This is a genomic window from Ochrobactrum sp. AP1BH01-1, from assembly GCF_018066705.1.
Classification (GTDB): Bacteria; Pseudomonadota; Alphaproteobacteria; order Rhizobiales; family Rhizobiaceae; genus Brucella.
The window spans coordinates 343842-401057 of record NZ_JAGPOU010000001.1 but is presented as its reverse complement, the minus strand read 5'-3'; the positions used below and the strand labels follow the sequence as shown (position 1 = coordinate 401057).

The following is a 57216-nucleotide window of genomic DNA, read 5'->3' as shown; positions in this document are numbered from 1 at the left end:
CAAATATCCCAACATGATCGACGAGCTGAAATACGGCGTGCGCCTGAAGATGATGCAGCGCGCCAGCCAGCAGACCGTCACGATCCGCCGCAACGCCGACGAAGTTGCATTGCCCTATCGCAGCTTCGGCTCGTTTCTGCCCGGCAACGGTGTCGGCGGTGCGGGCACGCACTGGAACGGCCTGAACTGGCGTCCGCAGCCGGAAGAACTGCGCCTGCGCTCCTACGTAAAGGAACGCTGGGGCGAGCAGATCATTCCCGAAGACATGCTTCTCGGCGATTACCCGATCCACTATGACGAACTGGAGCCCTTCTTCGACCGTTTCGAGCGCGTCGCGGGCATTTCCGGCAAGGCGGGCAATCTCAAGGGAAAGGTCGTTGAAGGCGGCAATCCGTTCGAGGGTTGGCGTTCCAATGACTATCCGATGCCGCCGATGCACACGACTTGGGACGGACGGAAATTTGCCGACGCGGCCCAGGGCATGGGGTATCACCCGTTCCCATCGCCGGGCGGCATTGCCTCGACCGCCTACGTCAACGAATATGGCATGCAGATGGGGCCGTGCAATCACTGCGGCTTCTGCGAGCGTTTCGGCTGCTACCAGTATTCCAAGTCGTCGCCGCAGACGGCAATTCTTGATGCGCTGAAGCGCATGCCGAACTTCTCCTATCGCACGGAGTCGGAAGTTCTGCGCGTCGAGATGGCGCCGGACGGCAAGACCGCCACGGGCGTGACCTATTTCGACGAGGCGACGCAGGAGGAAGTCTTCCAGCCCGCCGATATCGTCATCCTTGCGTCCTTCTCGCTCAACAACGTGCATCTGGCGCTGCTTTCGGGCATTGGCCAGCCATACGATCCGGTAACGGGCGAGGGCGTCACCGGGCGCAACTATGCCTACCAGATGAATGGCGGCGTGACGCTCTTCTTCAAGGATGAAGAGTTCAATCCGTTCATCGGCACCGGCGCGAACGGCATGTGCATCGATGATTTCGGCGTCAACCAGATCGACTTCGGACGGGAAGGCTTCATCGGCGGTTCGTACTGGCGCGCGGGCCAGACCAACGGCCAGCCGATCCGCAGCATGTCGCTCCCATCCGGTACGCCGGCCTGGGGTGGCGCGTGGAAAAAGGCCATTGCCGAATGGTACGGCCATTCCATGTCGATCGGCAGCCATGGCTCGCATATGTCCTACCGGACAAACCATCTCGATCTGGACCCGACCTACAAGGACCGCCATGGCCGTCCGCTTATGCGCATGACCTTCAACTGGAATCCGAACGATATCCGGATGACCCAGTACATGAAGACCAAAATGGAAGCGCTGGCCAAGACGATGAATCCGGACCTGATGCAGTCGTCCTTCAAGAAGGAAGGCGCGCAATATGACGTGCGCCCATACCAGACGACGCACAATACGGGTGGCCATATCATGTCGGAAAATCCGCGTGAGGGCGTGGTCAACCGCTATTCGCAGGCATGGGACAAGCACAATGTGTTCCTGACCGGCGCGGGTAATTTCGTGCAGAATACGCAGTATAATCCGACGGGGCTTCTCGGCGGGCTTGCCTATTCGACCGCGCATGCGATCCGCACGCAATACCTGTCCAATCCGCGTCCGCTGATCTGAGGAGAATGGTGATGAAAACTTTTCTTCGCATAATCGGCGCTCTCGTCGTCATCGGGATTGTCGCGCTGCTGGCCTTCATCTTCGTGCCGGTACAGCTCACCAAACCGACCAAGGAACTGGCCGCGGACTGGAAACCCGCCGAAGGGCAGGGCCAGTATGTCATGTACGCATCAGACTGCATGGCTTGTCACACGGCGGAAGGCGGCAAGCCTTTTGCCGGTGGACGCCCGATTGCAAGCCCGATGGGCACGATCTGGACGACCAACATCACCCCGGACAAGGAAACCGGCATCGGAAACTGGACGCTCGACCAGTTCCGCGCCGCTCTCTATGACGGCATTCGTGCCGATGGCTCGCATCTCTATCCGGCAATGCCTTACGAGAACTATCGCAAGCTGACCGAGGAAGATGTCCGCGCTCTGTATGATTACTTCATGCATCAGGTGGAGCCGGTGAACAATGTCGTTCAGGAAACCAAGCTCGGCTTCCCGTTCAACATGCGTTTCGGCATTCGTGCATGGAACTGGCTGGCTCTCGGTCAGGAAGCGGGCTTCAAGGCCGCCGGCAAGTCGGAAGCGCAGGACCGCGGCCAGTATCTGGTCGAGGGCCCGGCTCACTGCGCCGCCTGCCACAGCCCGCGCAATCCGCTGATGGCGCAGAGCGGCACGCAGGCGGGCGACAAGGATTTCCTCACCGGCGGTGTCGTCGATGGCTGGAACGCACCGTCGCTGCGCGGCGCAAATTCCGCTCCGCAGAAGTGGTCGATCGAGGAACTGGCCACCTATCTCGCGACAGGCCGCAATTCCTACTCCACGGCCAATGGCGAAATGGGCCTCGCGGTCGAACATTCGCTGCAGCATCTCACCGATGCCGACAATTTGGCAATCGCTGCATTCCTGAAGGGAATTGACGGTGCTGCCGTTGAAGTGCCGCAGGACTTTGCCGTGAAGGCGTCCAAGGCGTTGCCAGCCGCTCCGGCTGATGCCGCCGGTGAAGCAACGACAAAGATGCTGACGGATGCTTCCCCGGATATGCCGCTTGGCGCGCGCCTCTACATCGACAACTGTGCTGCCTGCCATTTCGTGACGGGCAGGGGCGCGCCGGGAATCTTCCCCGAGCTTGCCGGTAATGATCTGGTGACAGGTTCGGAAATGAAGCCGCTGATCTCGATCATCCTGCACGGTGCCGAGGTTCCGTCCACGGCGAAGCGTCCGATGCGTCTTGTGATGCAAGGCTATGCCGACCTCCTCTCCGACGACGAGGTTGCAGAACTGGCCACCTTCGTTCGCTCCGCATGGGGCAACAGCGCAGGGGCGGTGAAGGCGGCGGATGTTGCAACGGTCCGCAACAGCCAGACCCACTGACAATAGAACGCCGATCTGATTGGATCAGATCGGCGTTCTATCTCTTTGTTTTGACGTGCATCTTTTCCGAAAACCGTTTCACATTTTTTGGGATGTTCTTTAGAGAACGGCGGAACGAAAGTTCCGCCGTTTTGCCATTCAGGCTGCTTCGATGTCGCGCATGGGCGGGTTTCCATAGAAGCGGCTGTATTCCCGGCTGAACTGCGACGGGCTCTGATACCCCACGCGATGGCCCGCCGTACCGGCATCCAGCCGCTCGACCAGCATCAGCCTGCGCGCTTCGTTCAGGCGAAGCTGCTTTTGATACTGAACCGGCGTCATCGCCGTGATCGCCTTGAAATGATGATGAAACGATGACGCGCTCATATTGACGTGCTCGGCGAGCTGTTCGATCCGCAATGGCGCGGCAAAGTTCTGGCGAAGCCAGGCGATGGCTCGCGCTATACGGTTGGCCTGGCTGTCGGCGGTGGCGATGTTGATCAGTCGCTCGCCGCCGGGGCCTGTCAGAAGGCGATAGAGGATTTCCTCCTCGATCAGGGGCGCCATCACGGGAATGTCGTCAGGATTGTCGAGAAGGCGCAGCAGGCGCAAGACCGCATCCAGCAAACCCGCGGGCGCGGCATTGACGGTGATCCCCCATTGATCGCCATCGGTCATCATCCGTCTGCGAACATCGACACGTCCGATCAGGTCGGTCAGTTTCTCGCTGTCGATGGCGAGAGCGAGACACAGATGCGGCGCTTCCGGGCTCGCCTCGACCACCCGCCATGTGACCGGCAGGTCCAGCGACGTCACCAGATATTCGCCCTTGGTGTAGTTGATCGTTTCGGAACCGAGGCGCAGCGACTTTGCGCCTTGCAGCACCATGGCGAGGCAGGGACGATAGCTGCTGTGGCACGGTATGCTCGGCGTCGTCCGCCTGCTTATCCCCAGACCTTCGATTGGCGTACGGTATTCACCGTCCTTTGCGGTAAAACGCTCCGCAAGAGCGGCCAGCTCCTCATAGGTGTCGGTCAGTGACGTCATGGATGATCCGCTTCGGATGAGATGGAATACAGTAATAATCTATCAGGGAGGCATATGTCGCAATCGTGAAGCAGGCAGTTTTGCAGGATCGTGCAAGAAGCTTGCAGGATCGGTCTACCGCTTCTATCCGCGTCTCCGGCATATTCCGACTGCTTCCCCAATCCAATAAATGGAGTCTATCATGGCCATAGCAAGAGGTTATGCTGCTACGGATGCAGATGAGCCGTTGGTTCCGTTCACGTTTGAACGGCGCGAACCCAACGCGGATGACGTGGTCATCTCGATCCAGTATTGCGGCGTTTGCCATTCCGACATCCATACTGTTCGCAATGAATGGAAGAATGCCGTTTATCCCATTGTTCCGGGACATGAAATCGCAGGCGTCGTCACTGCCGTCGGCGATGCTGTCACCAGGTTCAAGGTGGGCGACAAGGTAGGCGTCGGCTGCTTCGTGGATTCCTGTGTCGGCTGCGCCACCCGCGACGTCGACAACGAGCAGTATCTTCCCGGCCTCGTCCAGACCTACAACACCTTCGATGCGGAAGGAAAGGAACGGACGCAGGGCGGATATTCGGACCATATCGTCGTCAAGGAGGGCTATGTCCTTTCCATGCCCGACAATCTTCCCCTCGATGCGGCAGCCCCACTGCTTTGCGCGGGCATTACGCTTTATTCGCCGCTGCGCCACTGGAATGCAGGGCCGGGCAAGCGGGTCGCGATCATCGGCATGGGCGGGCTCGGGCATATGGGTGTCAAGCTTGCCAATGCGATGGGCGCTCATGTAACCGTTCTTAGCCAGTCGCTTTCCAAGAAGGAAGACGGCCTCAAGCTCGGCGCTCATGAATATTATGCCACCAGCGACCAGACCACCTTCGAGAAGCTGGCCGGAACCTTCGATCTCATCATCTGCACGGTGGGCGTCGCCATCGACTGGAATGCATATCTGGCGTTGCTCAAGGTAAACGGCACGATGGTTGTTGTCGGTGCTCCGGAACATATGGTGCCGGTGCATGCCTTCTCGCTCATTCCCGGTCGCAGGTCCCTTGCCGGATCGATGATCGGCTCGATCAAGGAAACACAGGAAATGCTGGACTTCTGCGGCCAGCACAACATCGTTTCCGAAATCGAGAAGATCAATATCCAGGACATCAACGAAGCCTATGAACGCGTTCTGAAGAGCGACGTGCGCTACCGCTTCGTCATCGACATGGCTTCGCTGGCAGCGTAGTCCCGAAAGCCTGCGCGGCGCTTCATAACGGCATCGCGCAGGCTCTATTCTGCTTTGGTTACGTCATTATCCGCGCCGGAAATCGAGATCGTGGGTTCGGTGGAGCCGCCGGCAAGGGACCACGTCACCTGATGGTTCGCGCCGCTGACGTCGAACTGCGAAGGTCCGTCCACCTTCACATTAACGATATTCTCCGCGCCTGAAACGGCAAGCGACGAAGGTTCCGCATCGTCCTTCAAGGTGGCGGTAACTTCATTATTGGACACTTCAACGACCAGATTTTGCGTTGCTCCGCCGGAAACCGTATTGTTCGTGCCGGAAATCGAAAGCTGCCGCGCCTTTTCAAAGGTCACGGTATGAGAAACGCCATGTATGGTGACGTGGCCGCAATCTCCCACGAGCTTGATGGTGTTTTCGGCGCCATAAATGCCGACATCGCCAGACGTGCAGGTGATTTCCCTGCCGAGCCCCACGCCTTCGATCGTCTGTTCGCCGGCGAAGGACGATGCAGCCGCAAGTGTCGTCAGGCTGCCCGCAATCAATGCAATTTTCAACCCTGCGTCCTCCTCTTACCTATGGCCCGATGCGGCGAATATTAACTATAGCGCGTCTCTTCTGTATAGATGTGACGTCAATCGCGCCTATGCCAGCTCAATATGAGCATATTGCTTATCGCTTATTATCGACAGCTGATTTACACTTGGTCGCGCAGCGGACGTGCGGCGGGGGAACGCTACTTGGGACTCGACCAGAACACCTTGTTTTTTGCAGCAGGTATCTGCTCTCTGGCGGTCGCCCTTACGATCCTGAGCGTCTGGTACCAGAACTCGCACGACAGGTTCCTGTTGTGGGGTTGCCTCGGCATGATCCTGCTGGGGGCAGGGGCCGTGCTCTATTATGCAGGGCCTTGGCCGCTGGCTACCGCATCCGTTGTTGCCTTCAGTCTGGAAAGCATCGGCTTCGTATTGCTGATCCTCGGTTCGCGGCAGATTTCCGGCCGTGCGGTTCGCAGCCGCTTTCTGCTTCTGCTGGCGATTGCTGTCGTCTGCGCCACGGTCCTTCCCATTCTGGCAGGGCAGACCGGAACCGGAACGGCGATCTTCAATCTGACCTCGGCCCTGTTGCTCCTGCTGACGGCGAAGGAATATTTCCATGTCTACCGGGAAGCACCCGTGCCCGTCACGGGCATGATTGCTCTCTATGTCCTGACGGCGCTCACATTCTTCCTTTGCGGTGCGGTGATCCTGCACGAAAGGCAATGGGTGATGACCGCGATCCCCAGCAACTGGGCTGAAGACATCAATGCCTTGATGGCCATCATCGGGATCACGGGCATCGGCGCCCTGTCGCTGAATTTCACCCAGTCACGCATTGCGCGCCGCCATGCCAACGATGCACGCACCGACAGCCTGACCGGATTGCTGAACAGGCGTGCCCTTTACGATGTGCTGACCGATAATGAATTGCAGCTCGGGGATTCCGTCGTGATCTTCGATCTCGATGCATTCAAATCCATCAACGATACGCATGGCCACATTGTCGGCGATCAGGTGCTGGGGACCTTTTCCGACGTTCTGCGCAGTCATGCCAAAGGCGAGGCCCTGATTTCCCGCGTCGGCGGCGAGGAATTCGTGCTGGTCCTGAGGCAGAAACAGAATAGCGAGGTTCTCGCTCTGGCCGAGGCGATCCGCAAAGCCTTTGCAGCGACAGTTTTTGAAGCTTTGGCCGGAGATTTTTCTACCACGACAAGCGCGGGCATTGCTTTCTGCACGCCGGGAGATGCTGATTTACAGACAGTTTTCCGCAGGGCGGACGCCGCGCTCTATCGCGCCAAGCATCTGGGCCGCAACAAGGTATGCACCGAGCTGCACAGCGTCGCTTGAGTTTTTCGCAGGAAAAAGGGCCTGACATCAGGCCCTTCTATTCGACAGTTCTTCGTTATGTGCCGAAGCGCTCTTCGCTGAGCGCCGCCGCCATCAGTGCTTTGGTATAGTCCTCGCGGGGATGATCGAAGACTTGTTCGGTATCGCCCTGTTCGACGATCTTTCCGTTCTTCATCACGATTACATAGTCCGACACTGCGCGGACGACGGCCATATCGTGGCTGATGAAAAGATAGGAAAGCCCGTGATCTTTCTGCAGATCGCGCAGCAGCGTGACGATCTGCTTCTGCACGGAGCGGTCGAGCGCGCTTGTCGGCTCATCGAGAACGATCACGCGCGGTTTGAGGATCATCGTGCGCGCAATGGCGATGCGCTGGCGCTGGCCGCCGGAAAACTCGTGCGGATAGCGGTTGCGCATGGCCGGATCGAGACCGACTTCCTTCAGCGCTTCCTGCGCACGGCGATCGCGTTCCTTCGCCGAAAGGTTAGGCTCGTGGATCAGAAGCCCTTCGGTGATGATGCGGCCGACAGTCATGCGCGGGCTGAGCGAACCGAACGGGTCCTGAAAGACCAGCTGCAATTCGCGGCGCTTCGGTCGCATGGCCTGCGCTTCCCGCGGCAGTTCCTGCCCGAGATAGGCGATGCGTCCTTCGGAATCGAGCAGGCGCAGGATGGCGCGTCCAAGCGTGGACTTGCCTGAACCGGATTCGCCGACGATGCCGATAGTCTGGCCTTGCTTCAGCGTCAGCGAAACATTGTTGACTGCCGTCAGATAGCTGGCGGCGCCAAGCCAAGGCTTGTTGATGAGAAAGTTGACCTTCACATTGTCAGCCCGGACGAGCACCGGCGCTTCTGCCGGGGGCGGGGCCTTTTCGCCCTCCGGTTCGGCGTCGAGCAGCATTTTCGTATAAGGATGCTCCGGCGCGGTGAAAAGCTTCTCCGTATCGTTGGTTTCCACGACTTCGCCGGAACGCATCACATAGACCCGGTCGGCAAAGCGCCGCACGATGCCGAGATCGTGCGTGATGAAGACTACCGCCATGCCGAGCCTCTTTTGCAGGTCGGCCAGAAGGTCGAGAATCTGCGCCTGAATGGTGACGTCGAGCGCGGTCGTCGGCTCGTCCGCGATCAGGATGTCCGGCTCGTTGGCCAGCGCCATGGCGATCATGACGCGCTGACGCTGCCCGCCCGACAGTTCATAAGGATAGCTGTCGATACGGCGCTCCGGCTCCGGAATGCCGACCAGCTTCAGCAGTTCCAGAATGCGCGGGCGCGCATCCTTCTTGCTCAGCCCGCGATGATAGCGCAGCGGTTCCGCCAGCTGGTCGCCGATCCGGTAGAGCGGGTCGAGCGACGTCATCGGCTCCTGAAAGATCATCGTGATCCTGGCGCCGCGTATCCGGTTCAGCTGCTTGTCGGACATGCCGATAAGGTCCTGCCCGCGATAGAGCGCCTGTCCCGTCGCCCTGCCGTTATGGGCCAGAAGCCCCATCATGGCCATGGTCGTCTGGCTTTTGCCGGAACCGGATTCGCCCACGATGGCGATGGTTTCGCCGGCTTTCACGTCGAGGTCGATGCCGCGCACCGCCTGAACCGGCCCGTCATGCGTGTCGAAAGTGACCTTGAGGTCGCGCACACTCAGAATGGTTTCATTCGTCATCTCAGCGATCCTTCGGGTCAAGGCTGTCGCGCAGGCCATCGCCAAGGAAGTTCAGCGCAAACAGGATGATGGTCAGGGTGGCGGCAGGCCAGATCAACAGCCAGCTTGCGCCGCGCATGTTCTGGGCGCCTTCGGAAATAAGCAGCCCCAGAGAGGTGAGGGGGTCCTGCACGCCGAGGCCGAGGAAGGAGAGAAGGCTTTCGAGAAGGATCGCCTTCGGCACCAGAAGCGTGACGAAGACGATCACCGGGCCGAGCGCATTGGGAATGATGTGGCGGGTGATAACGCCGCGTCGTGTCGCGCCAAGCGCTTCCGCTGCCTGAACGAACTCCTGCCGCTTGAGGCTCAAGGTCTGCCCGCGCACGATGCGCGCCATGTCCAGCCATTCCGTCGCGCCGATGGCGATGAAGATGATGAAGATGGATCGCCCGAAGAAGACGAGCATCAGGATCACGAAGAAGATGAAGGGCAGCGAATAGAGAATATCGACGAACCGCATCATGACATTATCGACGCGCCCGCCAAGATAACCGGAGATGGCGCCAAAGGACACGCCGAGGATCAGCGACATGGCGGAAGCCAAAAGGCCGATGGCAAGCGACATGCGCACGCCGACGAAAATGCGGGTCATCAGATCGCGGCCAAGATTATCGGTGCCAAGCAGGAAGTAGTTGCGGCTGACATTGAGCGTCAGCTTGCCCGAAAGTCCGTCCTGCGCCAGTTCGATCTTCGGATTGCTGAACAGGTCCGATCGCTCGAAATAACGCAGCACACGCTCGTCTGTCGGGCGCTGTGCCGTTACATTGACTACCAGCGCATTGCCGGTCAGTTCGGGCTCCCCGGCGGCTTTCAGCCGGGCCCGGGCCAGCACCTGCTCGAGCCCCGGCATGATCGTGTCTGCGCGCGGATAGGCTTCCAGGCTCGGCATCACGCGCACGAACTGGGGATAAATCTTGTCATAGGGATGCGGGCTTATCATCGGCCCGAAAACGCCCACGAGGGCGAGCACAATGAGAACGATGGCGCTGGCGACAGCGGCCCTGTTCTTGCGCAGGCGCAGCCAGGCATCCTGCCAGAGCGAGCGGCTTGGCGCCTCGAGCCGGGCGGTTTCCGTCGGTACACTCAGATCAGTCATAACGAACCCTCGGATCAAGCCATGCATAAAGAAGATCGACGATCAGGTTGAAGACAACCACGAAAATCGAAATGACGACGACAGTGCCCATGACGAGCGTGTAATCGCGGCTGAGCGCGCCCTGCACAAAATAGCGTCCTATGCCGGGGATGCCGAAAATTGTTTCAACCACCACCGAGCCGGTGAGGAGGCCAGCCGCAGTGGGACCCAGATAGGAAACGGCGGGGAGCATGGCCGCGCGCAGCGCGTGAACGCCGACGACCACACGTGCCGGCAGCCCGTAGGCGCGGGCCGTGCGGACATGGTTGGCGCGCAGCGCCTCGATGGTCGCGCCCCGCACGAGACGGGCGATAACGCCCACCTGCGGCAATGCGAGCGTGAGGACTGGCAATATCCAGTAAGTGATATTGGCAGAGGACCAGCCGCCAGCCGGAACCCAGCCGAGTATGACACCGAAGAGCAGGCTGAGGAGGGGGGCCACCACGAAATTGGGCGTGGTGATGCCGAAAGTGGCGAGAGCGACCACGAAATAATCAATGGGTGAATTCTGCTTCAGCGCCGCAAGCGTGCCGAGGAAGGTTCCGATGATCGCGGCAAGGGTAAGGCCGAGCGTGCCGAGGATGATCGAGACAGGCAGGCCGGAAGCGAAGAGATCGTTCACCGAGAAGTCACGCCGGGTAAAGCTCGGTCCGAGATCGCCATGCAACAGATTGCCCAGATAAATCAGATACTGCTGCCAGAGCGGCGCATCCATATTATAGGCTTTCTTGAGGTTCTCCAGGATCAAAGGATCAATCGGCCGTTCAAGATCGAAAGGTCCGCCGGGCGCAAGCCGGATCAGGAAGAATGTCAGCGTGATGATGATGAAGATCGTGGGTATGGCACTACCCAATCGTCGGAGCGTATAGCTCAACATGTCCTTTGTCCCTTCTTTGCCGGACCGCCTGCAAACGATCCGGCAAATCCCACTAAAGGTTTGTTCTAATTTCAGTTTTTAACAGATAGCCAGCGCGTGCCGTGCGAATTCATGAGGTTGTTTTCGTAACCCTGAACGCGGTCGGCAACGAGAGCGGTGGACGAGTAATACATCAGCGGCACGACGGCCCCCTCGCTGAGCAGAACCTTCTCTGCATCGGCCAGGATGTTCGCCCGGTCAGAGAGATTGGTCGTCGTTGCGGATTTCGCCATCAGCGCGTCGTAATCCTTGTTCGACCATTCGGCATAATTGAAGTAATTGCCGGTGGTAAAAAGCTCCAGGAACGAATTCGGATCGTTGTAATCGCCGATCCAGCCGTCGCGGGTGATGTCGAACATCCCCTTTTCCTGAAGGTAATTATAGAAGGTCGTCCCCTCGACCTCATCGAGGGTCGCCTTGATGCCGATATTGCCCAGCATATTGGCGATTGCCGCCATGGTGTTCTTGTGGTTTTCCGAGATGTTGTAGCGTAGCGTTACCGAGAGGCTTCCCGGCTCGACACCGGCTTCCTTCAGTAATTCCTTGGCCTTGTCCTCACGGTCCAGCACGTCCTCGTTGGCGAAATCCAGTTTCGGGGCGTCCTTGACATAATTCACGATGCCGGGCGGCACCATCGAGCTGGCTGGCAGCATCACGCCACGCCAGACTTCTTCGGCGAGGAATTCACGGTCGATAGCCATGGAAATGGCCCGGCGCACCCGCGGATCGCGCAGCTTGCTCGACGGCTCGCCCTTGATGTCGATATAATAGATGCCGAGATAGGGGGCGAGGCGGAACTGGCCGCCCAGGTTCTTCTTCACATAGTCCATCTGCTCGGCTGGAACATCGGAACAGATGTCGACTTCCTTCGCCTCGAAACGGCGCATGCAGCTTGCACGATCTTCAAACGGGATCCAGTTCACCGCATCGATCTTCACATTGGAAGCATCCCAGTAGTTGGGGTTCTTCTTCATGGAAATCTTGTCATTGGGATTAAAGCTGACAAGCGTGTAGGCGCCATTGGTCACGAGATTGCCGGGCAGGGTGAATTTGTCGCCGAACTTTTCGACCGCTTTCTGGTTGAGCGGAAAACCGGTATTATGAGTAAGCAGCTCCAGAAAGTATGGGGCAGGACTGTTCAGGGTTATCTGCAACGTCTTGTCGTCAAGCGCCTTCACCCCCAGCTGGTCAATCGGCATCTTCCCGGTTGCGACTTCCTTCGCGTTCTTGATGGCATAAAGGACGCTGGCATAACCGGCAGCGGTTTTGGGGTCCATGATGCGGCGGAAAGTAAATTCGAAATCGCCAGCGGTAACAGGATCGCCGTTCGACCATTTGGCGTTATCGCGCATGTGGAACGTATAGGTGAGGCCGTCTTCGGAAATGTTCCACGAGGAGGCCGCACCGGGAATAGCCTCACCCTTATCGTTATGCGCCACCAAACCTTCATAAAGGTCGCGCAGGACACGGTCTTCCTGAACAGTGGTCGTGTGTTGCTGGTCCAGCGTGGCGGGGTCGGTATCGTTGCCCCGGTTGAGCACTGTTTCTGCCGATGCGGCACCGCTGAGCGCCATCAGGCAAACGCCTGACATCAAAATTCCGCGAACCATGAAAAAAACTCCCATATGCATTTTACAAAATGTTTGCCCAGAAAAAGAGGGCCCTCCGGAACAGCCGGAAGAAAAAAGGACCGCGCCTGTCAGCGCAGCCCGAGCTGAAAATTTATTGTTTGAACGAAAGCCAGCGCGTCTTGTGGCTGTCCATCAGGTTGTCATTCCAACCGTCGATCTTGTCCGAAACAAGCGCGCGCGACGAATAATATAGGATCGGGATATTGCTCATTTCATCGAGCTTGATCTGCTCGGCTTCGGCCAGAACCTTTGCGCGGGCATTCAGGTCAAGAATTTTCTCGGCCTCGGCCATCTTCGCATCGTAATCGGCGTTCTTCACCTTGGAATAGTTGAAGCTCACATTGCTCTGGCTGATGAATAGGAAGTTCTGCGGATCGTTATAGTCGCCGATCCAGCCTGCACGGGCGATGTCAAACGGACCGTCGTCGCGCATGAAGTTGAAGTAGGTCGCACCTTCGGTTTCGTTCAACGATGCCTTGATGCCGATATTGCCAAGCTGATCGGCAATGGCGGCCATGGTGTTCTTGTTATTTTCCGAGGTGTTATAAAGCAGTTCGACCGAAAGCGTATTCGGTTCGACGCCGGCTTCCTTCAACAGTTCCTTGGCCTTGTCTTCGCGTTCCAGCATGTCGTCGGAATAGTTGAGCTTCGGCGCATCCTTCACATAATTGGCGATGCCCGGAGGAACCATGGAATAGCCCGGCAACATGGTGCCCTGCCAGACCTGATCGGCGATGAAGTCGCGGTCGATTGCCATGGAGATCGCCTGCCGGACGCGCGGGTCCTTCAGCTTGCTGTCCGCGGTCTTGCCCTTCACCGGCAAGTAGTAGACGCCCAGGTATGGCGCCATGCGGAATTCCTTGGAAAGGTTCTTCTTCACATAGTCCATCTGCTCGGCTGGAACATCAGAGCAGATCTGCACTTCCTTCGCCTCAAAACGGCGCATGCAGCTCGCGCGATCCTCAAACGGTATCCAGTTGACGGTGTCGATCTTCACCTGATCCGCTTCGTAATAATGCGGGTTCTTCTTCATGACGATCTTGTCGTTTGGCGTGAAGCTTTCCAGCATATAGGCGCCGTTCGTGACCATCTTGCCGGGCGTGGTGAACTTGTCGCCATTGGCCTCGACGCTCTTCTGGTGCAGCGGGAAGCCGGTCTGGTGCGTCAGAAGTTCAAGGAAGTACGGAGCAGGGGAGTTCAACGTGATCTTGAGCGTATGGTCATCGACGGCTTCGACGCCGAGCTGGTCGGTCGGCTTCTTGCCGCCGGTAATGTCTTCGGCGTTCTTGATGATGAACAGCATGCTGGCATAGCCGGCGGCTGTCTTGGGGTCCATCAGACGGCGGAAGGTGAACTGGAAATCCCCGGCTGTAACGGGATCGCCGTTCGACCATTTTGCGTCATCGCGCAGATGGAAGGTGTAGACCGTGCCATCTTCGGAAACATCCCAGGACTTCGCCACGCCGGGAACCGCTTCGCCATTTGCGTTCTGGATGGTCAGGCCGTCGTACAGGTCGCGCAGGACGTTGCCTTCAGCCACCGACGAGGTACGGTGATGGTCCAGCGTTGCCGGATCGGTGTCGTTGCCGCGATTGAGAACGACTTCAGCCGAAGCAACCCCTGCGAGCGCCAGAAGACACACACCTGTCAGTAGAAACTTACGATACATTTGAGAACCCCTCCTTTGAAATTTTTGAAATGTCCCGCATCTTATGGATAAGCTTGCCACTTGCAAGAGGACTTATCAACGCTTTGACTTAATTAACGTATTCACATTTTCTTTAGCGATTTCAGTGTCCGTTTTCGGGTACGGAAGGGTTCGTTTTCATCAAACTTACAAAGCTTGAATACAGCCGTATCTGCCCGAAAAACGCCCTAATTCCCGCGCTTTGCGACGTTTGAATGTCAGCTGAAACGACACTGAAACCGGCTTGATTCGCTAGAAGTTACATGCACGCTTTTGGCGCGCGGTTCTGTAACAATTTGCATCATGCCGTTCGTCTGTGACTTGGGGCAGCGATCATATCCGCCGTCACGGTGTCGCAGCACATCATTATGCAGATAGTTCCATAATACATATTATCTGATTGGTGCTTATGGCCGGGGTGGGTTCTAGCTTGAAGTGCGACTTGCAGCCGCAATTCCGATCCGCCCGATCAGGCTGTCGCCGTCATGCAGGCTGACACGGTTGTCTCATGCATCATGGAAACTGTCGGCATTTCCATGGCGAGCCCTTCCGTCGATCACCAGTATTCCACCAATGCCAATCCAGACCTAAGCACTCTATCTGTTTGTTTTGCTTCATTACCGAACGCAGATCTGTTCACGCTTTCTGGGGCAGACCACGCTTCAATATGTAATCGTCACCACCACAGTGTCGGTATATGTGCCGGGAGATGGCGTTCGCTGGGTTGGCACGCGCCCGTAAACAGGCAAGGTTGCGGTTGCTCCATTGCCTGTCCCCTGCACAAGGTCGCCGCCTGAACTCCCCCATGGCTGGCTGCGCGCGGCATCCTTGTAAAGCCCGTAAGTGACTGCCTGATCGCCAAGCGTCATGCGCCGTGTCGTCGGCCCCGTCCCGGTCAATCCGTTATTGAGACCGATACTGTATGAGGTACCCTGTGTGCAGGTTACGTTTAGGCCCCCGGCAGAATCCACGGCCGTATTGAGGATGCCATGGCTGCCAAAATCGATATTCCGGGCTGTGATGTTGCAGTTGGAAGGCACGTTGGCCTGTGCGGTGAAAGTCGTGCTGGTCGGGTTCGCCGTTATGGAATTACACGACGGAGCTGAAAGCAAGTAATCCGTAAAGGTGATGCGCACCTCATTGCCGGAAAATATCGACGTGTACACGCCAGACGCAGCACCTTGCTGATTGGGTAACACGCGTCCGTATATGGTTCTGGTTGTCGATACGGAGCCCAGAAGCGGAATTGTGAGATCAATCGGCGGCACTGTGCCGAGGGCTGGCTGTTCTGCCGCCCCCCAGGGCACGGAGCGTGCAGCATCCTGGTAGAGATTGAATTGAAGCGCCTGATTTGCAGGGTTGAGCATCCTGCGTATACCGGAAATGGCGCCTCCAGAGCCGGCATTGATGTTCGGGCAGATGCGAACTTTTGTAGCGACAAGCAGCCCGAGTCCCTGGCAGGTAACGCCGAGTGACGCCGTTGTGTCGACCGCAGTACCGGCATTTGGATCAATATTCCCGAAATCGACGTTCGAAATGGAAAAATCACAGCTATAAAGCAACTGGGCGCTGGCTGGTGCAGCGGCTAATTCGATGATCAGAAATGCCAGGAAACCAAGGAAATACCTCATCGGCCGCTCAATTTGCTCCCCACGTCTACTGCACAGACCGACATATCACATCCGGGATTTTGACCTGGTTGCCCGTGTCGGGGCTGAAGGCGAACTCCGCCACACAGCCCTTGCGGTTCGGCTGATCGATGGTAAGGCGGCTTTGGGGCGTGAGGCCCGTGATATATGCCTGCCCGTCATAGCCGACCACAAATTCCTGTCCTGATCCATCCACGAGACCGGTGGCTCCCGTTTCCACAAAGGCACCGTCTTCGTCGCGCAGGGTCACAAGCGCCCCTTGCGCATCGGTGCGGACATCAAACTTGACGACCGTGCCGCCGCGCTCGGCTGGAACGGTCACTGCGCGGGTGCCGGAAACCGTAGCGTCGACTGGCAGATTGGTCGGATCTATGCTGACCTGGTTCTGTTCATAGGAACGGAGATCAGGAAGAAGCAGTTTTCCGCGGCTGTTCGTGCGGCCCACCGGCCGGTTTTCATATTGAACAGCCACGTCCGGAGCACCCGCATCGACGACGGTAAATGCATCGTTGATACGGTTGGAGAGGAAAACATCCCGACCGGCGAAGACGATGGCGCCGTCAGCCTGAAGGCTGCCCCTGAACAGATCGTCATATTGTTCCACATCGGCTTGCAGCCGAGCAGCCCCTGCCCGATAACTGACACTGGCGGCACGGTTCGTTCTCGCGCCCTCCGTATCCCTGATCCGCCAGCCGACGCTGCCAATCTCGGGCCTTTCCGATTTGATGATGTCCGTTGTTACAAAGGTTCCACTGCTATCGGAGGACACGCCGGTCGCGCTATAGATATCGGGGCCGAGAGGCACGGAAATGCCCATGAAGACACCGGACGAACCTCTGTTCTTCAGATCGGCGAAAGCCGTCACATAGACCGACCCCTTGTCCACCGGACGATAAAGCGATGCACCAAGAATTTGGGATTTGTCTCCACCGATTGTCTCGAGCTGTGTCAGGCTGAGATTGAAGCGCGCGGGGTCGAATTTCAGTGGAACCGAGACTGCTATCTGGTCAATGGCACGCGGTGGCGCGGCGCTGATAAGGCCGTCGCCGGGCAACAAGGGCGACGACCAACTGGCGGTCACGCCGGCAATATCGTTATAGTCGCCGAAAGTTCTCTGAGTGCGCGCAAAAAAATGCAGGCCGTGAAGCTCCAGCTCGGCGCTCGCGGCGAACTGGAACCCGGCCTGTCCCCCATAGGTGCTGGCGGATGCAGCCAGCGAGCCAACACCGTAGGGGCCAAGGCCGAATACCGCGCCACCGCCGCCATTGATCAACCCATTACCGCCTTCCGCATGGCCTTCGAGGGTGAGCCCGTCGCTGATCCCGCGGCGCAGTGTGGCGGAGGCCATCAGCCGCTCGTCGTAGTCAAAGGAATCGACGCCGTAAAAACGCCGCGCAAAACCCACTTCCGCCGAATAATCCCAAAGCCCCGCAGCCAGAAGGTTCGATGATGCGAAGAAGGGCGTTTCCGAGATCGTTTCGCGCCCAAGGGCATCGCGCACCACAACGCGCGCCGTTCCGGCCCCGGTCACCACCGGAAGATTGGTGATCTGGAACGGTCCCGTCCGCACATCCTGCGAAAAGCGCCGTGCGTTGTTGACGTAGACATCGACCGTGGAAGGCACAGCGGCCGACCCCGACAGGTCCGGCAGGGGCATCGTCACAAGGTCTGGCCGCAGGCCAAAATTGCGCTGAATCTGCAACCCGCCGAGGCGCGTCGGACGTGACCAGCTCAAGCCGCCTGTAATCAAGTCACCCGCCCTGAATGTGGTCAGCCAGCCAGGCTGGGAATAGGACCATGTCGTGTCCAGGCGCGTCGAGCCGTATCGTCCACCGGATGAAGTATTGGCTATATACGACGATGTGAGCGTTCCGAAATGGCCAAAGACCCGTCCCTCGAACCATCCCGATGCGCCTTCAAAGCCGCCCAGATCGCTGAAACCGCTGCCGCCGGTAGATGCAAAAAGCGTATAGTTGACCAGCCCGCCGAAATCGCTGCTTGCCTCTTCCTTCGACGAACGCTCGGGAGAAGCTGTCTGCGCATCAATGGTCCGCGTGGACCGCGCACTAAAGGGAACCGAAAACCGGATCGCCTGAGCGGCATCGTCGAATTCGTAGGAGACGCCCGGTATATCGCGAACAGAAATCCAGCCGTTCTGATCTGCTTCGGCTCCCGCGGGCTCTATGCCGACGCTTCGCAGTTCGTTGGTATCAACCGACAGCGCCCCATCGGGAGACTGCCGGAAGCTGGCGATCAGTTCAGTGCTGGTGCCGTTGATGAAGACTTCAAGCTGCAAATCGCGGGGAGCATTGAAAGGAAATTCGCCTGCATCGGCACCCGATATTTCCGGAATTGCCGACGCCCATGCCTGAAATCCCTGCGGCGGGAAAAGTCCGCAGGACACCGGGATCAGTATGCTAGCCATCGCTAAGGCGCACGGACGCATCAAAATGTCCAGCTTCGCTCTCCGCCAGGATTGTCACCGAGCTACCCGAGGCTTTGCCTCGCCCGCTGGCCGGCACGAACCACCTGGCAGTCGAATTACCAAGCGCATAGCCCACAAGACCCTCGCGCCTGGCCAATATCGAACCGCCACTGCGCAAGGTGAGATTTGACACTTTGAATCGCATATCGCCGCCGTTGCGGAGCGTTACCAGAAAGCCGCCCGGCTTGCGCTGGACAGACCAGTTGGGCCCCGCTCCTTGCGTTTCGGAAGCCGAGAAGAACACAGGAATGGAGTGCCTCACCACGAGAACAACGGTACCGGACGAGCGACGGCTGGGATTTGGCAACTCGTCCACAATCAGACGATAGCTTTCCTCTTTCTGCACGGGCCGCTTGGATGTCCGCACAACCCGGACAAGGTTTTCCCCGCCGGGTTTCAGCTTGACCATGGGCGGACTGGCGACAACGTCGTTCGTCGCCTCATAGCTATCCTGACCGTTGCGCTGGACCCACCGAAAAACACGAATCTGCACATTGATGGGACGGCTTGCGTCGTTCCAGACTCGGATCGCCGACGCTGCGGCGGGTTCCCTGAGGTCGATCAGCACGGGCGCGACCCGCAGTGATGTAGCGCTGGACGTGCCACAAAATCCGACAAGAGCAATGAACCAGGCTATAGCCAGAGCAGTAGACCGCATCTTCATCCTCTGCACTCCTGGATAAATCAATAGGTAAGCGTTACCGTCACGGTGTCGGAATAGCTGCCTGCCCCAGGTGTCGGCTGGACTGGTATGCGGCCATAGACGTCGTATGTCTGTTCAGCGCCTGTGCCCGTACCCGCCCGCGTGTCCGTTCCGATTATGTCGCCCCATACAGAGGCACGCCCCGCATCGGAATAAAGTGAATAGGTCACGGTTGCGGAATTCGGCCCGGTCATCAGTCGGGCGGCGGTGGTGGCGGACGCCCCCAAACCGGCGCTTATTCCTATGTTATAGGGAGTGCCGTTGGTACACTGAACAGCAATCGTGCTGGTAGCATCGATGGCAGCGCTGATCACGCCTGTGGAACCAAAATCGAGATTGTTGGTGGAATTGATCTGGCATTCGGCATTGATCTGTATCTTGACGTCAAAAGTGGAGGTCTTCGTCGCCGACAGTGCTGGCCCCATCGATAAAACCATGCCTATAAGAGAAGAAAGAATAAATCGCATAAACCCTCTCAAATAAAACAAATCGAACAGAATGGAAGTATACACGTAACTTCAGATATTACTACGACTTGTATAATATATTACACCGTAGTAATTCAGTATTAAATATATATCTAATAATATAAAGTAGTATGTATTTAAATATATTGATTTATAAAGCGTTTTTTCATTCAATTCGCGGTTGCGCAAATTTCCATATAGCGATTTGGTGTATGGTCATCCATGGTTGAACGGCACTTTTGATTGAGGTGTCTCTGTCACAGTTTTTTATCTGTAGGTGTCTGTTCAAAAGTACGTCTGTCTGCAAATGGCAATTTTCTGCATTCCGGCATTCGTGCACGATTAGTTCATTGCGCTCCAGCAATCCAAAATCACCGTTTTTGCCACGTCTGTCACCTGTTGATTCAGACATTGAGCGACTTCATTGCAGTCATCGATCACGCCGCCTTATCCAGCCATATTGGCGCAATTGACTCCATTTTTTCCGGTAAATGGCTGCTGTTGTCCCGGCTGCGGAAACGCAACAAAGCCGTTATCATATTGAAAATGCCGTCCCGGGGCTTTATGCGAAAGCAATCTTCCATAATTTTCCATGGCAGAGACGTAATCAAATTTTGTTTGCCCGGCTTCGCAGGAAAGCTATTGCGCCAGGTCGACAACCGCATCGGAGGAGAGCCAGATGGATTTCACCCTGACACGCCGTCAGACATTGATGGGGCTTGGCGCGCTGGGGATCAGCACCGCTTTTGGCTCCCCTGCCCGCGCTGCTACACGAAATCTGGCTGTGCTCCATCTGGCAAGCCATGCGCCCAGCTACATTGCGCATGAGCGCGGCTATTTCAAAGATGCCGGGCTCGATATCGAGTTGAAGTTCTTCGAGGCCGCCCAGCCCATGGCTGTCGCCATCGCTTCCGGCGATGCCGATTTCGGCGTGACGGCGATGAGCGGCGGGCTGATCAGTCTGGCCGACAAGGGCGTGATCAAGGTCATCGGTGGCGCGCTTGCGGAAGAAAAAGGCATTACCGGCAATGTCATTCTGGCCTCCAACAAGGCTTACGAAGGCGGGCTGACGGAACCTTCCAAGCTGGCGGGACACAGTTTTGGCATCACCACGGCCGGATCGTCATTCCATTTCATGGCGCACAAGATCGCCAAGGCCAACAATATTCCGCTTACTGAAATCCAGCTCCGCCCATTGCAGAAGCTCGGTGCCGTGGTCGGCGCCCTGACCACCGGGCAGATCGATTCCTGGGCAATCCAGCCCAATATCGCAAAGAAGCTCATCCGCGAGAATGCCGCAAAACAGATCGGCCTCGTCTCCGATTACGCGCCGGACTATCAGGTCACGACGGCGTTCACATCCACCAGGAATGCGAGCGATGAGCGCGCCATGACGGAAGCCTTCGTCAAAGCCTATTCCAGGGCAATCGATGATTATAATGCGGCCTTCGTCGACAACACCGCAGACGATGCGGCGCGCGACGACATTGCAAAGATCGTGCACAAGTATGTCGAAAGCGACAGCCCGTTCGAGACGGCAAGGCAGAACCTGATCGATGGCGCGATGCGCATCAACAAGGGGTTGGCCCTCTCGCTCAATAGTTGTGTCGAGCAGCTGGACTGGTTCCGCTCCGAAGGCATGGTCAAGGAAGCGGTGACGCAGGAGAAGCTGTTCGACACATCCTACGTCAAGACGATCTGACACTGGCTAACCCTGAACATTCAGTGCCCGGCGCATAATGCCGGGCACAAAGCCTGAAGACAGCCATTCCAAATCGGGATGTCATCGTCGCGGGCAGACTTTTCGACTGGAGTTGAAATGGACCTGCAACTGAAAAACATCAGCCATTTTTATGGTCCGGTCGAAGTCCTGAACGATATCTCGCTTACCATCCCGCAAGGGCAGATTGTCTGCCTGATCGGCCCGTCGGGTTGCGGAAAATCCACGCTCCTGCGTTTTCTTGGTGGTCTCGAAAGGCCATCCTCAGGCGAAGTGCTGCAAATCGGTTCGCCGCCGAAGGATTCGCTCAACCCCCTCACCTATGTCTTCCAGCATTTTGCGCTGCTGCCATGGCGCACCGTTGAAGGCAATATCAAGCTGGTGCTGGAGGATCATGGTCTTGGCCGGGCGGAGATGGACAGGATCGTCACCAATGTTCTGGAGCGCACCCGGCTTTCAGATTTCCGGCAGGCTTTGCCGAAGCAGCTTTCGGGCGGCATGCGCCAGCGCGTGGCGATCGCACGCGCCCTCTCTGTCCGCCCTGCCGTCATGCTGATGGACGAACCCCTGTCGGCGCTGGACAGCCAGACGCGGGAACTGCTGATGGACGATCTGATCGCGCTGTGGACCCGCCAGCCATTCACATCAGTATATGTTACGCACAATCTCAACGAGGCAGTGCGGCTTGGCCATCGTGTCGTGGTGCTGTCGCGCAGGCCGGGACGGATCAGGGAAATTGTCGATATCGATATTCCCCTTTCCGAGCGCCATCTCGGCGACCCCGTTCTTGAAGAAAAGCAGAAGCAGCTCTGGGAGCTGATGCGGGCGGAAGCGCAGGCAGCGGATCAGGAGTTGATCAATGGTTGAGATCGCAGAAATGAAGCAGTCCAGCCAGGATGTTCGTCCGGTTCCCTTCCGGGGCGGCGGCTTTGCGCCCCAGCCAGTGCGCCATATGGCCCTGATCCTGTTTGCGGCGCTGCTGGCGCTCGCGGAAATCGGAACCCGCAGCGGCTTCATATCCAATCTGACATTGCCGCGCCCGTCTGCCGTGCTGGAAACCTTCGTCCAGCTCTGGCAGACCGGACTTCTGTGGCAGCATCTGCTGCCATCGCTGCGGCGGCTTGTCGTCGGTGCCAGTCTCGGCATCGCGGTGGGTGTCAGCCTCGGCGTGATGATCGGCCTGTTCAGCTATGTGCGGGCCGGCCTGGTGCCGCTCGTCGCCGCCCTCTTTCCGATCCCCAAGATCGCACTCCTGCCGCTTTTCGTCATCTGGTTCGGCATCGACGAAATGTCGAAATATATGCTCATTGCCTTCGGCACCTTCACGCCTACCGTCGTCGCCACTTACGGCGCGGTCGACAATGTGGACCGTTCACTGGTGCGCATGGGCCAGAGTTTCGGCCTCGGATGGTGGTCGATCGTGCGGAAAATCGTCCTTCCCGGCGCCTTTCCGGCAATCCTGTCAGGTTTGCGGGTATCGATTTCCATCGGCATCATTCTGCTGGTCGCGGCCGAAATGCTGGGAGCCCAGTTTGGCGTCGGTTCCTATATCCTTGAAGCCGGATCGCTCTATGATCTCGAAAAGCTGTTTGCCGGGGTTACCATCCTGTCGGTGATGGGACTGATCGTCAATTTCATCATCGGGCTGATCGAGAAGCGCTTCCTGAGCTGGCGCGGCTGACCGCAATAATATTTCGTATAGACTTATTATTGTCGATAGTTTGAAACGCGACGTCCGCTTTTCGTTGCATGTTCTTGCCGGGACGTTATACGAAAGGACTCTATCGCAGATTTTTGCGTCTCACCCAGGCGGATAAGGTCACGTATCTTGTCCGTTCCCCCTTTCATGAGGCGCTACCCCGAAGAGGAGCGGATATATGAGCCGTTATGGCAAAGCACGTCGTCAGTTCACCGGATGTGACGAGCGATGAGCGCCGAACCAAGCCGTATTCAACCGGAAGAGACAAGAAAGACAGCAATCGCACTGAAAGATGTGCAGATTTCGTTCAAGCTTGCCAATGGCGGGCGCTTCGATGCTGTCGCGGAAAGCAATCTGGACGTTGCCGAAAACGAATTCGTTGCGATTGTCGGCCCGACAGGTTGCGGAAAATCCACATTGCTCAATGCCGTTGCAGGGCTTCTCGTGCCTGCCAGCGGCACCGTGGAAATCAGCGGCCAGCGGCTGCAGGGCCTCAATCGCAAGGCAGGTTATCTCTTCCAGCAGGATGCTCTCATGCCCTGGAAGACCGTGCTGGACAATGTTTCCATCGGGCTGGAAATTGCAGGGACACCGAAAGCCCAGGCGCGCGAACAGGCCCGTGAGTGGCTGGGTCGCGTCGGTCTTGCAAGTTTCGGCGACCGCTATCCGCATATGCTGTCGGGCGGGCAGCGCAAGCGCGTCGGCCTTGCGCAGGTGCTGATCCGCAATCCGAAATATCTGCTGATGGATGAACCCTTCGGTCCGCTTGATGCCCAAACCCGCGTCATCATGGGCGATCTTCTGCTGGACCTGTGGTCACAGGACAAGAAGGCGGTCATGTTCGTGACACACGATCTGGAAGAGGCGATTGCGCTGGCGGATCGCGTCGTCATCATGTCCGCGGGGCCGCGTGCCCGCATCATGGCGGAATATAAGATCCCCCTCGCCCGCCCGCGCGAGATTTCCGAAATACGCCTCGACGACAAGTTTCACGAAATTCACCGCGAAATATGGAGTGCGCTCAAGGAAGAGGTTCTCAAAGGCTATCAGCAGACGAGCGGGGAAAAGAAATGAAAAAGCCTATGCTGTTTCTGGCGCAGCTCAGCGTGGCTGTCGTCGTCATTCTGGTCTGGCACCTCTTCACCGCGACCCATCTTCTGGGCAATCCGGCCAAGGCGAAATTCTTCTTTGCCACGCCGGGCGATGTGGCGCAGCGCATCTATAAATGGTTTGCCGATGCAACCATCTGGTATCATCTCGGCATCACCCTGCTTGAAGCCATGCTGGCCTTTGCCATTGGCTCGATCGGCGGTGTGCTGATCGGGTTCTGGTTCGCCCGCAAGCCCCTGCTCGCCGCGATTTTCGACCCTTATGTGAAGGCCGCCAATTCGCTGCCGCGCGTCGTGCTCGCGCCGATCTTCGCGCTCTGGCTCGGCCTCGGTATCTGGTCGAAGGTTGCGCTCGGCGTTTCGCTGGTCTTCTTCATCGTCTTCTTCAACGTCTATCAGGGTGTGAAGGAAGTGAACCAGACCGTGCTTGCCAATGCGCGTATGCTCGGCATGAACGAGCGCCAGCTCCTGCGCAATGTCTATCTGCCATCGGCGCTGTCGTGGATGTTCTCAAGCCTGCATACGGCTGTCGGCTTCGCCGTCGTTGGCGCGGTCGTCGGTGAATATCTGGGCTCGTCGGCGGGTCTCGGCTACCTGATCCATCAGGCGGAAGGCGTGTTCGATGTTACCGGCGTCTTTGCCGGAATGCTGGTGCTGACCGCATTCGTGCTGGTGATCGACTGGATCGTGTCCATCGTTGAAGCGCGCCTGCTTGTCTGGCGTCCGAAAGCTGCCGGACACAATGGTTAGAGCGCGTCCCGAAAAGTGTGAAACGGTTTTCGGAAAAGATGCGCGTTAAAAGGACCAGAGCGCCGATCTGAACCAGTCAGATCGAAACGCGCTCCAGAGGATTGAAGGAGGAAACCATGAGAACAACGCGTAGAGATATATTGCTGGGCGCAGCCGCCTTCGGGCTTGCGGGCATCGCCTCGCGCCTGCCGGCTTATGCGCAGGACGCATCCGCGACGCCGGAAAAGCCGGAGCTGATGTTCGGTGTCGGCGGCAAGCCGCTCTTTTACTACCTTCCGCTTACCATTGCCGAGCGCAAGGGCTTCTTCGAGGAAGAAGGCATCAAGGCAACCATCAATGATTTCGGCGGCGGCGCGAAGTCGTTGCAGGCGCTGATCGGCGGTTCGGTCGATGTTGTCACCGGCGCATACGAACACACCATTCGCATGCAGAACAAGGGACAGGACATCAAGGCCGTCTGCGAGCTCGGACGCTTTCCGGGCATCTGCATCGGCGTGCGCAAGGACCTAGCCGGTGAGATCAAGACGATTGCCGATCTCAAGGGCCAGAATGTCGGCGTCACGGCACCCGGCTCATCGACCTCGCTCTTGCTGCAATATGCGCTCATCAAGAACGGCCTTGCCGAAGATGCCGCTTCGATCATCGGTGTCGGCGGCGGTGCGAGTGCTGTCGCAGCCATCAAGAAGGGCGAGATTGCCGCCCTCGTCCATCTCGATCCGGTGATCACGCGCCTGGAAGTGGACGGCGACATCACGCTGCTTCTGGATACGCGCACCGAAGAAGGCACCCGCCAGCTTTTCGGCGGCACCAATCCGGCAGCGACCGTCTATGTGCAGCAGAGCTTCATCGATGCAAATCCGGTAACGACGCAGCGCGTCGTCAACGCATTCGTCAAGTCGCTGAACTGGATTCACAAGGCTTCCGCCGACGAAGTGGCTGATGCTGTGCCGGAAGAATATCTGCTGGGCGACCGCGAGCTTTATAAAACCGGCTTCGAGAAATCCCGCGCCATGTATTCCGAAAAGGGCCTGATTGCGGAAGACGGCTTCAAGAGCCTGTTTGAAATGCTGAAAGCCCTCGATCCGGAACTGGCCAATGCGGATATCTCATTCGCCCAGACTTTCGATCCGCGCTTCGTGGAAGCCGCAAAGGTATAAACGCGCTTTGGGCAGGGCAAACCCCTGCCCTCCGCATGCCGTTCCTCGAATGTTTAAAAGCGGTTTTTGGCAAAGCGCTCCTGCAGCCATTGGGCCGCTGGTCCCTGCCGCCGCCGCTTGTTCCAGATCAGCTCCAGCGCGACGGGATGCGCACCTTCGTCGAATTGCAGTTTGGGAAGGACGAGTTCCGGCGCCAGCGGTGAATCCTGCAGGATATGTTCGGGAATGAACGCCCAGCCGATCCCTCGCGTGAGGATTTGCAGGATGACCCAGTGGCTTTCCACCCACCAGACCTCGGCACCAACCCGCAGACGGCGGCTTTCAGCCGTATCGCTGTGTTTTCGCGCCATGATCTGGCGAAATGACCGCAAATCTTCCCAGCTGACCGCAGTATGAGCCAGCGGATGGTCTCGCCCGCAGACCAGCACCAGAGGCACCCAGCCGATCGTATGGAAGCCCAGTTCATCCGGCATCTGTTCGGCACGCCACATGACGCCGAGGTCCGCCTTTCCTTCCAGCACAAGCCCGCTTATCGCGGTTGAGGGCGGAAACTTCAGCTCAAGCTCGACATGCGGAAATTCCTGCGCAAAAGCTGCGAACAAGGTCGCGATGGCCGGTTCGGGATAAAGCTCGTCGATTGCGACGACCAGACGGCTTTCAACATGATCGCCGAAATTTCTGGCAACTGAAATCAGATGTTCCCGCCGGGCAAGCAGCAGACGCGCTTCCGGCAACAGCCGCGCTCCGGCCTCCGTCAGCACCGGATTGCGGGACGCGCGGCTGAACAGCTTGACGTCGAGATCATCCTCCAGCGAGGAAACCAGAGTGCTGACGGCAGACTGAGCCTTGCGCAAATAGCGCGCCGCCGCCGAGAACGAGCCGTGGTCCGCCGAGGCCACAAAGGCTTCGAGTTGTTCCAATTCAATGCTCATCTATCTGAAATCCAGATAATATCTAACTTTTCTCCTTGCCAAAATAAGATAGAAGGACGCGCATTAACAACAGGGATTAAAGGAAATGCGCAGTTTTATGGACCGTGTCCGCCACGCGACGATGTTCGAAATCATCGGACTGGCGATCTTCATACCCGGTTCCGCCATCATACTGGACAAGCCCGCAGCAGACATGGGCATAATCGGTCTTGTTTCTGCAACGACCGCGACCGTCTGGAATTTTCTGTTCAATCTGGGCTTCGACAAGGCGATGCTGCGCTTCACCGGCAGCGTCGACAAGAGCATGATCGTGCGGGTGCTGCACGCCATCCTTTTTGAAGGCGGATTGATCGTACTCCTGATCCCGTTCATCGCCTGGTATCTGGGAATTTCGCTGATTACCGCCCTTGTGATGGATATAGCGATTGTCGTCTTCTATCTGGTCTATGCGTTTGTGTTCAACATCGCATATGACAAGCTGTTCCCGCTGCCGGTCGGTCAGACCGCGCACGCGGTTTGACCTCTCGTCAACAGGGCACGCGGCGCTTGCGCAAGTTTGCCTGGCGCTGTTCCCATGCGATGAGCAGCAGGCTTGCCAGCACGATCAGGAATGCGCCGGCAAACACATTTGCCGCCGGAACCTCCGCCCAGATCAGGTAGCCGTAGATGAAGGCCCAGATGAGCCCGCTATATTCCACAGGCGCCAGCGCCGAGGCGGGCGCATGGCGAAATCCTTCGTAGAGAAGGAACTGGCCGAGGGTCGATACAAGACCGAGACAGATCATCAGAAGCCAGCCCGAAAGGTCGGGGTTCTGCCATGTCCATGGAAAGGACAGCGCGCAGGCCAGACCGAACAGCAGGCTGGTGGCATACATCTGCGTCATCGTGGTTTCGCTGCGGCTGACAAGCCGGATCAGGATGGTGCTCCAAGCCCAGCAGAAACCCGCCACGATACACATGGCAGCGGGAATGAGATTGGGCGAATGGGTCGGATTCGCAGCAACCGTTACGCCAACGAAACCGATGGCGCAGGCGACCCACCTTCCGGGTCCGATCTTCTCTTTCAGCACGAGGATCGACAGGAACATGACCATGATAGGCGCGGAGAAATAGAGCGTGGTCAGTTCTGCAAGCTCAAGATGGCGAGCCGCATTGTAGAACAGCAGCCACGCGCCGAGCATCAACCCGGCGCGGAGCACGATGGTGTTGCGATAAGGGCTTTTGAAAATCGACGGATGGCGGTGATAGCGGATCAGCACGCCGGTTATGAGCACGATCACCAGACTGCGCATGAACAAAATCTGCGGCACCTGATAGGTCGCGACGAGCCATTTCACCATTGCGTCCTGAAGGGCGAAACAAGCGTAGCCACCGCAAGCAAGGGCAATGCCTGCAAGCGGTCTTGAACTGACTGACCCGGTGTTCATGGATTCCCCGATCCGGTCCAGGAACCCTTGAAGCGGGATGGACCACGAACGCTGAATTTGCAGGACTGGAGCGCGTTAGCAAGAGGCTGATATATGACAGTCGCAGACGGCAGCGCCAATGTAGCTGGAATGCAACAAACTGATAGGCCCTGCAGCTAGAACACCAGAGAGCGATGCGCCGCAGTTCCCGCCGTCACGCCATCGGCCACCGACCAGGCGACGCTGTGCGCACCGCGGGTAATATCACCTGCTGCGAAAATGCCCGGCACCGTCGTCGTCTTCAGCCCGTCTGTCTGTATCGTCCTGCCGAGCGGCAGTTCGTCCAGCGCGCAGCCGAACGTGTCGGCAATATCGCTGTTCAGGCGATTGTGGGGGCCGATGTAGAGCGCATCGACCGGCACCAGTCGCCCGTCTGCAAGCTCGACCTGCGAAAGATCGCTCCCCTCGCCGCGCAGTGCGCGGACCGGGCTGCGTTCAATCTTCACGCCCCGCCGTTCCAGTTCTGCGAATGCCTCTGCGTCCGGCTCCAGTCCATTATCGATGAAAAAGGTCGTCGGTCCCCATTCGGAAATCAGCATGGCCTGATGCACCGACATGGGCGACAGATTGAGGACGCCAAGCTGCCGGTCGCTGAATTCATAGCCATGGCAATAGGGACAATGAATGACCGTATTGCCCCATCGCTCCGCGAGGCCCGGAATGTCGGGAAGCTCATCCGATATGCCGAAAGCGAGAATCAAACGCCGCCCCTCGACGATCTCGCCGCTATCGAGTTCGACCGCAAAATTGTCGATTTCGCCGCTGCCGCAAACGGCTTTCGCTTGTGTGAAGGTCACGGTCGGATAGGCTTCGACCTGCGCTCTTGCCGTTTCCAGCATGGAAAGCGGGTTGCTGCCGTCCTGCGCAAGAAAGCCATGCGAATGTTCAGCGAAGCGATTGCGCGGCTTTCCGGCGTCGATCACACGGACGGATCGTCTGCCGCGCGCCAGATAGGTTGCCGCAGACAGGCCGGCGAAGCTGCCGCCGATGATGATTGCATCATGATGCATGATTGCTCTCCAGATCGAATGTTACGCCGCGCTCCAGCGCGCGTTGATGAAAATCCGCGCTCAGCATGGCGAGCGTTACCTCGCCAAAACGTTCCAGAAGCAGTTTTTCGGCGTCGGCGAATGCCTTGTCGAGCGAAGCGTTGACTGCCTGCTCCACCAGGCAGCCCGGCATTTCCGTTCTGTTGCCCATGGCCAGAAGCACCGGCTCGCCGAGGGCCTCGTAAATGTCGCGCAGAGTAACCTCGTTGAAATCACAGGCGATTTCCCAGCCGCCGCCATGTCCCTTTTCCGAGCGGACATAGCCCTGCTCGCGCAGGCCACCCATCACGCGCCTGACGACGACCGGATTGGTGGTCATGGCTCTGGCAAGAACCTCCGACGTGACCGGCCCTTTATGTTCCGCCATGTGAAGAAGGACGTGCAGGACGCCCGATAGTTTGCTGTCTCTTTTCATGTAACTATAAATGTTACGAGAATCGGCAGATGTCAACACATCCGGCGAAAGACACCAGATCAGATAAATGTGATGACTATGGAGTGGGCTTGATTATTCAAATATTTCAGGCTTGTAGCGGGCGCCGTCACATTCCCGGACGGATAATCGTTTTGAGGCCGTTCGCCTCGCCGGCTATCAGCCGGGCATAGGCGTCCGGTACTTCGTCAAGCGAAATTTCCCGGTCGACAAGCCGCAGCAGCTGCGCCTCAAGATCGGGTAGCAGCTTTGCGATTTCCGGTAATTCATCCTGATAGGCGTGACAGCCGATCAGGCTGATTTCCCGCTCGACCAGAATGTTCGGATCAAGCTCGATCCTGCCATGGGAAATACCCACCAGTGCCAGCGAACCGCCGCCCGAAAGCACGTCGAGCGTGGCCTTGAGAACGTTGATATTGCCGGTGGCATCGATGGCATAGCGGATTGGCTGGCCGTCGAGTGCGGCTTCGATAGCCGTCTTTTCGAGCGCCACGTTGATTGCGCTGGTGACGGTTGAAACGAGATTGGCGCGCTGGTCATTGCGGTCGCAGACCAGCACCGGACCATCATGCAGGCGGGAGAGCAGCAGCGCCGCAAGCCCGCCGATCGGCCCGCAGCCCACAACGAGAACGGCTTCGCCGGATGGAACGCGCTGCTTGCGGATGGCGTGCAGCGCCACCGAAAGCGGTTCGCCCATGGCGGCTACCACGGGATTGATGGCCTGATCGTAATGAACGAGAAGCCGTGCGGGAAGCGCCGTCTCCTCGGCAAAACCGCCATCGCAGACTTCACCGATGAAACCGAGCGTCTCGCAGACATTCTGCCTGCCGCTCTTGCAGGACGGGCACTCGTCGCACCAGTAGCGGGAATCGGCGATGACCGCATCGCCCGGTTTGAAACCGGTTACGCCCGCGCCTATTTCGGTCACGACGCCCGCAAATTCATGGCCAGCGACGGAGGGCGAGCGGCTGATCCACTGGCCGGTCATGAAATTATGGAGATCTGAGCCGCAGATGCCCGCAGCCGACACTTTCAGCCGGACCCAGCCCGGCTCAAGCGCCGCAGGCGGGTCGATTGTCTCGACCCGCAAATCCTTCGCCGCATAAAGCCGGACAGCTTTCATCGTGCCACCTTCCTCAGAGATAGTTCTTGCGGATTTCCGACACGGCGTTCTCGTGCGATGAGAAGCCCTCATAACGCGCCAGCGTGCGGGCGTGCTTTGCAAATTCCGGATAGGCGGACGCCGTCACATAGCCGATGGACGAACGCTTGACGAAATCCGTCACCGAAAGCGGACCATAGGTGCGCGCCCAGCGGCTGGTCGGAAGCACGGCGTTCGGACCGAGGCCGAAATTGCCGATGACGACCGGCGTATGCGGTCCCATCAAGATTTCGGCAGCCTCTGTGATGTGGCCGAGATGCGCGAATGGATCGGTCGAAAGAAGCTCCAGATGCTCCGGCGCATAGTCGTTGATGAAGCGATAGCTCTCTTCCACGGAAGAGGTGAGGACGATGCCGCCATATTTGCCGGTGAGCACGGTCCTGGAGAAGCCGACGCGCTGCTCGGTCATGCGCGCCCAGTGACCCGGCAATGCGGCCAATGCTTCTTCTGCAACGCGGCGGCTATGCGTGACGAGCCATGCGGATGAATCCGGGCCATGTTCCGCCTCGATCAAAAGGTCGAGCGCCGCAAGCCCGCCCTTCACCGTATCGTCGGCAAAAATGACGGCTTCGGAAGGACCGGCAGGCAGGCCAGGATCGATCACGTCGCCGAGAAGGCGCTTGGCTGCGACCACCCACGGGCTGCCCGGACCAACGATCTTGAGCGCCGGTTTCACTGTTTCGGTGCCATAGGCGACGGCCGCAACCGCCTGCGCGCCGCCGACCTTGTAGACGGTTTCCACACCGGCAAGGCGTGCTGCGACGAGCGTTGCGGCATCGACGGAACCATCCGGCGTCGGCGGGGTGACGATGGCAAGATCAGGCACGCCGGCAACCACAGCCGGAACCGCGGTCATCATGGTGACGGAAGGAAACGCCCCCTTGCCGCGTGGGATGTAAAGCGCCACCGAACGGATCGGCGTGAAACGGTCGCCCGCAAAGGCGCCGGGACGCATTTCCTTCAGCCACATGGCCTCTGGCTTCTGCTCCTCATGGAAGTGGCGGATATTGTCGATGCCGAACTGGATGGCCTCGATCACGTCCTTTTCCACCTTGTCGAAGGCGGCATCGAACTCTGCTTCCGTCGCCTTGATGTTTGCCGGGTCAACCTCGGCCTTGTCGAGATCGCGCGCAAAGCGGACAAGCGCCGCATCGCCTTCTGTGCGTACGGCTTCGATGATCGGCTTCACCTTTTCGATAAAGCCTGACAGGTCGGTTTCCGAGCGCTTGAGAAGTTCGGCACGTTCTGCATCGCTCAGCTTTGCCAGTTCGTGAAAAGAAACATCGGACATGATCGGCTCCTTGCTGGTTGCGGCGGGGGCGCAACCGGTCATTTCGATTTGAGGAAGATGTCGAGCCCGACCAGCCGGTCGAGCAGGAAGATGGCGGCGGCGGCACAGGCGATGAAGACGACGGAGATGGCCGCAAGGTCTGGCGTGATGATGGAGCGGATCGAATTGTAGATCTGCACCGGCAGCGTCACGATGCGCGCATCGACCAGAAGCAGGCTCACCAGAAACTCGTTCAGCGCCAGAATGAACATCAGAAGCGACCCGCTGATCACGCCCGGCACGACGACCGGCAGCGTGACGAAGAAGAAGGTCGAGATTGGCCCTGCCCCGCAATTGGCGGCGGCAAGTTCGAGATCGGCATCGAGATTGGCGGCACTGGCCGTCACGGCCCAGATCATGAAGGGCAGATTGATGACACAGGCTGCAATCCCTACCGGCCAGAGCTGGCCCAATATGCCCGCCTGACCGAAGATCAGCATGAGGCCGATGCCGGAACCGATCAGCGGAATGGTGAACGGCAGGAGCAGGTAAATCTGGATCGTCTTTTCAAACCGCACCGCATATTTGGCGAGTGCTATGCCCGCCAGCGTTCCAACCGGAATGGCAACAATGGTGCAGATGAAGGAGACGTAGAGCGAGCGCAGGAATGCATCCCAAAGGTCGCTCGTTCCGGCGATCTTCTGATACCATTTGAGCGAAAACCCTTCCGGCGGGAAGGTAATCATGTTGCCGGATGTGAACGACGCGCCAAGCACGACGATGGTCGGCGCGGATAGAAGCACCAGAACGGCAATCACGAATGTCCAAATGACGATGGATTTCGACAGCGGCGAGGTCATTTGCGCGCCCTCCCCATGGCAAGCGTGCCCGCCCCGAACAGCGTGAACACGATCCCGACGAGGATGGAACCGACGCCGACAAGAAGCAGCGCCAGCGTCGCGCCCAGCCCCTGATCGGATGTGCGGAAGAACTGGTCATAGATCGCATTGGCGATGAAATCCTGCGATCCGCCGCCCAGGATTGCAGGTACGGCGAAGTCGGTGAGCGACAGCGTCATCACCACCAGCCCCGCACCGATCAGACCCGGACGCGCCATAGGCAGAACGACATGGGCGAAGGTCCGCAGCCAGTTCGCGCCAAGCGAGCTTGCCGCCGCTTCCATTTCTTCCGGAATGGCGGTCAGCGCCGGGGCGAGCATCAGCACCGCGAATGGCAACATATACTGGATGAGACCGAACAGAACCGCCGGATAGTTATAGAGGAGCCGCATCGGTGCGATGCCGACAAGGCCAAGCGCCTCGTTGACCATGCCCTGATTGCCGAGAATGATGAGCCAGCCATAGGCGCGCACGACCTGACCGATGAAGAAGGGCAGGAACAGCGCGATCAAAAGGAATTTGCGCAATGCAGCCGACGGCGTACGCACCATGAGATAGGCATAGGGAAAGGCCAGAAGAAGCGTGAATGCGGTCACGACGAGCGAGCCGAACAGGCTGCGCCAAGCCACGGTTGCAAAGAGGCTTTCCGTCAGCGCGCGCTTGTAGTTGGCGAGCGTGTAATAGTCGGACATCAGGAATGTCGAAGTGTCGAGCGTGCGCAGGCTGGTATCCGCGATCTGGACGAGGCCCAGCACCAGCAGTCCGACCAGAACAATTGCCGGAAGCAGCATCAGATAAGGCACGGCGCGATTGAACCGCGCGGGCCACAAAAAGGCTGCGATTGCTTCCAGCACATCCATGATGCGCCAGACAACCGGATAGGCAGTGCGTGCCGCTCGCATGTTTTAATTCCTGAATATCTGATTGGGAGCTGCCCCAGAAGCCAAATCTGAAGGCAGCTCCTGCAATAATGGCCGGATCAGCCCTGCATGATGGCCTTGAACTTCGAGAACCATTCGCTTTCGTTTTCGACCTGAACCTTCGCCGAAATGCGGATGAGGTGTTTGAAGTCCTCCTCCTTGGTCGGATAGGCCGGATCGTTCACCAGATCGGCGGGCGGGGTCAGGCCCGGCACGACGCCCGGCAGGCCAAGGCCGTCGAGCCAGACCTGCTGCGCATCCTTGGTGAGCGCGAAGTTGATATATTCCTTGGCCCAGTAAAGTTCGTTTTCCGGGAGGCCCTTTGGAATCCACAGACCGTCCGTGTCGAACTTCGCGCCCTCTTCCGGAACGGTCCAGTCAATCTTGACGCCGTTCTTCTGGGCTTCGCGCGCATTGGTGGAAATGGTGCAGGCGAGATCGATTTCGCCCTTCTGGAACCAGGTTGTGAAGTCCGGGTCTTCGCCCAGAAGCGGCTGCTGCTGCTTCACCTTGGCGATGAAATCCCATGCAGGCTGCATATTGCCCGGAATGTCTTCCAGCTTGCCGCCACCGGCAACCTGCGCCGGGAAGTGGAAGCCGATGCCATCGTTGTAAAGCGCGATGCGGCCCTTGAACTTCGGATCGAGCAGAGCGTGCCACGACTTCGGCGGGCCGTCCGGGAAGGCTTCCGGACGATAGGCCAGCACATAGACATAGCCATAGGTGTTGACGATCGGATAGCCGTCGAGACCAACCGGCTTGGCAAGATCGGTGGTGTTCTTGAGGTTGGACAGGTCCGACAGGTCTTCCGTCACGCCGCGCAATGCCGATTTGGTCGCATTGGTCGTCGTATCCCAGTTGACGTGGATCGGCGGCACCCGCTTCTGCGCGACCGCAGCCCAGAGCTTCGGCTGGATTTCATTGTCTTCCGTCAGGTCGTGACGGATGGAAATGCCGGTCTTGGCGGCAAACGGATCGGACACACCGGCTTTCAGCGCGTCCACCCAGCTGCCACCCCAGGCGCGCACGATCAGTTCCTTCGGCTTTGCCGGTTCTTCGGCAAAAGCGCGCGACAGGCCGAGCGAGGTCGTGCCTGCGGCTGCGGCCAAAGCGCCCGCGCTTTGCAGGAAGCGGCGACGGTCGAGGATGAGAAAAGGCTTCTTCAGATTGCTCATTTTGTTTCTCCTGTGGAGTTTCCCCGTAATGTTTCAGTCATGCGGCAAAGACGATGAGATCGCGGGCGTTCCAGCCAAGATGCACGGTTTCACCTTCCGCGAACTGGCTGTGGCCGATGGGATCGTGATCGAAGACGCGCATCAACACGTCTCCCAAGGCGGGAACCCGCAATTCATAGACGATGCGTTCGCCTTCAAAGATCGCATCGGTAACAATGCCTTCAAGCACGGTATCGAGTGCTGCATGTGTCGCGGCGCTGCCGCCAATGCGGATTTGTTCGGCGCGGATTGCGCAGGAGACATTTGCGTCGGGCGCAACGCCTCCGCGCCCTTCGCCTGCCGTGCCGACAAGAGCCGTTCCCGCATCGACCCGTACCAGATTGCCATCGAGCGAAGATGCCTTGCCGGAAATGAAATTGGTGACGCCGATGAAGTTCGCGACAAAGGCATTGGACGGGTTGCGATAGGTTTCGGATGGCTGCGCCATTTGCTGGATTTCACCGCCATCCATCACGATGATTTCGTCGGAGACGACGAGCGCCTCGCGCTGGTCGTGGGTGACGTTGATTGTCGTGACGCCAAGTTCCCGCTGGATGCGGCGGAATTCAAGCTGCATTTCCTCGCGCAGCTTGCGGTCGAGCGCTGCAAGGGGTTCATCGAGCAAAAGTAGGTCCGGTTCAAAAACCAGAGCGCGTGCGATGGCGACGCGCTGCTGCTGGCCGCCGGAAAGCTCGTGCACACGCCGCCCGCCGAGGCCATTGAGCCGAACGAGATCGAGATAACGTTCCACCCGCTGGGGAATAGAACGCGCATCGAAGCGGCGCATTTTCAGGGGAAAGGCAACGTTTTCAGCCGCCGTCATATGCGGAAAAAGCGCCAGCTTCTGGAAAACCATGCCGATGGAACGCTTGTGCGGCGGCACGGCGCTGACGGCTTCGCCGTTGATAAAGATTTCGCCGATGCTGGGTTTCTGGAAACCGGCAATGAGCCGAAGAAGCGTCGTCTTGCCCGAACCTGACGGCCCAAGGATGGTCAGAAAACGGCCCTTGGCGAGATCGAAAGATGCCGCACGCACAGCATGGAAGCCGTTGTAGATCATGCTGACATCGTTGACCGATACGGCAGCCGGTCCGCTCGCGACTTTACGGCCAGTTGCGGTTTCGGTTGTACTCATCGCTATTTCCCATTTCAGTGAAAGCACGGGCATGTGCTTTCGAAGTAATTTCAATCCTGTTCCGCAATCTGCTGATATTCTTCTTTAGAACATCAGATAGAGGCGAGGTATCCCCCATCGACGGGGATTACCTGTCCCGTGACATAGGACGATGCGGCGCTTGCAAGAAACACAACAGCACCGGCCACATCTTCCATTTTGCCGAACCGCCCTTGCGGAATTTTGGCAAGCATCGCCTTCTGCCAGTCGTCGTTTTCGTAAAACACATCGGTCATGGCAGTGCGGAAATAGCCCGGCGCAATGCCGTTGACGCGAATGCCGGAAGGCGCCCATTCGGTCGCCAGAGCATGGGTCATGCCCATGAGGCCGGATTTGGAGGAACCGTAAGGCGCGGCGGTCGGCACGCCGACATAGGAGGTCAGCGAGCAGAGATTGATGATCGAACCGCCCTTCCCGCTTTCCGTCATGTGGCGGGCAGCGGCCTGCGCGCAGAAGAACGCGCCCTTGAGATTGGTCGATACGATGCGATCCCAGAGCGCCTCGTCCACATCGAGCGACGGGCGGATTTCCTCATAGCCAGCATTGTTGACGAGAATATCGAGCCCGTCGAGCGCTTCCGTCGCCTGCTCGACGACGGCGCCACAGGCCGAAACATCGCGCACATCGAGTGAAAGACTTGCAGAGGCGCGGCCATGGGCGGCGATACGGGATGCCGTTTCGGAAAGGTCGTCGGACTTGCGCGCTGTAATGGCGACGTCGGCACCAGCCGAGGCGAGCGCTTCGGCGATGGCCTGTCCCAGTCCCCGGCTCGCACCGGTGACCAGCGCTTTACGCCCGCTGAGGTCGAAAAGCGATAAAACCTGCATCATGTTCCCCTGCGACCTTTGCAAAACAATCCTGTCGCCCGAACTTCTACTTGTTCCGGGTCGAATGTTTAGCAATTTTTTGTGGTCTCCCCAGCATAGGACCATCTTTTTTATATGTTGTCTATACATATATGGACAAAACGGAATTGCAGTCGCGCAGTTCCCATTCGAAGATACCTCGTCGGCAAAGCGCGGCATCCGGGAAGCTCCGACGAAAAGCAGAAAATGGGCGGCTATCGGGCCTGATTCGCCCCGAATTTCCACGGCTTCGGGGCTGCTTCAGTTTGAAAACAGCTTTCGGGAGGCCATCGCCTGATCTTGTGCTAAAAAGACGTTATGAGAGACCTTTTCGACCAGATTGAACCGCGTGAAGCTCTTGCGCCTGGAGCCGCGCTTCTGCGCGGCTTTGCGCTTCCGGATGAAGATGCTGTTCTAAAGGCTGTGGTGGATGTTTCGGCCGCCGCACCTTTCCGGCATATGACGACCCCCGGCGGTTATCGCATGTCTGTTGCGATGACGAATTGCGGTGATTTCGGCTGGGTTACGGACCAAAGCGGCTATCGTTACAGCACCGACGATCCCGAAACCAACGTGCCCTGGCCCTCCATGCCTGATGCTTTTCGCGCGCTTGCCCAAACTGCCGCCCGTGAAGCCGGCTATCCTGATTTCGAGCCGGATGCCTGTCTCATCAATCGGTATGAACCCGGTGCGAAACTTTCATTGCATCAGGACAAGGACGAACAGGATTTCAGCAATCCGATTGTTTCCGTGTCGCTCGGTTTGCCCGCGACTTTCCAGTTCGGTGGATTGAAGCGAACCGACCCGATTGCGAAATATATCCTGCATCATGGCGACGTGGTTGTGTGGGGCGGACCGTCCCGCCTCTTCTATCATGGCATACTCGCGTTGAAGCACGGCGAGCATGAAAAACTCGGGTCCTTTCGCTTCAATCTGACGTTCAGAAAATCGCGCTGACAAGCGCCAAGCGCGATTTTTTGAGGGGAAAAGCCGCACAAAACGCCTTCCAAATGTGTCGAGCGCCCGTCCTTTTTGCGGCTATTTTGTGATTCGAAGCATTTTTGCTACTTTTAATTGAAAGCTCCGCCGTCGCTTTTGCTCTCCGGACGCTCCTTGGCAACCTTGTCGCGGTAGCCGCTTGCCCTATACGCGGCAACCGGTTCGATTGCCCCACCGGTGCGGCGGCGCGCTTCCGCCAGGATCGGTTCGACGTCTGTCCGATAGGCCCGTTTCAGCGTATCGGAAGCCATCAGCGCATCGTTTTCCTGCTGGTAGGTTTCCAGCGCCTCGCGATCCACCAGAAGCGCCTGCGCATAGGCGCGGCGGATTTCATTTGCGGATGAGATCAGGCTTTCCAGCGGATCGGTAACATTATGCGACTGGTCGATCATGTGGGCGGGGCGGAAGTCCGCCACACCGCGATAGTCAGCATCCACCAACTCATTGAAAACAAGGAACAATCGATAAGGATCAATCGATCCGGCGTCGAGGTCGTCGTCACCGTATTTGCTGTCGTTGAAATGGAATCCGCCGAGCTTTCCGAACTGGATCAGCCGCGCGACGATCATCTCGATATTGGTGTTGGGCGCATGGTGGCCGAGATCGACCAGACATTGCGCCTTCGGCCCAAGCGTCGAGGCGATGAGATAATTGGTGCCCCAATCCTGAACCACCGTCGAATAGAAAGCCGGTTCATACATCTTGTGTTCGGAGAACAGCCGCCAGTCGTCTGGCAACGCCTTGTAGATTTCGCCCATGGAATTGAGATAACGCTCGAAGGCGCGCGTGAAATTCTGCTGGCCGGGAAAGTTGGATCCGTCGCTCAGCCATACGGTCAAGGCCTTGGAACCTATGGCTTTTCCGATTTCGATGCACTCGATATTGTGCTCAATCGCCTGCCCCCGCACAGCCGGATCGACATGGGTGAGCGATCCGAATTTGTAGGAGAGCCTCTGTTCCGCGCCATCGGCAAATGTGTTGGAATTCATGGCGTCGAAGCCGAGGCCAAGCGCTTGCGCATGGGCCTTCAGCTTCTGCGGATCAGCCTTGTCCCACGGAATATGCAGGGAAACATTCGGCGTCGCACGGCAAAGCTCGTTGATGACGGCGCAATCGTCGAGCTTGTCGAAAATGCCACGCGGTTCGCCCCTGCCCGGAAAGCGCCCGAAGCGGGTGCCGCCCGTGCCAGTGCCCCAGGAAGGCACGGCGACGAAATAGCTTGCCACCTTGTCGGTAATCTTGTCGATCTCAATGCCACGGCGCAAAAGCTGCTCCCCAAGCGCCTGATAGTCGCTCTTCAAGGCATCTTCAAAACCGGAATTATGCTCGGCGATGAAATCGGCCGCAATGCGTTGCTCGGACATGGTTCCTCCCAGAATGTCCCGAATTTCATGGACAAAAGGCGCGAAAGCAAGGGCTGGCGCGCCTTTTCCGGATCAGCGCGGAAAACTCTGCTGGTTTCCGGCATCGACATTGATGATGTTGCCGGTCGACTTGGCCGAAGCGTCGCTTGCAAGGAAGTAGATGGCTTCCGCAATGTCTTCCGGGAAGACATTCAGCTTCAGCATGGAGCGCTTGCGATAATGTTCCTCCAGCTCGGAAACGTCGATCTTGGACGATGCCGCGCGCTGTTCGCGCCATTCGCCATCCCAAATTTTCGAGCCGCGCAGAACCGCATCCGGGTTGACCACATTGACGCGAATGCCAGCTTCCGCGCCTTCCAGCGCCAGACAGCGCGCCAGATGGATTTCCGCGGCTTTTGCAGCGCAATAGGCCGAAGCATTGGGCGAGGCCGCAAGCCCGTTCTTGGATGCGACGAACACCACATTGCCGCCGATCTTCTGGCGGCGGAACAGGCGGAACGCCTCCCGTGAAACGAGGAAGTAACCGGTCGCCAGAATGTCGATATTGCGGTTCCACATGGAGAGTTCGGTGGTTTCCACCGGCGCGGATGATGCAATGCCGGCATTGGAAACCAGAATGTCGATTCCTCCAAGCTCGACGCTGGCCTCCGTGAATGCGTTTGCGACGCCCCGTTCGTCGGTGACGTTCAGTTCGACGCTGCGCACCTGATCGGTGCCGAAACGCTTTACGAGATTTTCGTGAGCGGTTTTGAGCGATTTTGCGTCAATATCCGCCAGAACCACGCAAGCGCCCTCGCCTGCGAGCCTTTCGGCGGTAGCAAACCCAATGCCGCCAGCGCCGCCGGTGATGAATGCAACGCGCCCCGCGAGGCTCTTTGGCTTCGGCATGCGTTGCAGCTTGGCTTCTTCAAGCAGCCAATATTCGATATCGAAGGCTTCCTGTTCCGGCAGGCCCTGATATTCCGATACACCGGATGCGCCGCGCATCACATTGATCGCATTGACATAAAACTCACCGGCAATGCGTGCGGTGGCCTTGTCGCGGGCGAAGGAAAGCATACCGACGCCGGGGATCAGGAAAATCACCGGATTGGGGTCGCGCATTTTGGGCGAATTGTCGTGCCTGCACGCTTCGTAATAGCGCTTGTAATCGGCGCGGTATGCTTCCAGCGCGCCCTCAAGTCCGGCAACCACGGCGTCCACATCCGGCTTGGCCGGATCAAAATTGACGACCAGAGGACGGATCTTGGTGCGCAGGAAGTGATCCGGGCAGGAAGTGCCGAGTGCTGCGAGCGGATGCAGATTATTCGAGTTCACGAATTCCAGCACGGCATCCTGATCATCAAAATGACCAAGCTTGCGTTCGTCCTTGCCGATCAGCCCGCGAATTTCCGGCATCAGCCGCGCTGCAATGGCGCGGCGTTCCGTGGCAGAGAGGCTTTGAGCGACAGCGCCGCCGAAAGCTGGCTTGCCCGCCGTCTTCCGGTCCAGCCATTCAATGGCCTTGTTGATGATGGCGAGCGTGGTTTCGTAGCAGGTCCTCGCATCGTCGGCCCAAGTGAAAAGCCCATGACTTTCAAGGACAACGCCCTTTGCGTTTGGATTGGCCTTTACGAAGGCTTCAAGGTCGAGACCGAGCTGGAAACCGGGGCGGCGCCATGGCAGCCAGCCGATTTCGTCACCGAAAATCTCGGCCGTCAGTTCACGGGAGTTTTTGGAGGCTGCGATGGCAATGATCGCATCCGGGTGCATGTGGTCCACATGCTTGAAAGCGACAAAACCGTGCAGCGGCGTATCGATCGATGCGGCGCGCGGATTGAGGTTGAACGTGCAGTGCGGCAGGAAGCCGACCATGCGGTCCTCGTCCTCGACGCCTTTATAGATGCCTTTCAAGGCGTTGAGCTTGTCCTGATAGAGCGTGGCGAAACCGTCCAGCTTGATGGTGCCGACATCGCCGCCCGAGCCCTTGACCCAGAGAACCTGTACCTTCTCGCCGGTGAGCGGATCGATTTCTTCGACCTTCGCGGAGGTGTTTCCGCCGCCGTAATTGGTGATGCGCTTGTCGGAACCGAGCAGATTGGAGCGATAGAGCAGCTGGCCTGGCTCATCCATCGTTGCCGCCTTGGCGTCCTCCCACCGGTTTTCGAGAAGCCTGCTCTGGGCCACCATGTCATCCTCCCAATGCTGTTATGGTGGATCGCGAGTCGCACGTCCGCGCCATATGCCCGTCCAATGTGCCAGCGATCATGTTAGCGGCAGATATGACGTATCAAACGAATTGCTGTCAATCACAAACAATCATCTTCAATCATTAAAGTGATTATTGTGCGCTGTTGTGATTGTTTGTGATTGACATGCGCTGGCTTTATGCCCGATACAAAGAAAAGGAGGAGCCATGCACGAAAGAGAGCGCCACCGCATCATCCTGAGCGCTGTTCAGGAAAAGCCGGTGATCACCATTCAGGATCTGGTGGAACTGACGGAAGCGTCGGAAGCGACCCTTCGCCGGGATATTGCGTCACTCCATATGCAGGGCCGCATCAAGCGCGTGCGCGGCGGGGCCGAGGCCATTCATCCGCCGCAGTTCGCCAGCCTGACGGGTCGCCCGTTCAAGGTTTCGGAATCGGAAAATGCGGACCGCAAGCGCGCAATCGCCCGCGAAGCCGTGGCGCTTTGCGATGAAGGCGACAGCATCATCATCAATGGCGGCTCCACGACTTTCCAGATGGTGCATTATCTTGCCCCGCGCCGCTTGCAAGTGCTGACCAATTCCTTCGCCATTGCCGAACATTTGTTGCGGCAGTCGAAGAGCACGGTGATTGTGCCCGGCGGCGCGATCTATCGCGACCAGAGCCTGATCCTTTCGCCTTTCGACAATGACGTCATCCGCAATTTCTACGGACGGCGCATGTTCATGGGCTGTCAGGGGATCAGTCCGCTCGGAGTGATGGAGTCCGATGCGCTGATCATCCAGAGCGAACAGAAGCTTATGGGCCAGGCGGACGAGCTCGTCCTGATGGTCGATTCAACGAAATTCACACGCCGTTCCAGCCTTATCCTTTGCCCGCTCGACCGCGTCAGCACGCTGATCACCGATGACGGCATTTCCGATGAGGCGCGGCGCATGGTGGAAAATGCGGGTATCCGGCTCATCGTGGCGCAGGCTTCCGCAAATGCCGGCAAGGGTGGCGAACAGGGGGATTCCGCCGAGGTTGCCTGAGCTGGAATGAAGCAAAACATATGTCTTTATACTGGGAGGAACGAGACATGAAACTTTTCAAGAAACTGGCACTCGGCACTGCGCTGGCTGTCGCCGTCATGGCTGCCCAAGCGCAGGCCGCCGACATGAAGATCGCGCTTGTCGCGAAGTCACTTGGCAACGGCTTCTTTGAAGCCGCCAACAAGGGTGCGCAGGAAGCCGCCAAGGAACTGGGCGGCGTCGAGGTCATCTATACCGGCCCGACCACAACGACGGCGGAAGGCCAGATCGAGGTGATCAATTCGCTGATCGCGCAAGGCGTGGACGCCATCGCCATTTCGGCCAACGACCCGGATGCGGTCGTCCCTGCCCTGAAGAAAGCCGCACAGCGCGGCATCAAGGTCATCTCGTGGGATTCGGGCGTCGCGCCTGAAGGCCGTATCGTCCACCTCAATCCGTCATCGAACGAGCTGATCGGCAAGATGTGCCTCAAGCTTGCCGCCGATCATCTGCCGGATGGCAAGGGTGATTTCGCGATCCTGTCGGCCACCACCACCTCGACCAACCAGAATATCTGGATCGGCGAGATGAAGAAGCAGCTCAAGGACTTCCCGGGCCTCAATCTGGTCACGACCGTCTATGGCGACGATCTTGCCGACAAGAGCTATCGTGAGGCACAGGGTCTCCTGAAGTCGAACCCGAATGTGAAAGTGATCGTTGCGCCGACCACAGTTGGCGTTCTCGCTGCCTCGCAGGCCGTGAAGGATGCCGGCAAGATCGGCGAGGTCTATGTGACCGGCCTCGGCCTTCCGTCTGAAATGGCTGGCGCCATCAAGTCGGGTGCGACCAAGGAATTCGCCATCTGGAATCCGATCGATCTCGGCTATTCCGCGACCCAGATTGCCTATCACCTCGTGAAGGGTGATGCCGATGGCAAGCCGGGCTCGGAAATCGAAGCCGGACGCATGGGCAAGATCAAGATCGGGGACAATGGCGAAGCCGCGATGAGCGACCCGTTCGTCTATGACGCGTCGAATATCGACGAGTTCTCCAAGGTCTTCTGATCGGAAAAGCGCATCCCGAAAGGATGCGCATTCTTGAAAAGAGGCGGCGTTCGCTGAACGGATGCCGCCTGCCATTCCCCCGGAATCGATTTCAGGTGTCTGCAATGAATGCAGCTTTTCTCTCAAGCGGTGATTCCAGCGGTGAGCAGACGGCGCTTGCCGCCACGGATCAGCCCATTCTGGAAATGCGCGGCATTGCCAAGACGTTTCCGGGTGTGCGTGCGCTCGATGACGTGAACATCGCGCTTTATCCCGGCAAGGTGACGGCGCTGATCGGTGAGAACGGCGCAGGCAAATCCACGCTCGTGAAAATTCTGACCGGCATTTACCAGCCCGATGAAGGCGAAATCCTCATCGACGGCAAGCCGGTGCATCTGGCGACCGCACAGGATGCGACCGATCACGGCGTCACGGCCATTCATCAGGAAACCGTGCTCTTCGACGAATTGTCGGTGGGCGAAAACATCTATCTCGGCCATGCGCCGCGCACGAAATTGGGCTTCGTCAACTGGAAGGCTGTCTATGCCCGTTCGCAGGCTTTGCTCTCGTCGCTGGAAACGACGGTGGATGCGCGCATCAAGCTGAAGGAACTGTCCATCGCGCAGCGCCATCTGGTTGCCATTGCCCGTGCGCTGTCGGTGGATTCGCGCATCGTCATCATGGATGAGCCCACCGCTGCCTTGTCGCGCAAGGAAGTGGACGACCTGTTTCGCATCGTGGCGCGGCTGAAGGCGCAGGGCAAAGCCATCCTGTTCATCAGCCACAAGTTCGATGAAGTCTATGAAATCGCCGATAATTATGCGGTTTTCCGCGACGGGCACGCCGTCGGCCACGGCACGCTTGCCGATACGCGGCAGAATGATATCGTGCGCATGATGGTCGGACGCTCCGTCGATCAGGCATTCCCCAAGCAGGATGTGGCCATCGGCAAGCCGGTGCTGAAGGTTGAGAACTATTCGCACCCGACCGAGTTTCGCGACATTTCCTTTGAGCTGCGCAAGGGCGAAATCCTTGGCATTTACGGTCTTGTCGGCGCCGGGCGCTCGGAATTCGCACAATCGCTGTTCGGCATCACCAAGCCTTCGAGCGGCCGTGTGACGCTTGAAGATCGCGAGATCAGCATCCGCCGCCCCGGCGATGCGGTGGCGCATGGCATCGTCTATGTGCCGGAAGAACGCGGACGCCACGGCGCGGTGCTGCAACTGCCGATCTTCCAGAATGTCTCCCTGCCCTCGCTTGCCCGCACCTCGCGCAATGGTTTTCTGCGCATGGCGGAAGAACTGGCGCTGGCGCGCAAATATGCCGAGCGCTTCGACCTGCGCGCCGCCGCCCTTTCCGTACCGGTCGGGACGCTGTCCGGCGGCAACCAGCAGAAGGTCGTCATCGGAAAATGGCTTGCCACCAACCCGAAGGTCATCATTCTCGACGAGCCGACCAAGGGCATCGATATCGGCTCCAAGGCAGCGGTTCACGCCTTCATCAGCGAACTCGCCGCCGAGGGCCTCAGCATCATCATGATCTCGTCGGAACTGCCGGAAATCATTGGCATGTCGGACCGCGTGATGGTCATGCGTGAGGGTCTGATGGAAGGCATCTTCGAACGCGCCAGCCTCGACGCGGAAGTGCTGGTGCGCGCCGCCACAGGAAATACGGAGTAGACGATGAAACAGTTGCTCAAGCAGCGCGAACTCCTGCTCCTCGTCATCATTGCGCTCATGGTGGGGCTGTTTGCAAGCCGCGCGCCGGGCTTTGCCAGCGTCGGCAATCTGGCAGGCATCTTCAACGACACGTCGATTCTGATCATCATCGCGCTTGGACAGATGGCGGTGATCCTGACCAAGTCAATCGATCTGTCGGTCGCCGCCAATCTCGCCTTTACCGGCATGGCGGTGGCGATGCTGAACGCCACCTATCCGGACCTGCCGCTGGTGCTGCTGATCGTACTTGCGATTGGCATCGGCGCGGTTCTGGGTGCGATCAACGGCATTCTGGTGTGGAAGCTCAACATTCCAGCGATTGTCGTCACACTCGGCACGCTCACCATCTATCGCGGCATGGCCTTCGTGCTTTCCGGCGGCGCGTGGGTGAATGCGCATCAGATGACGGCCTCCTTCCTCAACACGCCGCGCACGCCTTTTCTCGGCCTGCCGCTCCTCGGCTGGACGGCGATCCTGATCGTTGCGCTTGTCTATGTGCTGCTGACGCGCACATTCTTCGGCCGCGCCCTTTATGCTTCCGGCGGCAATCCGACCGCCGCCGTCTATACCGGCATCGATGTTGGCCGCACGCGTTTCTTCGCCTTTGTGCTTTCGGGCGCGCTCGCCGGGCTTTGCGGCTATCTCTGGGTGTCGCGCTATGCCGTCGCCTATGTGGATGTGGCCGCCGGTTTCGAACTCGACAGCGTTGCCGCCTGCGTCATCGGCGGCATCTCGACGCTTGGCGGGATCGGCACGGTTGCCGGTGCGGTGCTGGGCGCGCTTTTCCTCGGCGTCATCAAGAACGCCCTGCCGGTGATCGACATATCGCCCTTCTGGCAGATGGCGATTTCCGGCTCGGTCATCATTCTGGCGGTGATCTTCAATGCGAGGCAGGAAAAGCGGCGCGGACGCATCATACTGCGCGATAAAGCCGCCAAGACTTACGAGGAGGTAGCGGCATGAATAACGAACAGCGCCGGCACATTCCAGACCGCCTCGGCACGCCCTTCTCGCGCATCTTTGCCAGCTGGGAAATGCTCCTCCTTGGCGTGGCGATTGCGATTTTCATCGCCAATTCCTTCGCCTCGCCCTATTTCCTCAATGCGTGGAACCTTTCTGATGCCACGTTCAACTTCACCGAAAAGGCGCTGATCGCCTTTGCGATGACGCTACTCATCATTTCGGGTGAAATCGACCTTTCGGTTGCCGCAATCATCGCGCTTGCCTCGACGGCCATGGGCGCGGCTGCGCAGGCTGGCGTCGGCACGCCGGGTCTGGTCTGCATCGGCATCGGCACAGGCCTTGTCTGCGGTGCGATCAATGGCGGGTTGGTGGCCGGGCTGAAACTGCCGTCCATCGTCGTGACCATCGGTACGATGAGCCTTTTCCGCGGCATTTCCTATATCGTGCTCGGCGATCAGGCCTTTGGCGGCTATCCGGAAAGCTTTGCCTATTTCGGCCAGGGCTATGTGTTCTGGGTGATCTCGTTTGAATTCGCGCTGTTCATTCTGTTTGCCGTGCTGTTCGGCGTTCTGCTGCACTGGACCAGTTTCGGACGCCGCGTTTATGCCATCGGCAATAATGAATTTGCGGCGCGCTTTTCCGGCATTCCGGTTGAGAAAACCAAATTCGTGCTTTTCCTGATGACAGGCGTGATGAGCGGCATTGCCGCCGTCTGCTTGACCTCTCGCCTTGGCTCCACGCGCCCCTCCATCGCACAAGGCTGGGAACTGGAAATCGTCACCATGGTCGTGCTCGGCGGCGTGTCTATCCTTGGCGGTTCGGGCACCATTGTCGGTGTGGTGATTGCGGCTTTCGTGATGGGCCTTGTGACCTTCGGGCTTGGCCTTCTCAATGTGCCGGGCATCGTCATGTCGATCTTTATCGGCCTGCTGCTCATCGTCACCATTTCGCTGCCGATCCTCATCCGCCAATTCAAGGGGAGGCGCGCGGCATGACCAGTGAACGCTATGCATTTCGCATGAAGCTCAATCCCGGCATGGAAGCGGAATATCGCCGCCGCCATGACGAAATCTGGCCCGAACTGGTCGAACTTCTGCACGAAGCGGGCGTATCGGACTATGCCATCTATCTCGATGACGAAACCAATATCCTGTTTGGCGTACTGACGCGCACGGCCACCCACGACATGGCGGCCCTGCCCAACCATCCTGTGATGAAGAAATGGTGGGCGCATATGGCCGACATCATGGCGACAAACCCCGATAACTCACCGGTTTCCATCGACCTCAACCCGGTTTTCTATATGCCATGAAACACATTGCCATTCTGGATATAGGCAAGACAAACGCCAAGGTCGTTGTGCTCGACGCCGCGAGCGGCGAAGAGATTGCCGCCAGCCGCATGCCGAACACAGTGCTTCGTGACGGCCTCTACCCGCATTACGACATTGAGGCGCTGTGGCGCTTCTTTCTGGCAAGCCTTGCGGAATTTGCGCGAGGGCCGGGCTACGATGCGATTTCAATCACCACGCACGGCGCGTCAGCGGCTCTCGTCGCGGAAGATGGCACGCTGGCGATGCCGGTCCTTGATTACGAGCTTGAATATCCGGCTGAAATCCGCGCCGCCTACACAGCCATCAAGCCGGATTTCAAGGATACGTTTTCGCCATCGCTTTCGCTCGGCCTCAATCTCGGTGCGCAGCTTCACTATCTGATGTCGGCCTTTCCTGCCGATTTTGCGTGCGCGCATTTGATATTCACCTATCCGCAATATTGGGCCTGGCGTCTGACCGGCATTGCCGCATCGGAAGTGACGTCGCTCGGCTGCCACACAGATTTGTGGCTGCCGAAGCAATCCACATTCTCGGCCCTCGTTGACCGGCTGGATATTCGCGCAAAATTTCCGCCGCTGCGCTCTGCTTTCGATGCGCTCGGCAACGTACTTCCTGAAATTGCGAAAGAAATCGGCTTGGACAAGCCGATCCCGGTTCATTGCGGCATACACGATTCCAACGCGTCGCTGCTGGCGCATCTGATGGATCGGGAAGGCCCGTTCTCGGTCGTTTCAACCGGAACATGGGTCGTCAGCTTTGCCGTTGGCGGCAATCTCGGCGGGCTGGACCCGAAACGCGACACGCTGGCCAATGTCGATGCCTATGGGCGCGCCGTCCCTTCCGCGCGTTACATGGGCGGGCGAGAGTTCGACATCATGACCGAAGGATTGTCCATCCCTCCAGCCGCCGAACTGCCTGATATTGTGGCGCGGGTGCTGGAGCGGCAGATCATGGCGCTGCCTTCAGCCGTTCCGGGCTGCGGTCCCTACCCGCATTCCGCCCTGCGCTGGATCAATGCGGAGACGGCCAGCGATGGGGAACGCTACTTTGCCGCCTGCATCTACGCCGCGCTGATGACGGAAACCTGTCTTCATCTGCTGGGTGCCGATGGCCCGGTTATCGTCGAAGGTCCGTTTGCCGGAAACGCCACCTATCTTGATGCCCTCGCGAACTTTACCGGTCGCGACGTCGAGGCCATAACGGGATCGACCGGCACCGCGCTTGGTGCCGGATTGCTCGCGGGCGCTACCGTTCCGGAAAAGCACGGCAGGATTTTCAGGCCGGGCAATGGGCCCTACGCAACCTATCGAAAGCAGTGGCTGAGGAATACAGCATAGCCGAATTGGCCTCCGGACCTGATCTTCAGTCCAACGCTTTCTGCCTTGTCTCAACGTCGATGAAGAAGGCAATCACGCCAGCCAGCGCCAGCAGTCCCGCGAACAGTGCTACCGCAACATAGAAGCTCTGGCTGATGACGAGTGCCAGCGCGGACGGTGCAAGCAAGCCGCCGAGGCGAGCCATTGCGCCAGCCGCTCCCATTCCACTTGCACGCAATCCCGTCGGGTAAAGTTCTGGCGTGAAAGCGTAGAGCGCGCCCCATGTGCCAAGCAGCGCAAAGCTCATGATGAGAATGGATGCGCCGACGACAGCCGAACTGTTGGCGACGGTAAAGAGAGCACAGGCGGCAGCGCTGATGAACAGGAAGGCGATCAGCGTCTTCTTGCGCCCCCACGCCTCTACGCCATAGGCGGCAAGCGCGTAGCCGGGCAACTGCGCCAGCGCAACCACCACCAGAAAGCCATAACCGCGGACGAAGCCGAAACCGTCGCCAGCAAGCTTGGCCGGTATCCAGGTGAAAATGCCGTAATAGGAAACCGAAACGAGAAACCAGATCGCCAGTGTCGTCAGTGTGCGCTGGCGCAGATTGGGGGACAGAAGTTTTTCATTGGTCACCATGAGGGGTGCTTCGAGGCGTGCCTTCGGCGGCAATTCCGGCTTGCCATTCCGGCGAAGCACCCGGTTCATGACCGATTTAGCTTCTTCCGGGCGTTCCGATTTCAGAAGATGCATCGGCGATTCCGGCACCCAGAGGCGCAGCCAGATGCCGATAAGAGCCGGGGCTGCCGTGACGATGAAGATATAGCGCCACGCATCCTCGACACCGGCAAGGCTCGTTGCCCAAGCCGCAAGCGCGATGATAACCGTGCCGACGGCCCAGAAGCCTTCAAGCATGACAAGCCAGCGGCCACGGTTTCTGGCGGGCAGGAATTCCGCCATCATCGCGTAATCGACCGGCAATGTTCCGCCGACTGCCACACCCGTCATGAAGCGCAGCGCGAGCAGGATGCCGAAGCTTGGCGCGAATGCCGAAAGCAAGCCGAACACTGCATCGCAGGCTACAGTGACGAGAAGCACGCGGCGGCGGCCGTATTTATCAGCCAGCCTGCCGAATGCGGCGGCGCCGATCAGCATGCCGAGGAAGAACAGCGTACCGGTCTGCAACGCTTGTGGTACTGTCAGACCGAAAGTCTTTGCAATGGCAGCGCCGGTAAAGCCGACGGCCAGAACCTGCATGGCGTCGGCGGCCCATACAAGGCCGAACACGCCGAGAAGACCGCGTTGAAATGCGCCCGTACCTGCCTGGTCGAGCGTTTGTTCGATGGTAACTTTCATGCCGCGTTATGTCCCCTGCTGCCGGCTGAAGATGTACTGCCTTTTACACCGCTGACGGTAGGGCGCTGTCAATCGCCCTTTTCGGATATCGCCCGATCTTTTGCCTGCAAATATTCCCAGAAGCTTTCCGCATGGGCCGGAAGCGCCGTATCGTGCCGATAGATGCGGATTTCGACAGTGAAATTCCAATAAGGATCGGCGGAAGCAGGCACGAGTTCGCCCCGTTGCAATTCGTCATAGATGAGGCTTTCGGGCAGCCAGGCCATGCCCCAGCCTGCAAGCGCCATGGCCTTGAGGCCTATCGACATGGTGTTCTCGTGGACGACCTGACGCTTGAATGCGGTGCCGGAGGCGAATTTCTGCGACAAGGCAGCGCCGAAGAAGGAAAAATCGCCATAGCTCAGATATGGCAAGGGTTCGCCACCGGCGATGGCGCGATCCAGGACCGGACCCATCGAAGAAGGCCGCGAGACCGGCATCAGCCGTTCCGTGCCAAGCACGATATAGGGAAACTGCGTGCGGTCGATCAGGATCGGCACCGAATTATGCGCATAGGTGAGGAAGAAATGCACCTCTCCTTCCGTCAGCGTCGCGATATTGTCCTCGAAGCCACCGCGATCCGGACTGAGCAGCGAGCGGATGCCGCCGATGTCATTCTCGATCTGCTTCAGCCAGTGCGGGAAAAAGGTGACCGTTAACGTGTGGAGGGCCGAAAATGTCAGGACGGGATTTTGAACCTCGCGGCTTGGCTGCAATGCCTTGCGCGTATTGTAGAACTGGCGAACGGTATCCTGCGCGACAGGCAGGAAGGTTCGGCCCTCGCGGGTAAGCTCCGCCGGAAATGTCGCCCGGTTAACAAGCGTGACGCCCAGCCAGAGCTCAAGCTGCTTGATGCGGCGTGAAAACGCGGATTGCGTCACATGACGGGTATCGGCCGCGCGCGAGAAGCTCGACGTTGCCGCCAGCGCTATGAAATCTTCCAGCCATTTCAGTTCCATGGGGGTGGCCTTTCTTGCAAAGGGCAGTAAGGCAGTATGGCAATAGGGCAGTATGTGAGGAACGGCCCGAACGAGACCTCACATACTGCCTTACTGCCCTACTCACCTATTGCCCTCCCCCTTATGCAATTTCTGCATAGTGATTGCAAAACATAGCATTGGCAGCTCCCAAAGTTTTTTCCTACCGTCGCGCCAGGGCTTGTTAAACGCGCATTCTGTTCCAAAACGGTTCGCTTTTCGGGATGCGCTCAATCAATCACACAGATGTCCGAGGACGTGTTTTGGCCAGGGTAATTTATTTGAACGGCGCTTTCGTCGCTGAGAACGAAGCGAAGGTGTCGGTGTTCGATCGCGGCTTTCTTTTTGGTGACGGGATCTACGAAGTCAGCGCTGTCATCGATGGCCGTCTCGTCGACAATGAACTTCATCTGGCCCGCCTGGAGCGCTCCGTCAAGGAACTCGGAATACCCCTGCCTACCTCGCTCGACGCCATTCGCGCCGCGCAGATCGAGCTCATCGTCCGCAACAAGCTGCATGAAGGCGTTGTCTATATGCAGGTGACGCGCGGCGAAGCAGAACGCGATTTCGTCTATGCCGACGACATCAAGCCGAATTTCGTCATGTTCACGCAGGCGAAGAACCTTGCCAATGCGCCATCGGTCCAGAACGGCGTGCGCGTGGACGTTGCGCCGGATACGCGCTGGGCGCGCCGCGATATCAAGACAGTCATGCTTCTGGCGCAGGTGCTGGCGAAGAAGCAGGCGAAAGCCAAGGGTTTCCACGAGGTCTGGCTGGTCGAAGACGGTTTCGTCACCGAAGGCGGCTCCTCGACGGCCTTTATCATCACCAATGACAACGTTCTGGTAACACGGCCAAACTCGCACGCGATCCTGCCGGGCTGCACGCGCCGCGCCGTTATCAAGATCGCGGAAGAACAGAACCTTCGCATCGAGGAGCGTCTGTTCACGGTCGATGAGGCGAAGGCCGCTAAGGAAGCGTTTCTCACGAGCGCATCCAGCTTTGTAACGCCGATCATCGGCATTCAGGATCATGCGGTCTCTGACGGCAAGCCCGGGCCACTCACCCGCCGCCTGCAGGAGATCTACATGGACATGGCTCGCACGGGAGCGGAGCCGGTTCTTTAAAGCCTGTTCCATTGAAGATTGGTTGGATATGTTGCCAATCGTGGAGTCTGCAAGACGGGCTCCCTTCACGAAACATTGAGGGCTCTGTCAGCGGTGATGACCCTGCCCTCCTAACAGAACAGTGACCATGACAGGCAAGGCACGCGACTACGGCATCATTTGCGGCATCATGCAGCCGGGCGAACAAAACGCCATCACCGATGTACCGGGCGTGCGCGTCGGGCACCACACCTTGCGCAATGGCGATATCAACACCGGCGTGACGGCGATCATCCCGCAAGAGGGAAATATGTATCGCCGCAAGGTGCTGGCCGCCTGCGATGTCATCAACGGGTTCGGCAAAAGCACCGGTCTCGTGCAGGTGGAGGAACTGGGCACGCTGGAAACGCCGATCCTGCTTACCAACACATTTGGCGTCGGAACCTGCGCCAATGCGCTGATCCGCGAGGCGATTGCGGGCAATCCCGATATCGGGCGCACCACGGCAACCGTCAATCCGGTGGTTCTCGAATGCAATGACGGCCCGCTCAACGATATTCAGGCGATGGCGGTTACGGAAGCCGATGCGCAGGAAGCCTTGAAGATTGCCCGGCACGATGTGGCCGAAGGCAATGTGGGCGCCGGAACCGGCATGAGCTGTTTCGGCTTCAAGGGCGGCATCGGCACATCCTCGCGGCGGTTTGAACTGGGCGGCAAGGTGCATCATCTCGGCGTTCTGGCGCTGACCAATTTCGGTCGCGCAGGTGATCTGGTTCTTCCTGATGGACGCAGGCCCTCGCCCAAGACGGAAGCGCAGCCGGAAAAGGGGTCGGTCATTCTTGTGCTTGCGACCGATGTTCCGTTGGAACATCGGCAATTGAAGCGCGTGACGCGCCGCTGCGGGGCGGGACTGGCGCGTCTCGGCGCCTTCTGGGGCCATGGAAGCGGCGATATCACCATCGGCTTTTCGACGGCGGTGACATTCGATCATGACGAAGCGCGCGATGTGGTCGAGATTGCCGTGCTCAATGAAAACCGCATCGATACGCTCTTCCGGGCAGCAGCCGAAGCCACGCAGGAAGCCGTTCTCAACTCCATGTGCATGGCCGAACCCATGCGCGGACGTGCTGCAAGCCGCCGCTCGCTTGCCGACTGGCTGGAAAACGACAGAGGCTAGACCTTGGCGGAAGCTGACGGCTTCCACGCACAATCCTGATATTTCCTGTGCATTGCCGCAATTGACTTCGATCATCCGCTGATGGTCGAAGGCGAAGGATGGCATTATGCCACCCAAACGCGACTCGACGTGGCCCAAGGTATACTCCCACGAGCTTGGGGTGCCTGCGTGCTGCCGTTTCAAGTATAAGGGCGCCTCGTTTTCGGCGGTTGAAATACCGTTTGATGACGTCGCCGGAATTTCAGGACCAATTTTTTGACGACATCGCTTGTTCGCCTGACTGTATTGGGAAGTATCCTGCCATTGCTGGCGGCGTGCGTCACTGTAGGTCCCGATTACCAGAAGCCCAATGTGGTGACGCCTGCCGGTTGGAACAGCAGGGCTGACAGCCGCACCCCGCAACTGGGCGACTGGTGGAAGAACCTGAAAGACCCGGTTCTGGATCAGCTCATAGCGGATGGAATTGCGGGCAGCCCGGACGTGGCGACTGCGAAGGCGAAAGTGCGGCAGGCCCGCGCCAACTACACCTCGGCTGGTGGTGCGCTTTATCCGAAGATCGATGGCGACGGTAGCTACAAGCGATCTGATACCCCGGCGACATTCGCCACCAATCAGTCGAGCACGGGCTTTAACACCACGTGGGAACTTGATCTTTTCGGCGGCAACAAGCGCGGCGTGGAGGCGGCCTATTACAATGTTGAATCCGCGAATGAACAATTGCGGGCAGCGCTCGTCACGCTGATCGGCGATATCGCCACCAATTATGCTCGGTTGCGCGGTGCGCAGGCCGATATTGCCATTGCGCAGCGCAATGCGGCCTCCCAGCGTCAGACCGTGGCGCTGACGCGCAGCCAGCTAGAGGCTGGAAACATATCACAGGTCGACCTGTTGAGCGCGGAGACGCAGGCCGTATCCACGGAAGCGCAGATTCCGGCACTGCGGATCAGCTACGCCCAATATCTCAATCAGCTATCCGTATTGACGGGCCGGTCTTCGTCCGCGCTGGCGAGTGTTCTCGACCGGCCAAGGTCGATACCGACAATACCGCGCAAGGTTACTGCCGGTTTGCCTGCCGATCTGCTGCTCAGCCGGCCGGATGTCCGCGCGGCAGAACGGGACTATGCGAGTTCGACCGCCAGTGTCGGTCAGAAACAGGCCCTGCTCTATCCAGGTGTTTCGCTCGCCGGCAACATCAATATGGGCGGCTCCAATTTCGGCGATCTTGGAAAGCTGTCGACGATCAGCTGGAGCTTTGGTCCGAGCCTCAGTGTTCCGATCTTTCACGGCGGTCAGTTGAATGCAGATGTCGAGGCAGCGAGAGCAGCGCGTGACCAGTCGTTTGTCGCCTATCGCAAGTCCATCCTCACGGCGCTTAGCGAAGTTGAAAATGCCAGCGTCTCTTTGAACCAGAACCGGCTACGCGCAGCGCAATTGCAGAAAATCGTCAGCAATAGCCGCAAGATCAATGAACTGACGCTGGAGCAATACAGGGCCGGCACAAAGAGTTTCGTGGATGTGCTGACGGCGCAACGCGATCTTCTCAGCGCGGAAACCAATCTCAGTCAGGCGCGGACCGATCTCGTCCTGAATTATGTTGCCCTGCAAAAAGCGCTGGGCGGCGGCTGGAACGGTATGATCGACGTTGCAAAACCCGAAGTCGTCGATGGCTATACAGGTCCCCGCATCGCCAAAACGGCGCCGCTTCCTCCGCTGGCAACAGATAAGAGGCCTCTATGAAAACCAAGTCGAAACGCCGTTTTCGCTGGCGCCTCTGGCTGGCGGTCCTCATCGCGGTGCTGATCGCGGGCTATTTCGTCGTGCGTGCCTTGACGAAAGAGGAGCCCTTGCCTGCCACAACCGCGGTCAAACGCGGCGACATTGAAAGCTCGGTTCTTGCCACCGGCACGCTGCGGCCCAAAAACCTGGTTGCAATCGGCGCTCAGGCAACCGGCCGTATTCTGTCCTTGAGGGTGAAACCCGGTCAGCAGATAAAGGCCGGTGAGGTTGTCGCCCTGATCGACTCGACCAACCAGCAGAACGAACTGAACAAGGCCCAGGCGTCGCTTCGCCAGAACGAAGCCACCCGCGCCCAGAATCTTGCCGATCTGGAACTGGCCCGCCAGGATCTGGCCCGAAACCAGATGATGATCGGCAAGAATGCCGTCGCGCGGGCGGATTACGACAAGGCGGTCAGCACCGTGAAGGTGAAGGAAGCGCAGGTCGCCAACAGCGAAGCCGCAATTGCTGCGGCAAAGGTCGATGTGCAGATCGCCGAGACCAATCTCGCCTATACCCGCATTACAGCGCCTGTCGACGGGACGATCCTTGCCACGGTCGTTCAGGAAGGCCAGACGGTCAATGCGCAGCAGAGCGCGCCGACAATCGCCATTCTCGGCCAACTCGACGCGATGACGGTCGAAGCGGACATTTCGGAAGCGGACGTTACGCAAGTTCGCGAAGGGATGCCGCTTTACTTCACCATATCGGGACAAAATTCCAAGCGTTATGACGCAAAGCTTGAAAAGATCGAGCCAGCCCCGGATTCCATCGTCAGCGACAAGAGCTTCACGACGACGGCTGTAAGTTCCTCCTCCAACGCGGCAACTGCTTCGGCGATTTATTACAAGGGCATTTTCACCGTTCCCAATTCGGATGGACTGCTCAGGACCTATATGACGACCGAGGTTCATATTCTGCTTGCAAGCGCGAAGAATGCTTTGATCGCGCCCGTGACGGCGCTCAAAGATACGAGCGAACCCGGCAAAGCCACGGTACGGGTGTTGACTGGCGCCGGCAAGGTCGAGGAACGGACGGTCGAAACCGGCATTACCGACAAGGTGAATACCGAGATCCGTTCGGGCCTGAAGGAAGGGGACAAGGTTGTGACCGACAATCAGGTCGTCGCCCCTGCCCCGGCCGGTGTCTGACATGGCTGATGTGCCGCTGCTCTCGCTCAACGGTGTTTCCCGGCATTATCCGTCGGGTGACGACTTCACGACGGTTCTGAACCATGTGAACCTGACCATCGAGCGCGGCGAGATGGTGGCGATTATCGGCGCATCCGGTTCCGGCAAATCCACGCTGATGAATATTCTCGGTTGCCTGGACCGGCCCTCGGAGGGCGAATATCTGATCTCTGGCCGCTCCACATCGGAACTTGAAGCCGATGAGCTGGCGCAACTGCGGCGGGAGCATTTTGGTTTCATCTTCCAGCGTTATCATCTTTTGGGCGAGCTGGACGCGGTGGGCAATGTCGAGATTCCGGCGATCTATGCGGGTCAGAAAAGAGAAGAACGGCGTCTGAAGGCCCAGATGATCCTGCAGCG

51 protein-coding genes (2 of these 51 running past the window's edge) are annotated in these 57216 nt (G+C 58.4%); 24 read left to right on the top strand and 27 right to left on the bottom strand.

Annotated elements, in window-relative coordinates; genetic code table 11:
• Together J9800_RS01780 and J9800_RS01775 are read left to right on the top strand one after the other, a co-directional pair.
• A protein-coding gene (locus J9800_RS01780) for a GMC family oxidoreductase (RefSeq protein ID WP_114214937.1) crosses the window boundary here: on the top strand, positions 1–1627 show its 3' portion. 143 nt of this gene lie to the left of the window's left edge; only the last 1627 of its 1770 coding nucleotides appear in the window; its start codon lies off the left edge, out of view; it ends in the stop codon at positions 1625–1627.
• An 11-nt stretch (positions 1628–1638) separates the two neighbouring features.
• Positions 1639–2991, top strand: coding sequence for a cytochrome c (locus J9800_RS01775; protein ID WP_210845391.1), 1353 nt, complete (start codon positions 1639–1641; stop codon positions 2989–2991).
• A 138-nt stretch (positions 2992–3129) separates the two neighbouring features.
• Here the strand turns inward: J9800_RS01775 and J9800_RS01770 are convergent, their stop codons facing one another.
• Entirely contained in the window at positions 3130–4017 is an 888-nt protein-coding gene (locus J9800_RS01770; protein ID WP_112587725.1) for an AraC family transcriptional regulator, read from the bottom strand.
• Positions 4018–4198: 181 nt separating this feature from the next.
• Here J9800_RS01770 and J9800_RS01765 point away from each other — a divergent pair, with 181 nt between their 5' ends.
• A complete protein-coding gene (locus J9800_RS01765; RefSeq protein WP_114214939.1) occupies positions 4199–5245 on the top strand; it encodes an NAD(P)-dependent alcohol dehydrogenase in 1047 nt (348 codons plus the stop codon).
• A 44-nt stretch (positions 5246–5289) separates the two neighbouring features.
• On the opposite strand, the gene J9800_RS01760 is transcribed toward J9800_RS01765, so the two are convergent.
• Positions 5290–5799 carry a DUF3060 domain-containing protein gene (locus J9800_RS01760; RefSeq protein WP_114214940.1) on the bottom strand — a complete coding sequence of 170 codons (510 nt, stop codon included), beginning with the start codon at positions 5797–5799 and terminating at the stop codon, positions 5290–5292.
• 102 nt (positions 5800–5901) lie between these two features.
• Between J9800_RS01760 and J9800_RS01755 the strand changes: the two genes are divergently transcribed.
• Positions 5902–7128: a GGDEF domain-containing protein gene (locus tag J9800_RS01755; protein WP_286167436.1), complete on the top strand. Its 1227-nt coding sequence runs from the start codon at positions 5902–5904 to the stop codon at positions 7126–7128.
• 55 nt (positions 7129–7183) lie between these two features.
• Here the strand turns inward: J9800_RS01755 and J9800_RS01750 are convergent, their stop codons facing one another.
• From J9800_RS01750 to J9800_RS01705, 10 genes are all read right to left on the bottom strand, one after another.
• Positions 7184–8788, bottom strand: coding sequence for an ABC transporter ATP-binding protein (locus J9800_RS01750; RefSeq protein WP_114214941.1), 1605 nt, complete (start codon positions 8786–8788; stop codon positions 7184–7186).
• 1 nt (position 8789) lies between these two features.
• Complete coding sequence (locus J9800_RS01745) at positions 8790–9923, bottom strand: ABC transporter permease (RefSeq protein WP_114214942.1); 1134 nt, start codon at positions 9921–9923, stop codon at positions 8790–8792.
• Positions 9916–10839 (bottom strand): ABC transporter permease, encoded by a 924-nt coding sequence (locus J9800_RS01740; protein ID WP_112587736.1) that lies wholly within the window; start codon positions 10837–10839, stop codon positions 9916–9918. Before J9800_RS01740 ends, J9800_RS01745 begins: the two co-directional genes overlap by 8 nt.
• 71 nt (positions 10840–10910) lie before the next feature.
• Complete coding sequence (locus tag J9800_RS01735; protein ID WP_114215067.1) at positions 10911–12488, bottom strand: peptide ABC transporter substrate-binding protein; 1578 nt, start codon at positions 12486–12488, stop codon at positions 10911–10913.
• A gap of 112 nt (positions 12489–12600) precedes the next feature.
• Entirely contained in the window at positions 12601–14178 is a 1578-nt protein-coding gene (locus J9800_RS01730) for a peptide ABC transporter substrate-binding protein (RefSeq protein WP_114214943.1), read from the bottom strand.
• Positions 14179–14858: 680 nt separating this feature from the next.
• The gene (locus J9800_RS01725) at positions 14859–15827 is read right to left on the bottom strand and encodes a Csu type fimbrial protein (protein WP_114214944.1); all 969 of its coding nucleotides are present in this window, start codon (positions 15825–15827) and stop codon (positions 14859–14861) included.
• A 25-nt stretch (positions 15828–15852) separates the two neighbouring features.
• The gene (locus tag J9800_RS01720) at positions 15853–18270 is read right to left on the bottom strand and encodes a fimbria/pilus outer membrane usher protein (RefSeq protein WP_286167437.1); all 2418 of its coding nucleotides are present in this window, start codon (positions 18268–18270) and stop codon (positions 15853–15855) included.
• The gene (locus tag J9800_RS01715) at positions 18263–18994 is read right to left on the bottom strand and encodes a fimbrial biogenesis chaperone (RefSeq protein WP_286167438.1); all 732 of its coding nucleotides are present in this window, start codon (positions 18992–18994) and stop codon (positions 18263–18265) included. Before J9800_RS01715 ends, J9800_RS01720 begins: the two co-directional genes overlap by 8 nt.
• 20 nt (positions 18995–19014) lie before the next feature.
• Entirely contained in the window at positions 19015–19500 is a 486-nt protein-coding gene (locus J9800_RS01710; RefSeq protein ID WP_205315891.1) for a Csu type fimbrial protein, read from the bottom strand.
• 437 nt (positions 19501–19937) lie between these two features.
• Positions 19938–20165, bottom strand: coding sequence for a hypothetical protein (locus tag J9800_RS01705; protein ID WP_162792621.1), 228 nt, complete (start codon positions 20163–20165; stop codon positions 19938–19940).
• A 14-nt stretch (positions 20166–20179) separates the two neighbouring features.
• Here J9800_RS01705 and J9800_RS01700 point away from each other — a divergent pair, with 14 nt between their 5' ends.
• From J9800_RS01700 to J9800_RS01675, 6 genes are all read left to right on the top strand, one after another.
• Positions 20180–21202 (top strand): ABC transporter substrate-binding protein, encoded by a 1023-nt coding sequence (locus tag J9800_RS01700; RefSeq protein ID WP_114214946.1) that lies wholly within the window; start codon positions 20180–20182, stop codon positions 21200–21202.
• A 117-nt stretch (positions 21203–21319) separates the two neighbouring features.
• Entirely contained in the window at positions 21320–22087 is a 768-nt protein-coding gene (locus tag J9800_RS01695; protein ID WP_112589216.1) for an ABC transporter ATP-binding protein, read from the top strand.
• Positions 22080–22901 (top strand): ABC transporter permease, encoded by an 822-nt coding sequence (locus tag J9800_RS01690; RefSeq protein ID WP_112589214.1) that lies wholly within the window; start codon positions 22080–22082, stop codon positions 22899–22901. The genes J9800_RS01695 and J9800_RS01690 overlap by 8 nt, the downstream gene beginning before the upstream one ends.
• 246 nt (positions 22902–23147) lie before the next feature.
• Complete coding sequence (locus J9800_RS01685; RefSeq protein ID WP_114214947.1) at positions 23148–23993, top strand: ABC transporter ATP-binding protein; 846 nt, start codon at positions 23148–23150, stop codon at positions 23991–23993.
• Complete coding sequence (locus J9800_RS01680; RefSeq protein ID WP_114214948.1) at positions 23990–24778, top strand: ABC transporter permease; 789 nt, start codon at positions 23990–23992, stop codon at positions 24776–24778. Before J9800_RS01685 ends, J9800_RS01680 begins: the two co-directional genes overlap by 4 nt.
• A gap of 116 nt (positions 24779–24894) precedes the next feature.
• On the top strand, positions 24895–25935 hold the full coding sequence (locus J9800_RS01675; RefSeq protein ID WP_114214949.1) for an ABC transporter substrate-binding protein: 1041 nt from the start codon (positions 24895–24897) through the stop codon (positions 25933–25935).
• 53 nt (positions 25936–25988) lie between these two features.
• Here the strand turns inward: J9800_RS01675 and J9800_RS01670 are convergent, their stop codons facing one another.
• Positions 25989–26867 carry a LysR family transcriptional regulator gene (locus J9800_RS01670; RefSeq protein ID WP_114214950.1) on the bottom strand — a complete coding sequence of 293 codons (879 nt, stop codon included), beginning with the start codon at positions 26865–26867 and terminating at the stop codon, positions 25989–25991.
• 85 nt (positions 26868–26952) lie between these two features.
• Here J9800_RS01670 and J9800_RS01665 point away from each other — a divergent pair, with 85 nt between their 5' ends.
• On the top strand, positions 26953–27387 hold the full coding sequence (locus J9800_RS01665) for a PACE efflux transporter (protein ID WP_114214951.1): 435 nt from the start codon (positions 26953–26955) through the stop codon (positions 27385–27387).
• A gap of 7 nt (positions 27388–27394) precedes the next feature.
• On the opposite strand, the gene J9800_RS01660 is transcribed toward J9800_RS01665, so the two are convergent.
• From J9800_RS01660 to J9800_RS01615, 10 genes are all read right to left on the bottom strand, one after another.
• Positions 27395–28294, bottom strand: coding sequence for a DMT family transporter (locus J9800_RS01660; RefSeq protein ID WP_114214952.1), 900 nt, complete (start codon positions 28292–28294; stop codon positions 27395–27397).
• A gap of 155 nt (positions 28295–28449) precedes the next feature.
• Positions 28450–29343: an NAD(P)/FAD-dependent oxidoreductase gene (locus J9800_RS01655; protein WP_114214953.1), complete on the bottom strand. Its 894-nt coding sequence runs from the start codon at positions 29341–29343 to the stop codon at positions 28450–28452.
• Positions 29333–29797, bottom strand: a complete 465-nt coding sequence (locus J9800_RS01650) for an Rrf2 family transcriptional regulator (protein WP_114214954.1) — start codon at positions 29795–29797, stop codon at positions 29333–29335. The genes J9800_RS01655 and J9800_RS01650 overlap by 11 nt, the downstream gene beginning before the upstream one ends.
• Before the next feature lie 127 nt (positions 29798–29924).
• Positions 29925–30938, bottom strand: a complete 1014-nt coding sequence (locus tag J9800_RS01645) for a zinc-dependent alcohol dehydrogenase (RefSeq protein ID WP_114214955.1) — start codon at positions 30936–30938, stop codon at positions 29925–29927.
• A gap of 13 nt (positions 30939–30951) precedes the next feature.
• Positions 30952–32268, bottom strand: a complete 1317-nt coding sequence (gene hisD / locus J9800_RS01640) for a histidinol dehydrogenase (protein ID WP_114215070.1) — start codon at positions 32266–32268, stop codon at positions 30952–30954.
• A 38-nt stretch (positions 32269–32306) separates the two neighbouring features.
• Positions 32307–33107 carry an ABC transporter permease gene (locus tag J9800_RS01635; RefSeq protein WP_006468850.1) on the bottom strand — a complete coding sequence of 267 codons (801 nt, stop codon included), beginning with the start codon at positions 33105–33107 and terminating at the stop codon, positions 32307–32309.
• Positions 33104–34048, bottom strand: coding sequence for an ABC transporter permease (locus J9800_RS01630; protein WP_114214956.1), 945 nt, complete (start codon positions 34046–34048; stop codon positions 33104–33106). Before J9800_RS01630 ends, J9800_RS01635 begins: the two co-directional genes overlap by 4 nt.
• Before the next feature lie 77 nt (positions 34049–34125).
• Positions 34126–35241 carry an ABC transporter substrate-binding protein gene (locus tag J9800_RS01625; RefSeq protein WP_162792622.1) on the bottom strand — a complete coding sequence of 372 codons (1116 nt, stop codon included), beginning with the start codon at positions 35239–35241 and terminating at the stop codon, positions 34126–34128.
• A gap of 37 nt (positions 35242–35278) precedes the next feature.
• Entirely contained in the window at positions 35279–36415 is a 1137-nt protein-coding gene (locus J9800_RS01620; RefSeq protein ID WP_114214957.1) for an ABC transporter ATP-binding protein, read from the bottom strand.
• A gap of 92 nt (positions 36416–36507) precedes the next feature.
• The gene (locus tag J9800_RS01615; RefSeq protein ID WP_114214958.1) at positions 36508–37281 is read right to left on the bottom strand and encodes an SDR family NAD(P)-dependent oxidoreductase; all 774 of its coding nucleotides are present in this window, start codon (positions 37279–37281) and stop codon (positions 36508–36510) included.
• 336 nt (positions 37282–37617) lie between these two features.
• On the opposite strand from J9800_RS01615, the gene alkB reads away from it, so the two are divergent.
• A complete protein-coding gene (gene alkB / locus J9800_RS01610; RefSeq protein WP_114214960.1) occupies positions 37618–38256 on the top strand; it encodes a DNA oxidative demethylase AlkB in 639 nt (212 codons plus the stop codon).
• A gap of 113 nt (positions 38257–38369) precedes the next feature.
• On the opposite strand, the gene rhaI is transcribed toward alkB, so the two are convergent.
• Entirely contained in the window at positions 38370–39662 is a 1293-nt protein-coding gene (gene rhaI, locus J9800_RS01605) for an L-rhamnose catabolism isomerase (RefSeq protein WP_114214961.1), read from the bottom strand.
• 72 nt (positions 39663–39734) lie between these two features.
• Entirely contained in the window at positions 39735–41831 is a 2097-nt protein-coding gene (locus J9800_RS01600; RefSeq protein ID WP_114214962.1) for a bifunctional rhamnulose-1-phosphate aldolase/short-chain dehydrogenase, read from the bottom strand.
• Positions 41832–42057: 226 nt separating this feature from the next.
• Here J9800_RS01600 and J9800_RS01595 point away from each other — a divergent pair, with 226 nt between their 5' ends.
• From J9800_RS01595 to J9800_RS01565, 7 genes are all read left to right on the top strand, one after another.
• Positions 42058–42882 (top strand): DeoR/GlpR family DNA-binding transcription regulator, encoded by an 825-nt coding sequence (locus J9800_RS01595; protein ID WP_114214963.1) that lies wholly within the window; start codon positions 42058–42060, stop codon positions 42880–42882.
• A gap of 47 nt (positions 42883–42929) precedes the next feature.
• Positions 42930–43925, top strand: coding sequence for a rhamnose ABC transporter substrate-binding protein (rhaS, locus tag J9800_RS01590; RefSeq protein WP_114214964.1), 996 nt, complete (start codon positions 42930–42932; stop codon positions 43923–43925).
• A gap of 104 nt (positions 43926–44029) precedes the next feature.
• Positions 44030–45583: a sugar ABC transporter ATP-binding protein gene (locus J9800_RS01585; protein WP_114215072.1), complete on the top strand. Its 1554-nt coding sequence runs from the start codon at positions 44030–44032 to the stop codon at positions 45581–45583.
• Positions 45584–45586: 3 nt separating this feature from the next.
• A complete protein-coding gene (locus J9800_RS01580; protein WP_112589179.1) occupies positions 45587–46585 on the top strand; it encodes an ABC transporter permease in 999 nt (332 codons plus the stop codon).
• The gene (locus J9800_RS01575; RefSeq protein ID WP_114214965.1) at positions 46582–47580 is read left to right on the top strand and encodes an ABC transporter permease; all 999 of its coding nucleotides are present in this window, start codon (positions 46582–46584) and stop codon (positions 47578–47580) included. The genes J9800_RS01580 and J9800_RS01575 overlap by 4 nt, the downstream gene beginning before the upstream one ends.
• Entirely contained in the window at positions 47577–47897 is a 321-nt protein-coding gene (rhaM, locus tag J9800_RS01570; protein WP_210845389.1) for an L-rhamnose mutarotase, read from the top strand. The genes J9800_RS01575 and rhaM overlap by 4 nt, the downstream gene beginning before the upstream one ends.
• Positions 47894–49255, top strand: a complete 1362-nt coding sequence (locus tag J9800_RS01565) for an FGGY-family carbohydrate kinase (RefSeq protein ID WP_114214967.1) — start codon at positions 47894–47896, stop codon at positions 49253–49255. The genes rhaM and J9800_RS01565 overlap by 4 nt, the downstream gene beginning before the upstream one ends.
• Before the next feature lie 25 nt (positions 49256–49280).
• Here the strand turns inward: J9800_RS01565 and J9800_RS01560 are convergent, their stop codons facing one another.
• Together J9800_RS01560 and J9800_RS01555 are read right to left on the bottom strand one after the other, a co-directional pair.
• Positions 49281–50591, bottom strand: a complete 1311-nt coding sequence (locus J9800_RS01560) for an MFS transporter (protein WP_114214968.1) — start codon at positions 50589–50591, stop codon at positions 49281–49283.
• 68 nt (positions 50592–50659) lie between these two features.
• Positions 50660–51589, bottom strand: coding sequence for a LysR family transcriptional regulator (locus J9800_RS01555; RefSeq protein ID WP_114214969.1), 930 nt, complete (start codon positions 51587–51589; stop codon positions 50660–50662).
• A gap of 281 nt (positions 51590–51870) precedes the next feature.
• On the opposite strand from J9800_RS01555, the gene J9800_RS01550 reads away from it, so the two are divergent.
• The 5 genes from J9800_RS01550 to J9800_RS01530 all read left to right on the top strand — a co-directional run.
• On the top strand, positions 51871–52734 hold the full coding sequence (locus J9800_RS01550) for a D-amino-acid transaminase (protein WP_114214970.1): 864 nt from the start codon (positions 51871–51873) through the stop codon (positions 52732–52734).
• Between the two features lie 127 nt (positions 52735–52861).
• Entirely contained in the window at positions 52862–53890 is a 1029-nt protein-coding gene (locus J9800_RS01545; protein ID WP_114214971.1) for a DmpA family aminopeptidase, read from the top strand.
• A gap of 255 nt (positions 53891–54145) precedes the next feature.
• Positions 54146–55627, top strand: a complete 1482-nt coding sequence (locus J9800_RS01540) for an efflux transporter outer membrane subunit (protein ID WP_114214972.1) — start codon at positions 54146–54148, stop codon at positions 55625–55627.
• Positions 55624–56817 carry an efflux RND transporter periplasmic adaptor subunit gene (locus tag J9800_RS01535; RefSeq protein ID WP_114214973.1) on the top strand — a complete coding sequence of 398 codons (1194 nt, stop codon included), beginning with the start codon at positions 55624–55626 and terminating at the stop codon, positions 56815–56817. The genes J9800_RS01540 and J9800_RS01535 overlap by 4 nt, the downstream gene beginning before the upstream one ends.
• Position 56818: 1 nt before the next feature.
• On the top strand, positions 56819–57216 hold the 5' portion of the coding sequence (locus J9800_RS01530; protein ID WP_114214974.1) for a MacB family efflux pump subunit. Its footprint extends 1564 nt past the window's final position; the window shows 398 of its 1962 coding nt (coding positions 1–398); the start codon lies at positions 56819–56821; its stop codon lies beyond the right edge, outside the window.

What these genes read in the sequence shown, in the direction of transcription:
- J9800_RS01775 (WP_210845391.1), top strand. Translation starts at nt 1,639, where the DNA reads ATGAAAACTTTTCTTCGCATAATCGGCGCTCTCGTCGTCATCGGGATT.
- J9800_RS01770 (WP_112587725.1), bottom strand. Translation starts at nt 4,017, where the DNA reads ATGACGTCACTGACCGACACCTATGAGGAGCTGGCCGCTCTTGCGGAG.
- J9800_RS01765 (WP_114214939.1), top strand. Translation starts at nt 4,199, where the DNA reads ATGGCCATAGCAAGAGGTTATGCTGCTACGGATGCAGATGAGCCGTTG.
- J9800_RS01755 (WP_286167436.1), top strand. Translation starts at nt 5,902, where the DNA reads ATGAGCATATTGCTTATCGCTTATTATCGACAGCTGATTTACACTTGG.
- J9800_RS01750 (WP_114214941.1), bottom strand. Translation starts at nt 8,788, where the DNA reads ATGACGAATGAAACCATTCTGAGTGTGCGCGACCTCAAGGTCACTTTC.
- J9800_RS01745 (WP_114214942.1), bottom strand. Translation starts at nt 9,923, where the DNA reads ATGACTGATCTGAGTGTACCGACGGAAACCGCCCGGCTCGAGGCGCCA.
- J9800_RS01740 (WP_112587736.1), bottom strand. Translation starts at nt 10,839, where the DNA reads ATGTTGAGCTATACGCTCCGACGATTGGGTAGTGCCATACCCACGATC.
- J9800_RS01735 (WP_114215067.1), bottom strand. Translation starts at nt 12,488, where the DNA reads ATGGTTCGCGGAATTTTGATGTCAGGCGTTTGCCTGATGGCGCTCAGC.
- J9800_RS01730 (WP_114214943.1), bottom strand. Translation starts at nt 14,178, where the DNA reads ATGTATCGTAAGTTTCTACTGACAGGTGTGTGTCTTCTGGCGCTCGCA.
- J9800_RS01725 (WP_114214944.1), bottom strand. Translation starts at nt 15,827, where the DNA reads ATGAGGTATTTCCTTGGTTTCCTGGCATTTCTGATCATCGAATTAGCC.
- J9800_RS01720 (WP_286167437.1), bottom strand. Translation starts at nt 18,270, where the DNA reads ATGGCTAGCATACTGATCCCGGTGTCCTGCGGACTTTTCCCGCCGCAG.
- J9800_RS01715 (WP_286167438.1), bottom strand. Translation starts at nt 18,994, where the DNA reads ATGAAGATGCGGTCTACTGCTCTGGCTATAGCCTGGTTCATTGCTCTT.
- J9800_RS01710 (WP_205315891.1), bottom strand. Translation starts at nt 19,500, where the DNA reads ATGCGATTTATTCTTTCTTCTCTTATAGGCATGGTTTTATCGATGGGG.
- J9800_RS01705 (WP_162792621.1), bottom strand. Translation starts at nt 20,165, where the DNA reads ATGCGGTTGTCGACCTGGCGCAATAGCTTTCCTGCGAAGCCGGGCAAA.
- J9800_RS01700 (WP_114214946.1), top strand. Translation starts at nt 20,180, where the DNA reads ATGGATTTCACCCTGACACGCCGTCAGACATTGATGGGGCTTGGCGCG.
- J9800_RS01695 (WP_112589216.1), top strand. Translation starts at nt 21,320, where the DNA reads ATGGACCTGCAACTGAAAAACATCAGCCATTTTTATGGTCCGGTCGAA.
- J9800_RS01690 (WP_112589214.1), top strand. Translation starts at nt 22,080, where the DNA reads ATGGTTGAGATCGCAGAAATGAAGCAGTCCAGCCAGGATGTTCGTCCG.
- J9800_RS01685 (WP_114214947.1), top strand. Translation starts at nt 23,148, where the DNA reads ATGAGCGCCGAACCAAGCCGTATTCAACCGGAAGAGACAAGAAAGACA.
- J9800_RS01680 (WP_114214948.1), top strand. Translation starts at nt 23,990, where the DNA reads ATGAAAAAGCCTATGCTGTTTCTGGCGCAGCTCAGCGTGGCTGTCGTC.
- J9800_RS01675 (WP_114214949.1), top strand. Translation starts at nt 24,895, where the DNA reads ATGAGAACAACGCGTAGAGATATATTGCTGGGCGCAGCCGCCTTCGGG.
- J9800_RS01670 (WP_114214950.1), bottom strand. Translation starts at nt 26,867, where the DNA reads ATGAGCATTGAATTGGAACAACTCGAAGCCTTTGTGGCCTCGGCGGAC.
- J9800_RS01665 (WP_114214951.1), top strand. Translation starts at nt 26,953, where the DNA reads ATGCGCAGTTTTATGGACCGTGTCCGCCACGCGACGATGTTCGAAATC.
- J9800_RS01660 (WP_114214952.1), bottom strand. Translation starts at nt 28,294, where the DNA reads ATGAACACCGGGTCAGTCAGTTCAAGACCGCTTGCAGGCATTGCCCTT.
- J9800_RS01655 (WP_114214953.1), bottom strand. Translation starts at nt 29,343, where the DNA reads ATGCATCATGATGCAATCATCATCGGCGGCAGCTTCGCCGGCCTGTCT.
- J9800_RS01650 (WP_114214954.1), bottom strand. Translation starts at nt 29,797, where the DNA reads ATGAAAAGAGACAGCAAACTATCGGGCGTCCTGCACGTCCTTCTTCAC.
- J9800_RS01645 (WP_114214955.1), bottom strand. Translation starts at nt 30,938, where the DNA reads ATGAAAGCTGTCCGGCTTTATGCGGCGAAGGATTTGCGGGTCGAGACA.
- hisD (WP_114215070.1), bottom strand. Translation starts at nt 32,268, where the DNA reads ATGTCCGATGTTTCTTTTCACGAACTGGCAAAGCTGAGCGATGCAGAA.
- J9800_RS01635 (WP_006468850.1), bottom strand. Translation starts at nt 33,107, where the DNA reads ATGACCTCGCCGCTGTCGAAATCCATCGTCATTTGGACATTCGTGATT.
- J9800_RS01630 (WP_114214956.1), bottom strand. Translation starts at nt 34,048, where the DNA reads ATGCGAGCGGCACGCACTGCCTATCCGGTTGTCTGGCGCATCATGGAT.
- J9800_RS01625 (WP_162792622.1), bottom strand. Translation starts at nt 35,241, where the DNA reads ATGAGCAATCTGAAGAAGCCTTTTCTCATCCTCGACCGTCGCCGCTTC.
- J9800_RS01620 (WP_114214957.1), bottom strand. Translation starts at nt 36,415, where the DNA reads ATGAGTACAACCGAAACCGCAACTGGCCGTAAAGTCGCGAGCGGACCG.
- J9800_RS01615 (WP_114214958.1), bottom strand. Translation starts at nt 37,281, where the DNA reads ATGCAGGTTTTATCGCTTTTCGACCTCAGCGGGCGTAAAGCGCTGGTC.
- alkB (WP_114214960.1), top strand. Translation starts at nt 37,618, where the DNA reads ATGAGAGACCTTTTCGACCAGATTGAACCGCGTGAAGCTCTTGCGCCT.
- rhaI (WP_114214961.1), bottom strand. Translation starts at nt 39,662, where the DNA reads ATGTCCGAGCAACGCATTGCGGCCGATTTCATCGCCGAGCATAATTCC.
- J9800_RS01600 (WP_114214962.1), bottom strand. Translation starts at nt 41,831, where the DNA reads ATGGTGGCCCAGAGCAGGCTTCTCGAAAACCGGTGGGAGGACGCCAAG.
- J9800_RS01595 (WP_114214963.1), top strand. Translation starts at nt 42,058, where the DNA reads ATGCACGAAAGAGAGCGCCACCGCATCATCCTGAGCGCTGTTCAGGAA.
- rhaS (WP_114214964.1), top strand. Translation starts at nt 42,930, where the DNA reads ATGAAACTTTTCAAGAAACTGGCACTCGGCACTGCGCTGGCTGTCGCC.
- J9800_RS01585 (WP_114215072.1), top strand. Translation starts at nt 44,030, where the DNA reads ATGAATGCAGCTTTTCTCTCAAGCGGTGATTCCAGCGGTGAGCAGACG.
- J9800_RS01580 (WP_112589179.1), top strand. Translation starts at nt 45,587, where the DNA reads ATGAAACAGTTGCTCAAGCAGCGCGAACTCCTGCTCCTCGTCATCATT.
- J9800_RS01575 (WP_114214965.1), top strand. Translation starts at nt 46,582, where the DNA reads ATGAATAACGAACAGCGCCGGCACATTCCAGACCGCCTCGGCACGCCC.
- rhaM (WP_210845389.1), top strand. Translation starts at nt 47,577, where the DNA reads ATGACCAGTGAACGCTATGCATTTCGCATGAAGCTCAATCCCGGCATG.
- J9800_RS01565 (WP_114214967.1), top strand. Translation starts at nt 47,894, where the DNA reads ATGAAACACATTGCCATTCTGGATATAGGCAAGACAAACGCCAAGGTC.
- J9800_RS01560 (WP_114214968.1), bottom strand. Translation starts at nt 50,591, where the DNA reads ATGAAAGTTACCATCGAACAAACGCTCGACCAGGCAGGTACGGGCGCA.
- J9800_RS01555 (WP_114214969.1), bottom strand. Translation starts at nt 51,589, where the DNA reads ATGGAACTGAAATGGCTGGAAGATTTCATAGCGCTGGCGGCAACGTCG.
- J9800_RS01545 (WP_114214971.1), top strand. Translation starts at nt 52,862, where the DNA reads ATGACAGGCAAGGCACGCGACTACGGCATCATTTGCGGCATCATGCAG.
- J9800_RS01535 (WP_114214973.1), top strand. Translation starts at nt 55,624, where the DNA reads ATGAAAACCAAGTCGAAACGCCGTTTTCGCTGGCGCCTCTGGCTGGCG.